This window comes from Agrobacterium sp. A3-95 (assembly GCF_053521785.1).
Genome location: NZ_JBNWDR010000011.1, coordinates 183,494 through 231,695 on the forward strand (window position 1 = coordinate 183,494; position 48,202 = coordinate 231,695).

Consider the following 48,202-nt stretch of genomic DNA (forward strand, 5'->3'; position numbering starts at 1 on the left):
GGCGAGTAGTAGGCCTGATTGCCGCCGTGTCGGATCACCGCGCCGGTATTGCGGAAGAAGCGATCGGCGCTCTCGATGCGCTCGACGGGATCCCGCACCTTTGGCGGCGGGGCATAATAGGTGTCGGGCAAACCATCGATCTGCTCGATATTGAACACCGAATATGCCTTCAGGAACGGGATTTCCCGATCGACATCATTGCCGTTTCCGTCGGCCACCGACTTGGTGAAGCGGCTGGCGAAGACGACCGTCGAGCCCGTTTCGCCTTTCCGCACGGACCCGCCCAGTTCCAAGGCCTGCTTGAAGGTCATCCACATTGAGGAAGAGAACCCACGAGACATCTGCTCCGACCACAGGAGCAGCACGTTCATCCCCGAATAGGGGAGGCCGTTGTGTCGCACCGGTCGGGTGATCCGCCCATTGGTATTGCTGGCGTTCCATGGCTTCATCCAGGGACGCACGCCCTGCTCCAGATCCTCGACGATCCGATCTGTGATCCGCGTGTAGATGTCGATCCGCTCAGATTCCGCTTTCTTCGTCATGACGTCTTCTCCTTTTCTCAGCACCGCGCCTATCGCGGTCCGTCACGGAGGTCCGAAGTCAGGGGCCGAGGTCGAGGCCATGCACCGGAACGGCCGCAACAGCGTGAAGGACGGCGGAGCCGTTGCATGGGCGCTCGGCTCCTGCAGGACCGCCGAGCGGGACGGGCCGCGATAGGCACGTCTTCAGCCTTCATTTTCGAAACAAGAAAAGGCCGGCGCTGCAGGCGCTGGCCTCGGGGGAAAAGAATGAAGGCGGGGCGTTGCCCCGCCGATGGTGTCATCCGAGAGCGGCCATCTGAGCTTCGGCCGCCTTGCGGTCGAGCGATGCGCCGGGGTTCTCGACCGGGCGGTCGAAGGGCTTCCAGCTCTCACCGACAACCTGTTCGTAAGCCGCAACCGCCCCTTCGGCCGCCATGCGCAGCGCGTGGGACTGGACACCCATGTCGGCGGCGAACTCCCGCTTGCGCTGGGCGGCGCTGTCATAGCCGACCGGACCGTCGAGATCCTCGTCGCGGGCATCATTGGATGCCTTGGCGGTTGCGTCGCGCGCCTCAGTGACGGCGCGGGAGTAGAACTGTCCGGCGCCATGCGCCGATCCGACGAAGGCCCCGACGATCCGTTGCAGATGGATCTGCATGGCCTTTTCGCCCAGGCCTTCGGAGAGACTTTCGGCGGTCTCGACGATCAGCCGCTCATGCAGGCTGCGGATGCCATCGCTATCGACGATGGCCGTGCCGAAGCTTTCGGCGATCTTGTGCGCCTGCGTGGCGTCGGGGCAGGAGAGGCGGACCATTTCGAGGGTGGTGCCGCGGCGGGATTGCGACACCTTAGAATTGGAGCGGTTGGGGGTTGAGGGCTTGGCCATGTCTGTTCCTTCCGTGGCTTCCGAAGCGGTTCCGGCCCCGTGCCGGTCTGCCCTTCGATGCGGACGACCAGAACCGGCAAAGGACGGGCGGCTTCACAGGTCCGATCCGGCTGAACCAGCAGGACAGGTTTGCGGGCCAGCAGGTCTTGACCTGAGCAGACCGCGGGCCTGCCCTCGCGCAGAGAGGCTGGATCGGCCGCCCTGCGGCGCGCAAGCGGCCTTGAAACAAACGGCCGCCGGTTCAGACCGCAGCGAAAAGAAGGGCAGTCCGGCACGGGGTCGACATCAGGAGCAAGCCGTAATGGGACGACATCGCCAAGTTCGCCACACTGGCAGACATCATTGCCGCAGGGTAGTTTGACACCCGCCTGCCTCCACACTGCGTCCGGACCGACCGTCCTGGTGACTATTGTGCAAGCGGGTGATCGCAATGCTCGAGTTCATCGATGACTTGCTCTTGTGCCGCCAGCCTGCGATCAAGTCCGTTGAGTTCGCCCCACCTTTCGAAGACTAGCCGCTCGATAAGCTCCCGATGGTAGTGCCGTGGACCGCTTCGGCGACGCGCCCGGCTCCGCACCTTCACTGTTATCGCCTGCCGTCCAGCGCGCGCCGCAATCTGCCGGCTTAGACAATCGAGATGCCGCTGGGACTCGCGCCGTGCACTGACTGCGTTAGCCAGGGGCCCCAAAACCAGGGTGTTGATCATGACCCGCTCCCTCGGCCTCGCCAGCCAATGAACGAGGATGGCCCATGATACTCAACATGACGAGCGGGATCGATGACGAAGCCAAACCGGCCGCGAACGGCATACTCGTCGCTTGGCACCAGAAAGCGGCGCTCATCGCCAGATCGTCGGTCGCCGCCGACGACCGCCACGACCTCGGTCATACCTGCATGATGATTGGAGAAGATCGCGGAAGTGACGACGAAGTTGGCCGCATGGCGCGCATCGAACGCCCGGCGATCCTTCGCCCAGCTTTCACCTTCGGCCAGCACGCAGCGATGGATCGCCTCCCAAGCGTCCGGCCAGGTATTGCGGATGGTCTTTTCGGACAAGGAGCGCTCGTAGCCGGTGAACAGCTCCGGAAAGCTGATCGCCACGATTGCCCACTCACAATCTTCCTCATACCAGGGCGTCTCCTTCCGCATCAGTGGATGAACCCTTGCATTACGATCCGCTGAAAGATGAAAACCACCGTGGCCGGCCGTCATATGGGCGACGACGCCCTCGGCATAGATGACAGCCATCTGCGATCCGCCCCAGGGCGTACTGGCCGACATCCGGGTCAGTACGCGGTTTAGCTTGGCCAGATCGCGTTTATGCGCCGCGGTCTCGGCGACGCGCGCCCGGAATTCGGCTTCGTCAGCCATTCGGCCGTCATGCCCGATGAAGTCGGCGCGCGTCAGATCTGCCAGCGGCCGACGAACGGCGACGGCGCTCGCAAGGAACGCGAAGCCGCTGGGTGATGTGACCATGGCAAGGACCAGGTCGTCGACGCGGGCGACGGGCAAGCCGTCCGCACTGGTGGCAAACTCCACCCCCGAAACATCGGGGGTGGGCGCTTTCATGTGCGAGTGGAGGACGGCGGTCATGCTGCAGCCCTCTGATCGAAGTCCTCGTTCTGCTCATCGTGGTCCGGAAAATTTGCATCCTGCGGCTCGCCATCTACCACATCGTCGGTTTCTTGTTCTGGCTGATCGCCCGATGGATCATCGAGATCGCTGTCCCCGTGATTTTGCGACCCGGCGCCGATAGCATCCGTGGCAGCGCTTGCCCGGATCCATCCGAGCAGTTCGTCCGCCGGTGGAGCGAAGCGGCCCGACGGATGGACGAAGTGTTCGGTCGCGAAATGCTCCACGAGCGCTGCACGGGTTTCACGAACTTTCTGCCGCGGCTGGACCGACGCCTCAGTGCAAGACGCTTCCAGCGCCTGGCGAGACAGGCACAAGAGGAAGTCCTCCGAGCCCATGTTCGGCAGAAATTCGTCGGCGCCGATTGCATCGCCAGCGATGCGCGAGATCATGCCACTGTTCGACATGCCGCGGCGGCACGAAAGAACGTCGATCAGCACGGAGCGGACGGCGACCCGGAGCTGATCCTGATCGAAGGCGAGCTTGCCATGCTCGTCGAAGAGGCCGACGGCATGGCGCGAGAAACGCTTGCCGCCGTAGAACGTGCCGTCCGCACCGGAATCAACGCGAACATTCTGGCCTGCGAATGCCAGCACCATCAGCGCCATCAGCATGTCGTCCTCGATCGGCGCGCGGCCGAGCGCGTCGTGCAGGGCGTCGGTACGGAAATCACCGATCATGTCATGGCCCTTCTGGGTGACGTCGGGCCGGGCCTTCGGCGTGCCGATCGTATCGGCGTCATCGCCGCCAGTGACCGATCCGTGACCAGCAATCCCCTTGGACTTTTCCGCCTCCGGCATCCGGTAATGCACCGTCTGCACCTTACCGTCGCGATCGAGATAGATGGCCGTGTGGTCGGACTTTGACGGCTTGCCGTAAATCTGGCTCGCCTTCTTCGGCAATTCCGGCTGGCCCCAGCTGTTGACCTCGACGATCCCGCCACGCTTCGGCAAATTGCTGGTCATCCATTCGTGCTGGGCGCCGAGAAAGCCCTCGACATTGGTGGTATAGCGCCCATCCTGATCGGCCGGTGCGAAGAGATCCTCGACCCATTCGACGCCATAGGCCTGAGCCAGATCGTCGCCAAAGCTCGCGTCCCTGGCATACATGCGCTTTTTCGTCAGCGCATTGGCGATCTGCCACCAGGGCGCCGTATCACCCTTCTTAGGTTTATTTGCCTTCCAGACCTCTTTCTGGTCGATCTGGCCGGCGGCCGCGATCACACGCAGTTGCTGTTCGTTTGGTATATCGCCCAGCGCCATCTGCTCGAGCATGGCCGGCAAGACATTGGCGAGGAGGCGCAGCTTGCGGATCTGGCGAACGGGAAGGGCGAGGGCGACAGCAATCGCTTCCTCGGTCCAGCCGAGAGCAACGAGCCTCTCGATGCCGCGCCACTGATCGACCGGATTGAGTGCCTCGCGGACCGAGTTCTCGACCATCGAGCGCATCGCGCCGTTGTCGTTGGCCGCATCCACGACAAGGATGTCGATTTCTTCCAGGCCGGCGGCGATAGCAAGCCGGACCCGGCGATGGCCGGCATCGATTATGTAACCGTTTCCGCCATCCGTTTCGGGTGCAACCACCGGCGGCTGGACGATGCCGACGGCCTTGATCGTCGCCAGCATCAGCGCATCGGCCTGTGGTGACGACTTCGACTGGCGCATCCGGTCGGGATTTTCCTTCAGCGCGCGGGGGTCAACCTTCATGATCTGCATGGTGTCATTCCTTGTCTAGAGAGTTGCGGACCGGCGCCCTGCCAGCCCTTCCTGTCTTCATTTTTCTCGAAGACATCTCCCGGACCGCGGATCGGCCGGACTGACGCAACTGCAACCGAGCATCCCAGCTGCGAAGAACAAGCGGGGCTAACAGCCCTGCGAAGGACGAGTGGCCGGGATGGCGCAGGTCGCGGTTGAGCGATAGCGTCGGCAGGAGGACCGATCAGCGATCGGTTCATTTCTCCTCCTTCTCTTTCTTTTCTCTTTTGAAAACCCGGCGCGCGCTGCGGCCAGAACGGCAGGTGAACTCCTTGGCTGGAAACAGAAACGCAAAAAGGGCGCTCGACCCGTGAGGGGAGCGCCCTTTTGCTGATCCCGGACGACATCGAAAGCCACCGCAATAGCGTCGGCAGGACATCATCTGAACGGGAAGTGATGCTCAGATATGGATGAGGTCGAGAAATTACAAGTCTCGACCTCTTCATTGCAGCGACGGGACTGGAACCCGGCCGCTGGTCCAGGCTGGGCTTGCGTTCTCATGCAGCAATCAATTCTGCATCGGCGATAGCGGAGGTCGCCAGTTGCTCCTCGACGTCGCGAAGTTGCTTCCTTTTGGCGCTGAGCTCATCGCCAAACTGGAATGCACCGCCGATGCGCGACTGATAGGAACCCAGACGGCGCTCGGCCTCTTCGAGACGCCAACGATACTGACGCAGCTTCTCTTCGAAGCCGTCTAGCCCATGCTCAAGTCGCGAGATGGCACCGAGCGGTGTGACCGTGATCGCCAGATCGATCTCATAGTCAGCGCCGGTACGCTGGAGCAGTGTCTCGTAGCGATAGCCATCTCCCTTTCCGAAGCGCTCGCCCTCATAGACCAGATCGAAACCGCCGATCGTCGCCAGATGAACCTCACCTTCCTGCTGAAGCTGTAGAAGCGTAAGGATCTCCTTCATCAGCGCGCGCCCTGCCTCCTTGCGCTCGGTATAGTTCTGACCGAGCACCGTCATCGTAAAGGCATCGCCATTGGTCGGCCGGAGGCGTGCAACGTCTTGACCGATCTCGTCGATCCGCCGGGTCGAGACCTCGATCTCGCGCTCGGCATCGCGCATCTGCCGGCGCACGGCGTATTGATCATCCTCGTGGGCGGCGCGCAGACGTTCAAGCCGCGCGATATCGGCCTCAAGTCCAGCTTTCTGCATCAAGCGCTCGTCGCCAGACGCAATGGCCTTCGCCATAGCGAACTGGTTGGCCGCACCTTCACCGACATCCTCCAGCCGCCGGATCGAGGTGTCGCCGGACAAGGCGGCCGTGATGAACCGGGCCTTGCGCTCGTTGTTCTGCCACATCGAGGCGTCGAGCGAGCCCTCGGTGGCATAGGCGAAGATATCGACCTCTTCATGCTGGTTGCCCTGTCGAACGATCCGACCTTCGCGCTGCTCGATCTGCGACGGCAGCCACGGCACATCGAGATGGTGGAGGGCTTTGAGCCGAAGCTGGGCATTGACGCCGGTGCCCATCGTCTCGGAGGAGCCGATCAAGAAGCGGACTTTTCCAGCTCGGACATCGCCGAACAGCCGCTGCTTGGCCTCGGTCTTCTTATAGTCTTGCATAAACGCGATCTGCGCGGCGGGTACGCCGAGCCGGATAAGTTCGTCGCGGATGAAGCGATAGGCCGAGAAGCCGCGGGACTTTTCGACATTGATCGTGCCCAAATCGGAAAAGATCATCTGCGCGGCGCCCGGCAGATCGAAGTCCTTGCCGTCGGGGCGGCGATAGATTGCCTCGCCGGTTTCCTTCCAAATCCGGTGAGCATTGCGGACCAGAAGATTGAGCTTGTTGTTCTCTTCGTTGTCTGCGGCCGGCATGACGAAACGCAGGTCGATCGCTGCATGGCGGCCATCAGTGATGACCGACAGGAGAATGTCGTCGCCGGGCTTGGCCGGTCCCTCGCGCTGTTCGATCGCCTTGATCCTGCTGTCGAGCATTTGCTGGTAGGTCTTGAACAGTGTTGTCGGCTTGGCCGTCAGGATCTGCCGGCGCCCAGTCGACAGGTCCGGAACCTTCACATACTGCCTCAGATCATCCGGCATGACGACGTCGGCGAAAGACCGGAACATGGCGATCAGCTCTGGCACGTTGACGAAGGAGGCGAAGCGACTGATTGGCTTATATTTGCCAGACGGCTGGATTTCGAGCTCTGTCGTCGTATCGCCGAAGCAGGATGCCCAGGCATCGAACTCATGCAGCCCGCGCTCGGCAAGTGCCTCATGGCCGAGCAGACGCTGGATAGAGAACATCTCGCCGAGTGTGTTGGTGATCGGTGTGCCGGAAGCGAGGACCAGCGCCCTGCCGGGATTGCGTGTCTCGATATAGCGGGATTTGACATAGAGATCCCATGCACGCTGCGAACCGTTCGGATCGATGCCCTTCAGCGTCGACATGTTGGTGGCGAAGGAAAGCTTTCGGAACTCCTGTGCCTCGTCGACGACGATCTGGTCGACGCCAATTTCGGAGATGGTCAGTAGATTGTCCTTGCGGGTGGCGAGACCTTCGAGCCGCTCCTGCAATCCCTCCTTCAATCGCTCGAGGCGCTTGCGCGAGACGCGGTCCTCGCTGTCGACCTTGGTCAGCAGATCCTCGTAAAGCTGCAGCTCGTCCTGGACCATCTCCTGTTCGAAAGCCGAGGGCACGGCGATGAAGCGGAAGGCCGAATGCGTGATAATGATCGCATCCCAGGTCGCCGTCGCGGCGCGCGACAGGAACCGTGCCCGCTTGTCCTTGGTGAAATTTGTCTCGTCGGCGACGAGAATGCGGGCATTCGGGTAAAGCGCGAGGAATTCGCGGGCGGCCTGCGCCAGGCAATGGCCGGGGACGACAAGTATCGCCTTGGCGATCAGGCCGAGCCGGCGCTGTTCCATGATGGCGGCAGCCATTGTCATCGTCTTGCCGGCGCCGACGGCGTGGGCGAGATAGGTGGAGCCATCGGCGACGATCCGCCATATGCCGCGTTTCTGGTGTCCATAAAGAACAAAGGCGCCAGAGGCGCCGGGAAGTTTGAGATGGGATCCGTCGAATTTGCGCGGCGCGATGTTGTTGAAGCGGTCGTTGTAGTCGCGGGCCAGCCGATCGGTGCGATCGGGATCGGTCCAGACCCACTCCTGAAAAGCCTGCTTGATCCTCTGCAGCTTGTCGCGCGCGGCCTCGGTATCGACGACGTTGAGGACCCGGCGCTCGCCATCGACGTCCTTGATCACGTCGAAGATCTGAGGAACACGGCTGTTCAAGGCATCGGCGAGGAGATCGCCGGCATGCCGGCGGCTGGTGCCCCATTCTGATGTACCGGCGGCGCTGTAGCCGAGTTGGCGAGCTTCGACGGTCCACGACCCGAGCTCCGGCATATGGTGGATGCGGATGTCGGCTTCCATCTTTTCTTTGACGAAGGCAACGACATCGGCGGCTGGGATCCATGGCGCACCGAGACGAGCCGTGATGTCGGAGGGTCGCAGGTCGGCCGGCTGCACATCCTGGAGCGCGCGGACATTACGCTCATAGGCTGGGTCGAGCTCGGCGGCAGCCTGCGCTGCGGCGAGCTTGGTGCGGACGGCTCCGGAGAGGTATCCATCGGCTGTCTTCCAGGACCCGTCAGCGGGATCGCGGAACACGGCGTCACCCAGCTCGTCGATCACAGTTGCGGGATCGGCGTGCGATAGCTCGGCGATATGGTCGATATCGACATGGCCGCGTTCATTCAGCACGACCGCAAGCGAATCTGCAGGGGAGGTGATCGTCGGCGCAGACGGCGGCGCGATCACCCGTTCGGAAAAAATCGGGCCGGGCTTCGCCGTGTCGGTCTCCAGATCGTAATCCTCGATCGAGGCGACCAGCCAGCAATCCGGATCGTCGCGGAATGGTGCCAGGTTCGGCTGACGGTGGGTCTCCTTGACCTCTCCGGTCTCGGCATCCTCCTGGACGGAGACGACGGTGTGATTGATCGGCCCGAAATCACGCACAAAGCTCGACCAGGCGATGCGCAACCTCACCTGAAGATCGCGCCACGGACGATCGGTCTCCTGCGCCTTCAGCACCGCGCGCACCGCATCTCGGATCGGGATCAGCTTGCTGATAATACGTACATGCTTTTCCGAGATACCGTCGCCGGCGCGGCCCTTGCGGACCGTGACCGGCGCGGCCGCTCCGTCGAGCATCTGCATCAGGCCCTTGGAGCGGTCGAGAAAGAAGCTGCCCTCCCGAACAGGCCCACCCTTCGGCTGCAGGTCAACGATTTCGCCAAGCTCGTTTTCCAGGTCGATATCGATCGGCGTGGGCTCGCCGTCATAGAGACCGGCTGGCAAAAGATCGATGGCAGTGGCGAGTGCGGCTTCAAGATCCTCTCCGGCGCGGGGCCGGCACGTATAGGTCTCGCCGAACGGTCCCGAAGTTAGCGCGTGGGTACCGAGGACGAAGTCGGGGTGTCGGGCGAACCAGCGATTCATGCGGATCGCACCATCCTCGTCGGTAGCCGGCCTGACCTCATCGACATCGAGCCACAGCTGGTCTCCCTCTGGCTCACCGAGTTTGCGCTTGCGGAAGAAAAGGATGTCGACGACGACGTCCGTGCCGGCGTCACGGCGGAAGCTGCCCTCGGGCAGGCGGATCGCGGCGACCAGGTCGGCCGACTTGGCGATATGTTCCCGCGCCGTCGTATCCGCCTTGTCCATCGTGCCGTGCGAGGTCACGAAGGCGGCAAGCGCGCCGGGCTTCAATAGATCGATTGATCTCGCGATAAAGTAGTCGTGTAGGCGTAGACCGAGCGACCGATAGGTGCGGTCCGATCTGACAGTGCGATCGGAGAAGGGCGGGTTGCCGATGGCGAGATCGTAGATCGGCGCCAGATCGGTGCGCGCGAAGTCGCCGTTGATGATGCGAGCCTTCGGCTGAAGCAGGTCGACAATGCGGGCCGTGACCGGATCGAGCTCGATCCCGGTGACATAGGCAGCTTCGCGATATGGCTCCGGCATTAGGGCAGGAAAGAGGCCCGTGCCGATTCCCGGCTCCAGAACGCGGCCGCCGCGCCAACCGAGTCTCTCAATACCGGCCCAGATCGCCCGGATGATGAACTCGGGCGTGAAATGCGCATACTGGGTGCAGCGCGCCAGAGACGCATAGTCTACTTCTGAGACGGCCGTTTCGAGCGAGGAACCGAGATCGTCCCAGCCGTGCCGGAAGTCTACCTCGCCCGGCCGACGGAACATGCCATTGGCCAGCTCGCCGGCGCCGAAGCCGGTGAACCGGATCATCTGAGCCTGCTCTTTCGGCGTCGCCGGCCGGTCCTGCTTGGCAATGCCGTCGGCGACGAGGATTGCCGCGACATTCGCGCGGGCGCGATCCTTCCAGGAGACGCCAAGCCCGCGATCGCCGCTGAGATAGAAATTTGCCCGAAGCCGTGCGCGCCGGGCAGGGATGGCGCTGGTCGGCAGGGCGGGTGCCGGCGCTGGCGGCATGGGATCTGGATCGTCGTCATTAGCGGCTTCGGGCGAGAAGCCACCGAAGGCGGTAACGCCCAGACCGAGGCCCGACGAAAGTGCGCTCGAGCCGAACATATCGAAGGTAAAGGGATCATTACTCATGAAAAGCTCCTTTGGAAAGCGGGCGTGCGAAATCGTCCGGTGAGGGTTCGACCGGTTGCAGCGCTCGGATTGTGGGGATTGGTTCTGGCTTAGGCCGCCAGAACCGTGGGGAGGTAGCGCAGATGCACCGGCAGCTTGACCGCAATCTCGTCGTCGCTGAGCGTATCGAGCAGCTTCAAGAACGTCCCTTCCTTACCGCCATAAAGCATGACCGTGCGATGGCCCTGCACCGGCTTCGGCCAGCGGGGGCCGGCATAACCACGATAGTCGACCGCGGTCGTGCTCCAGATATGCTCGAGCCGTTCTTCGCGGCTCATCGCCCGGACAGGCCGGGTTTCGCGGTCGAGGATCGAGGAACGCATCGCCTCTACCGAATTCGGATCGGAGAGGTCGCAGTAGGTGTGGAAATAGCGGACGGCGTCATCGATCCGGATCGCGTAGAAGACCGAGGTCACGGAACCGGTCATGAACTCGCGCATCGCAAAGATCGGCCCCCGCATCCACAGCGGCGGCAGGATGTCGAGCATGTAGGAGTAGGAGGTCTCGTCGATCTCGAACCATTCGCCGGCATAGGTGGCAGACTGATCACCATCAAAACGATCTGGGCGCTCGGCGTGCCGGTCGAACATTCGGAACATGTCGGCGCGTTTAGCTACACCTTGAAACACTTTGCGGGGGAGGGATATCGAGGTCATCAGCTTGGTCCTTTCGGGGTTTGGGGACCGAAGGCAGCAATGTCGTTTCGACCTCACTATCCTCTTCAGTCCTTCATGACTCCTCCCGAGCGGCCGGCCTCGCGTCCGGCCGGGTCAAGGGCCGGCCCTGGCCGGGCGAAGCCTCCCTTGATGCGGCCGGCGCGCATGCGGCAGGCCTCATCTTTTTCTCCATTTTCCTTTCCCGTCTCTCCTTATCTCTGTTTTGCAGAACCTCGTTCCAATCGCCCGCCGCCGGGCGTAGCCGCTGCCAGTCGCAGCCCGACGCCTCAGCAAGCACACGCAATCGCTCTGCGTAGATGTCTCCTTGGGAATTGGCATCCGTCGCGGCCACCAGTGTCAGCTCCGGCCGTACAGCGAGTTCGCAAAGCGCGGCATCTGTCGCCGGTGACCACCCGCCGCCGGTGCTGAGATAGAGCGTTCCATCGCGGGAACCCTCGAGCGCTGCGAGGCTCATCGCGTCGATCGCGGCCTCGGTCACGCAAAGGCGGTTGGCGTCACTCGCACCCAACCGGAATAGGAGCTTCGAACCCCCTGTCGAAAATCCGCGCCATTCGAGTCCTCGTTCTTCCCAGCCAACGACCTGACTATGGCTATCGAGATGCGCTGCCCACATGCTGCCAAAAGGTCCTTCCCGAAGAAGGCCCTCCCGGATGGCCTGCCGGACAATGACAGACGGGATTGAGCGCTCCCAACACAGATAGCGCCAGGTACTGGTCCCGGGCGAAGGCGTGCGCCGGTTCCGCCAGCGTTCGACGATGTCTTCCACTGGCCCTGACGTCCGCTGGCATTTCCATTCCGGCCGGGAAAGTCGAAACCCGATCAGCGATGCGACGGCTTCCGCCGCGGGTGGGAAGGGGCTCCCTGCCAGAAACATTGCCAGAGCGAAAACATCGCCCTTTTCGTCGCCGAGCGGATCGAACCAGCCTCGTCCCTCATGCGTAACGATGATGATATTGCCGCCATCTCGGTATTTGAGGGCACGTCGCGTGCTTTCCTTGAGATCAAGTTGGTACCCGGCCCGCTCCAAGACCGCTTCGCAGCTAACCTTGGCGCGCAGCGCCTCTAATTCTTCTCTGTTCATTTCCTTCTCCAGCCGCGGAGCGGCTGTCCCTTCTTGTTTCCCGCATTTTGCGGGCCGCGTTCCACCCGCCGCGAAGAGCGAAGGGGGCAAGGGCGCTCCATGCAACTGACAAAAGTTGCAGCAATGTGCTGCGGCGAAGCTTCCCCTTGCGGCCGACAGGTCGCCAGCGGCAGCCACAGGCGGGTCTCAATGAGACCCGCGGGGGGAGATATTCGTGCTTATGCGGAGGTGACCATAAGTCACCACGGCTCATATTCGTGGACGATCTCCAGATCGTCTTCGTCATCGAGTTCGTCGGACGGAAGAACGCCGAACTCGTTGCCGGACTTGAAGAGAGTGATGGGAACCATCAGGTCGTTGCAAAGGTGGAAGGCGTGCGACTGTGCGAGGGAAAGATCGTGTGCCATGTTGAGGTGCTCCATCGGAAGCGGGCCAATTCCCGCTGATGGCTCCTCAAAGGAACAGGGCCGGTCGCGATCACCGCGAAGGCGAAGACGGAGCGGCGGCAGCTTGCTAGCCGACCCCTTGGGGGTTGATCGACGGAGATCCGGACTTGGTCCAGGACGCCATCACAGCAAGCGGGATTGGGTCGCTGTTGTTATGAGCAGAGATTGTGGGCGCGTTGGTTTTTCCAAGAGTTCGCCTCTCGATACACTTCCCTGTGGCCCGCGCTGTTTGGAAATGCGCGTCACTCAAAAATTTGGGTGTCCCCAGATCGACCTATGGCGAAACTTGAGCGACTGATTGCGTTTCCAAAATGCCCACGTCAGCACTTGGTAGCCGCTCAATCAATTTCGCGAATGTGCGAGGCGTAAATAAAACATCCGGAAGATCCACGCCAACGTCTCGGCTATTTCCGAAGTCAGCCAATCCTCCGTGGGCATGCCCAAAGAAGTGGTACGATCCCTTTTTGTGTCCCGGCCAGGTCCTCAATGGATAGTGGCACAGTACGAGGCGCCGGTCCCCAATCGCGACTGTTTCTATGATGTCGCGCGGCTCGTCGTCCCATGATAGTGCCGCTACCATCGGCTTTATGACCCCGGGTCGATCATAGTCGTGATTTCCGAGAACCAAACGCTTTCGCCCTTTAAGGCGGCGGAATATGTCGGCAATCCTGTCAGCGTCACTGGACACGGCAAAATCACCAAGGTGCCAAACAAGATCATTGTCGCTGACGACTGCGTTCCAGTTTTCTATGATTCGCTCATCCATCTCGATAACGTCGGTGAATCGTCTTTCACCCTTTGCCACCAGACTGGCGTGACCAAAGTGTGTGTCGGAAATGAAGAATGTCTTACTCAAGCTTGCAACCCATGAATTGAGGTATTTGGCGATACTGCCATCGTCTTAGAAAGTCACAGTGTTCGCCCGGAAATAGCCCGTCTGTCGTGATCAAACTGGCAATTATGTCGGCGGGTAATCGTGAAGAATTGCTATTTGATCACCTTGTTCAGGCGCAACATTTTGAACCGGTGACACGACCACAGCAAAGTGTCTCGGCTACTGGTTCTTCCGCAAGCCATCGATCGCGCGGTTTGCAGCTTGATGCCCGTGCGACCAGCTCAACATAAAACCGTCCGTTATCCAGGTAAGGTGTAGAGGCGCAATACAGAGCCATCGGGTCTACTCCGTCACTCACTTCAAATGTGAGCTTTGCAGTTTGCTCCAGCCGTACGTAATCGGCCACCTTGCGGATAATTGCCGAAAACTTTCCCGCCAGCATATGAGTCCTGTCATCCTCATCGATATCCCATAGCTGGATGAAGATCTCAGACCAAGCCTCCGGATTGGCGCCGCAGTCGAGGGCCGTAAACTGCCCGGCTTTGACTTCGGTGACATGATAGCCCGGCCGTATGGAATTGCCTCCATACGTGAAAATCAATTGTGCATCAGGCGCGACCGAGAGGACATCGAGGAGATGACCGAGAGAGATATCGTACGAATGTGTCTTGTCGTCTGCGTTCATGTAGGTTATCCCTATATCCAATAGTTCAAGGATTATTGAATAATGGAAGAACGTCAAGCCCTATTATCATTTGCCGCACTGTCCCAAGAAACCCGTCTCGCCATTGTCCGTGCGTTGGTTATAGCTGGGCCAGAGGGAATGGCTGCCGGCGCGATCGCGGAACGCATGGGCGTATCGGCGACGAACGTCTCGTTTCATTTAAAGGAACTGGAGCGGTCGGGATTAATTTCTCAGCGACGAGAATCCCGCTCGATCATCTACAGCGCCAGCTACGACGCTCTCGCCGATCTCGTCAAGTTCCTGATGGAAGACTGCTGCGCCGGACATCCGACAGTTAGGGAAAATGTCGAGCGTAGCGACGGGTGCTGCGTACCGGCCAATGAGGGTGACGTCGTTGCATAATTCGAAAGTTCCTGCGGGCATCGTATCGGCTCTCGGCCTGACGCAGATTATCGGCTACGGCACGCTTTATTACAGCTTTAGCATCCTCGCACCCGACATGGCGAAAGACCTCGGCCTGTCGCTGGCCGAAGTGTTCGGGGTGTTCTCGGCATCTCTGTTCATCGGCGGACTATCAGCCACCTATATCGGCAAACAGATGGATCGGGTCGGCGCAGCGACGATCATGACTATCGGCTCCGTGCTAGCGGCCCTGACGCTCGCGATTTGCGCTTGGTCGCCTTCGGTCGCCGTCTTCGCAGTGGCGATCATCTTGCTCGAAGTCTCCTCCGGAATGGTGCAGTATCAGGCGGCTTTTGCGGCATTGGTCGAGAGCGATCCCAAAACGGCCTCGCGAAGCATCACCTACCTGACGCTGATCGGCGGCTTCGCATCAACGATCTTCTGGCCGATCTCGGCCGCGCTTTCCGGATGGCTGTCCTGGCGCGAAATCTATCTCGTCTTTGCAGGAATGAACCTGTTTCTTTGTATGCCACTTCACTTCTGGATCATGCGCGTCGGCAAATCTGCATCTAATGGCGATCCATCGGTGCGTAAGCGTGAGACGGTGATCGGGGCAATCCCTCCTCACGCCAGACAACGCGGTATGATCCTTGTGTCATCTGCATTCGCGCTTCTCGGCTTTTCGCTTGCGGCGATCCTCGCCCACATGGTGCCGATGCTTGGGTCACTGGGACTCGGCGCGGCTGCCGTCGTTATTGGCTCTATCTTTGGCCCGGCCCAGGTGTTGAGCCGTCTTATTAACATGGTCTTCGGGAAGAACCTGTCACCGCCTGGGCTTGCCGTCCTCTCGGCCTTGCTGATCGTCTTCGGTGTCCTGATCCTGCTTGTGACGGATAACTGGTTACCGGGTGCGGTCGCCTTCGCTATCTGCCTTGGGCTCGGCTCTGGTATCAACAGCATCGCGCAGGGCAGCCTGCCGCTTCATTTATTCGGATCGGATGGATATGGCGCAATCACCGGAAAGATGGCCGCCGCTCGGCTCGCAGTCGGTGCTGGCGCGCCATTCGTGTTTGCGGTTGCCATGGAGAATATTGGGTTGAGTTCGGCGCTTATCGCAAACGCCTTTCTGGGTGCCATCAGCGTCGCAGCGTTCGTTGCAGTCGCCGCATTGTCCCGGCCAGTTTCGGCAACTTCGCAGTCACCTCGTGGGCAGTGACTTTCGCAAATTTTGACGGCGGTCCTTCAGATAAATTATGGCAAGCCAAATCTGAGGCATTGACATTGAGATCATTATTTCTATATTTCAATTAATATTGAAATTATGGCATCCTAGACTGTCCCAAGGTTCTCAGATGCTGACACCGATCCAAAATTTGAACCTGAGCAACGACAAAGAAGCAATTCCGAGCAAGCATGCCTGTCCGATTTGACGGATGGCCAATAATCTCTAAAGCGATGTGAGTTCAACACGATGATCGAGCAACAAATCCTGGATGCGTTTAGCGCGTTGTCTCAGCAGACACGGCTTCGGGTTGTCCGGAGACTTGTGACTGCCGGACCGGTTGGTCTTGCAGCGGGTGCGATCGCCGACACGGTAAATGTTTCGCCCTCTAATATTTCGTTCCACCTCAAGGAACTAGAACATGCCGGGCTCATAGAAGCCCGACGCGAAGCGCGCTCAATCGTTTACCGCGCCAACTTCGACGTGCTTCGTCAGCTCGCTCGCTTCATGATGGAAAACTGTTGCGCAGGTGGAAAAATTGAGTGTTCACCACAGCCTAGCGCCGGCCAAGTTCAACAGTCGGCCGCAACAACAATACCAGTATCGTAAAATGGAGTTAGATATGGCCGACCTACCGGCAGCATCGATTGAATTTATTCGCCATCCCGACTTGGCAGCGCTTCGACCCACATTTTCAACGCACAAGCCACGCATCCTCATCCTGTACGGGTCGCTTCGGAAAATTTCTTTCAGCCGTCTTCTGGCCGAGGAATCCGGTCGTCTTCTCGAACACCTCGGATGTGAAGTTCGATTTTTCAACCCGGAAGGACTACCTTTGCCTGATGGCGCGCCGGAAACCGATCCGAAAGTTAAGGAACTGCGTGAGCTCTCGCTCTGGTCAGAAGGTCAGGTTTGGGTCAGCCCCGAGCGCCATGGGGCGATGTCCGGCATTTTGAAAGCCCAGATTGATTGGATTCCTTTGACGACCGGTTCCGTGCGTCCGACGCAGGGTAAAACACTTGCGGTCATGCAAGTGTCCGGCGGATCACAGTCGTTTAACGCCCTCAATCAAATGCGTGTTCTCGGTCGCTGGATGCGCATGATTACAATCCCAAATCAGTCGTCTGTCGCAAAAGCGTGGCAGGAATTCGATGAGAATGGTCGAATGAAGCCATCGGCCTATTACGACCGCGTCGTCGATGTTTGCGAGGAACTCGTCAAATTTACGCTGCTTACACGTGATGCATCTGACTATTTGACTGATCGCTACAGTGAAAGAAAAGAGGATGGTGCGAAGCTCGAACAACGAGTTAGCCTCAAATCCATTTAGCACTGTCACCGGCTGCATAGCGGCAGGTATAGAACTTGCGCAACGTCGACAATTGTCGTCGTTGCGCCACTTTCAGAAAGCGCTTCCCCCTGTGCCATCGTGCGGGTTGCACTGATTGATCAGCAAGAGTCCATGGTGCTGCAGTTAGCATTTAAGCGTATTCAGCTAGGAGCAGCTCCTGTGATTCATTGCGACGCCGGTATTTCGGACTGGCGCACCATGACACCTCGAGCCCGACAGATCTTTGACGGCTACCTACTGGCATTGCCTTCTTGTGAACGCCCAACTCTGAGCAGCCGTCTGCAATGGATCCCAAGGGCTGCTGAAAGGAGGCGAATAGCTGAGGTCGATGTCGTTTAGCTGCTCAACGCTTAAACCTTGGAAGAGCGCTGCTGCAACAGTATCGATCCTCTTGGCTATTTCCGCCTTTCGATTTCCTAAAATCTGAGCGCCAAGCAATCGACCCGTCTGGCGGTCGCCGGTAATTCGAACTTGGAGTGTCACTGCACCTGGATAGTAAGCCTTGTGGTCGTCCGCCTCGGTTTGCACACTCAACGGATCAAAGCCTGCAGCATCGGCCTCGTGATCAAGTAGACCTGTTCGCGCGACGGCTAGGTCAAAAACCTTCAGACACTGCGTCCCAAGTATACCCACGAACTCACGCGCGCCGCCAACGGCATTCTCACCGGCGACGCGGCCTTGTTTATGAGCGATCGTTCCCAGCGAGATGTAGGTCGACTGCTTCAGAAGACGATGATATGTCTCAACGCAATCACCAGCAGCGAACACGTCGGGAAGGCTGGTTTCCATCCTATGCGTAACAGCGATGGCACCCTGCGTTCCCAGATGTGCGCCGGCTCGCTGTGCCAAGTCGCTAGCCGGTCGCACACCGACAGCAGCAATCACCATATCCGCAACGTGGTGATTTGCCTGTGAGTCTATCACTGTCAAGCGCGATGTCGAATCCGGCCCGGAGTATGGCTCGATGCTCAAAGCGCTTATGCCTGTCAACAAGCGCACACCATGTTGCTGCAACTCTTCGCCAACGGAATTGCCCAAGATCGAATCGATGGTCGGCAAAACAGTTTCCGGACGGCAAAGAAGAGTCACAGCAATACCTCGCTTTGTGAGCGCCTCGGCCATCTCAAGTCCGATGTAACCTGCCCCGATAATCACTGCGTTTCGCGGTCGCGCTTCTGTGATGTGGCTCTGGATCGCAAAGCTGTCTTCCATCGTATGAAGGAGAAACACGCCATCAAGGTTACATCCCGGCAAATCTGGACGGATCGGTATTGCTCCCGTCGCTATGATTAATCGATCATAGCGAATCGATTGATCAGTTCCCGCATGCTCAACCAGAACTGATTTATTTCGCACGTCGATTGAGAGTGCTCTATGCTGACGCAAAATTCTTATTCCCGGAAACTCTGTCCGATGAGCAAGTTTGCGCCAATCTGGCGTTTCGCCACTGAGATAGTAAGGTAAACCGCAGATGCTGAAGTTAGGATAGTCGTCCGCCAGCAAGAGCGTGATTTGCGTATCGGGCTCAAGCTCTTGGGCACGTAACGCGGCGCTTATACCGGCATCGCTGCCGCCAATGATGAGCAAATGCATCGCGTACCTCCACCATAATCGCTACATAATCGCTGTACCGCGTGTCTTCACGTACGTCATCAACTAAGGACCCGCGTGGCTGGATCTCTTCCCAGAGCACCCGACTGACATATGAGCCACAATAATGGTCGTGAAAAAGCTATCACGGCGGTAGGCTCCTGTCGGGTCAACCGAAACAACCGTGCATGCCCAGAACATCATCGCAACGACTCAACCAGCCGAGGGATCATATCTCGCGCCGTCCTTCCCGCGCCGAGCAGCGTGGCAGACGCTGCTCCAGTCCAGTTTCCATAACCGGCAAGCCAAAGGCGAGGCTGTTTCAGCGATCGCCCATCCTTGACCTCAACCTGACCGTCTGGCGTAACGACATCTAAATCACGCAGGTGATCCAGCGCTGCACGAAACCCGGTGCACCAGATGACAGCATCAAGATCGCTGCTTGTTCCGTCCTGCCATGTGACGCCTTGCTCATGAAAACGCGAGAACGGCCGCACAGACGCGAGTGCAGCACGGTCTCTTGCGTCTTTGACAGGTGGCACCATGACGATGTCGCCAAGGCCGCCAGTTGGAGATCCATCGTCCTTTCCAAGGGCACGAGCGGTCGCGCGTTGAAACAGCACGTGCCCATCGACATCGTCCGGCAAAAAGATTGGAGGCTGAGGCGTCACCCAGATGGTTTTAGCGACCATCGACACCTCTGCCAGAATCTGGGCACCGGAATTTCCGCCACCAACAATGACAACGCGCTGGCCCGCAAATTCGTCAGCAGAAACATAATTAGCAGAATGGATTTGCTGGCCTTTGAAATCGGCGGCGCCGGGATACGCCGGTATATAAGGGTGACGCCATGTACCCGTCGTGCTCAAAACCGCTCGTGCTTGCCACCGTCCTTTATCTGCGATCACTTCCAAAGTCCCATCAACGCTTCTGACCGACGTGACCACCATGGGGCGCTCTATAGGAAACTTATATCGCTCCTCGTAGCGCGTCAGATAATCGATCACCTCACTCTTCGCCGGATAGCTAGCTTTGGTTCCCGCTGGCATCATCCAGCCGGGCAGCGAACTGAACGATGCCGGTGAAAAGAGATGCAGCGAATTCCATCCATGTCTCCATGCGCCACCCGGCCCAGCCTCTGCATCGAGCATCACGAAACTGAGGCCGGCGCGACGCAGGTAGTAGGCTGACGCCAGGCCTGCTTGCCCGGCGCCAATCACAACGACATCAAAAGTTTCGGAAGACATTGCTGTCCCTCCCCGTTTTTATTCCGCGGGGCTGCCTGCAGACCTGACAAAGTACTTTCGACCCATCCAAAGCGCCATTTGCACCAGAAGGATCAGAACCGGAACTTCCACGAGAGGACCGATCACCGCAGCAAAGGCAACCGGAGAGGCCAGACCGAATGCTGCGATGGCAACGGCGATCGCGAGCTCGAAATTGTTGCCTGCGGCTGTGAAGGCACCGGCAGTCGTGCGCGGGTAGTTGGTACCGACCGACTTCGCCATCCAAAAACTGACCAGAAACATCACGATAAAGTAAATTGTCAGCGGGATCGCAATCATGACCACGTCGCCAGGCAGTTTGACCACATCGCCGCCCTTGAGGCTGAACATCGCGACAATGGTAAACAGGAGTGCCGCCAGCGTGATCGGGCTGATTTTGGGCAGGAAGACGTTCTCGTACCAGTCGCGACCTTTGCTTGCGGTCAAGATACGACGGGACAGATAGCCCGCGAGGAACGGGATACCGAGATAAATCAGCACGGCCTCCGCGATCGTCCAGAACGAAACGTCGATAACGCTACCTTCAAGGCCGAAGAGAGGCGGGAGGAAGGTAAGGAAGAACCAGGCGTAAACGCTGAAAAACAGAATCTGGAAAATCGAATTGAAGGCGACGAGCCCCGCAACATACTGGTTGTCACCCTTGGCAAGCTGGTTCCAGACCAGCACCATGGCGATGCAGCGCGCAAGACCGATCAGGATCAGACCTGTCATGTATTCGGGATAATCCCGTAGAAAAATCACCGCCAACGCAAACATCAGGACCGGACCGATGATCCAGTTCTGTAGCAGGGAAATACCCAGAACACGCTTGTCGGCAAAGACCTGCGGCAACTCGTCAAAGCGCACCTTTGCCAGAGGTGGATACATCATCAGGATGAGGCCGATGGCAATCGGAATGTTGGTCGTTCCGACGGATAGGCTGTCGAGCGCGGCTGGCAGGCCGGTGAAAACTGTGCCGAGAAGCACGCCGAGTGCCATGGCTGCGAAAATCCAGACCGTCAGGTAGCGATCGAGGAAAGAAAGGCGAAGTGTTGGTTCCTTGGGACGCATTGGCGTTCTCCCTGGCAAAGGAACATCGTCCACAGTCTTCACAGGAAGATTGCGGTGACACGAGTTCGGATTGAAAGTTTCAGACTAGATGACGCGGCGGCCGGCTTCGTCGACGACGACCTCACCATCTTCCTTGGCGAAAGCCGCCCTCTGTTCAGCCGGTAGAATATCGAGCACAGCTTCCGATGGACGGCAGAGTTTAACGCCCAATGGCGTGACGACGATCGGACGGTTGATGAGAATGGGATGCTCCATCATAGCATCGACAAGTTGCTCATCCGTCAAAGATGTGTCGCTAAGCCCGAGCTCGGAGTACGGCGTTCCCTTTTCTCGAAGTAGTTCGCGTGGGGAAATCCCCATGCGGACAATCAATTGTTCCAGGAGCGGCCTGGAGGGCGGCGTTTTAAGATACTCGACCACATGCGGTTCGATTCCCGCGTTGCGGATCATGGCCAGCGTGTTGCGCGAGGTACCGCATTCGGGATTGTGGTAGATGACGATGTCAACTTGGTTGCCCATAACGATTGGACCCTTTGTCAGATGAATTTAAACTGCGTCGCCAGCACCGGTGCCAGCGCGCTCTTCTATGCACTGTGTGCCGTCAAGATCGGGAAGCACGAGCCATCGGCTGTCTATTCGCTCAACCCTACCGTCTCGGATATCAGGCCGAAGTCCGTTCAGGATTGGTGGACCCTTCTATGGTGCCAATCTGCCGTAACCTTGTCTCGAGCGCCATGCGATCAAGCGATGCCAACGGTAGGCTGAGAAACGCCGCTATTCTGTTTTTCAGGAAACGGGCCGCCTGGGCGAAAGCGCGTTGCACTTCCATCTCTGAGCCTGTAGCGGCCGCGGGATCCTCGATACCCCAGTGAGCGGTCATTGGATGGCCGAGCCAAACCGGACACGCTTCACCAGCCGCGCTGTCACAGACCGTGAAGATGAAATCCATCTGCGGAGCACCCGGCTCGGCGAATACGTCCCAACTTTTCGAGGAGAAGCCAGTCGACGGATAACCAAGAGCGGCCAACTCCTTGAGAGCGTGCGGATTGACTTCGCCCTTTGGCTGACTGCCAGCAGAATAAGCGACGAACCGGCCAGCGCCTTCCTTGTTGAGAATGGATTCAGCCAGTATTGAGCGTGCCGAGTTTCCCGTGCACAGAAACAGCACGTTGAATGTCTTTTCGGTCATGAGAGTACCTTTTCCGGGGTGCAGCATGGAGTGAGTTCAGCGATGAGCGGCGCGCAGAGTTCCGCGTTGCCGCCACAGCAATCCTTGAGCAGAAAAAGCGTCAATTCTCGCAGTCTCTCCATCTCTGCGCGGTACGTAATGACCCTGCTCCGACGCTGAGACGAAACCAGCCCTGCACGTGACAGAATGTTAAGGTGCGCGGACATCGTATTTTGTGGCACGATGAGCGCACGGGCGATATCGCCAGCCGGCAACCCATCAGGCTCGTGCTTGACGAGAAGACGAAAAGTTTCGAGCCGGGTTGGCTGGGCGAGTGCCGCGAGGGCGAGAATTGCGTTTTCCTGTTCCATATATCCAGATTACTGGAAATGTGGACAAAGTCAATTGGCTCGGATTTATTTTACCGTCTGCCAGCTGTCCCCATGGGTGCGGCGTCGAGATGAAAGGCGGGGCCAGAACAGAAAACAGCCGCTTGAGGATCGAAATAAATTGGCCCGGGGATGGATAATAGATGTAACGACGCGCTCATCTCTTTTTAGAGCCGGCTGCTTCAGCGCATTGAACGGTCCCGTCACGACTGCAATCAGCAGCGCCGCCCTAAGAAGCTCCAAGGAACGACGCGGATGCATTCGTTTATCCGATGCGCGATGCCTGGAAAGAAAACTCACTTGGTGCGCTTCGCTGATCAGCCGATGGCGCACTCATACGGAAAGCACAATACGTGTGCGAATGAGAACAGCTTGCAGTGTTCGGATTTCCGAACATCGTTAAAATAGATGCCGTTATTTTGTGCAGTATAGATTGATTAATATCTTTTATTTATAATATAAATTTTCGATACATAGCATTATTCGGATTTAATCGGAGCCAAAATTTGCTTATTGCTACATATACAAACACCTATAAGATTTAATATGATGCTTTTATGACAATAATATCGAAAAATTAACTATGCGATCCCAGCATACCCTTGCCGAAACCAGGGGGGTATCCACGTGTCGAACTACGCAAATCAGCCGCTCATTCCATTTTCGAAAAGTCTGAGAACGCGATTCTTTGCGCTGTTCCTCATGTTTATCCCGCTAGTCGCAGGTCTCGGCGGCTACTTCGCTTACAATTTTTATTGGCAAGAAGTTGGAACGTCGCTCAGTGGACTGATGAATTTCGTCGACGCTAAACAGCAGGGCGTCATTCGGTTTCTCGGCCAGAACGAAAAGCAGGCCAAGCAATTGGCTGGGCTGGCCGAAGATCTCAACGCGACCCAACTTTCAGATCACTTTGCGCGCATCGTAAAATCCGATGTCTTTAATATTGAAGATCACCCTTTCAAAGATGAGATCAAGAGCGGCTCGCGGCACATCGCGGCAACCACCGTCTACCATTACATTGACTACGTCGTCGGCGACAAGATCGTCGCCTCCTCAGACCAGAAACGCATCGGCCAGAGCTTCGACAAAAACATCGACGTGAAGCCAGGCTATTCCGATGTTCGGCGTGATAGCTCCGGGAACGCCGTCTTGACGTTCGCAGCCACAACCGACCGCGGAACTGTCTATGTCCATGCCAACGCAATGATGTTGAGCAACATTGTCGACGGTGAGATTGGCAACCTTGAAGGCGGGGCTGGCGCATTCTATCTTGCGGGTATCGGCAAGACCTTCGACTATTACATCGTCAACAAAGATAATGTGATGATCACGGAATCCAGAGTCATCCCGAATGCGGTTTTGTCCGCAACGGGCAGCCAGGAACCATGGCAACTGACCATGATGACGGCAGGAGTTGTTTGCTCTTCCAGCGGAAAATATGTCACGAGCGGCAACTGCACCACCGGATGTCGCGAGGCAATGGGCTTTTATACGGGGCCGACGGGGAAAGAAATGCTTGGCGTTTCCATGCCATTCTACGATTCCGGCTGGACGATCGTCGTTGAGCAGGAAGCGTCGGAATTGCTTGGACCAATGCATCGGATGTTTCTGACAGTTGCGGCGATTGCGATTGTTGCATTTTCGCTGCTAGGCGCATTCATCGTTTACATGGTGTTGGGAATGACCGGCCGCATCACAACGCTCACCAATAAAATGGCGGCCCTGGCGGCAGGTGATCTTAACGTCGAAGTTCCGTTTGCCGATAGGGCGGATGAGATTGGCTCGATGGCCGGTGCGGTTGAAGTGTTCAAGAGAAATGGGCTGGCTGTTCGAGACCTGAATGCGCAAGAAGCTGTTCTTCGCGGTAAAAGTGCTGAACTGCAATCGAGCATCGCGACTGTTGTCGCCGCCGCTGCGGCAGGCGATTTCACAGGAAGAATCGATAAAGACTATGACGATCCTGACCTGAACAGATTCGCTGGGAGCGTAAATGAACTCGTAGAGAGCGTCGACGGCGGAATCAACGAGACGAGAAGAGTTATAGCATCCCTGGCGGCCGGCGATCTTACAGAAAGCATGACGGGCCGATTCCAGGGAGCGTTTGCGGAGCTTCAGACGAATGTGAACGAGACCCTTGCCACATTGCAACGAACCTTGGAGGAAGTTCGGACGACCAGCGATACCATCAATGGCAACTCATCTGAACTGAGGTCGGCCGCTGACGATTTGTCGAAGCGAACCGAACAACAGGCGGCTGCACTTGAGCAAACATCCGCCGCTTTGGATGAGATCACCTCGGCGGTCCGCCAGTCCAGTGATCGTGCCCAGGAGGCGACACAGTTCGTCAGTGATGCCAAGAAGAGCGCGGCTCAATCGTCAACCGTGGTGAAAAGTGCCGTTGACGCCATGGGGCGCATCGAGCAAGCTTCGGTCGAGATTGGACAGATCACCAACGTAATCGATGAGATCGCTTTCCAAACCAATCTTCTGGCTTTGAACGCAGGCGTCGAGGCGGCGCGAGCCGGAGAGGCTGGTAAAGGCTTTGCGGTTGTTGCGCAGGAAGTTCGTGAACTGGCGCAGCGAGCGGCGTCCGCCGCAAAAGACATCAAGCAGCTGATTTCAAAATCAGGCTCTGAGGTCGCAATGGGGGTCAAGCTGGTCCAGGAAACTGGTTCCGCGCTCAGCACAATTGAAGCTCAGGTCTTGAAAATCAACGACCACATTCAGGCCATAGCCACCGCTGCGCGGGAACAATCCACCGGCCTGGCCGAAGTCAGCAGTGCCGTAAACCAGATGGACCACGTCACACAACAGAACGCTGCTATGGTGGAAGAGGCCAATGCTTCGACCCACAAGCTTTCGGCGGAGGCTGACAATCTCGTCACTCTCATTGGACGGTTCAGGCTGGAAAGAGCCTCGCATAGCGATCTGGAGGGCACCCTTCGGTTTTCGAAATCGACAGCGGGTTCGCTCCGCCTTGAAAGTGGGACCGTTACGTACGGCTTGCCTCTACGGCGCGTGATGCCCAATGTCACTCGCGCTTCTTCCTCCGGGTCGGCAAACTCGGCACTCAAGAATGAGGCGTGGGAGGAATTTTGAGCGCGCGGCAGATCCGGCCAAGCCTGCCCTACATTTTTTCAATAAGAAGCAGAAAGTGGAAAATGACGACTGCCCCCATAACACCCCTTTCACGCATCGAGGTCCCAGGCGCCGGCACTATAGGAATGATGCCATGTCCCGGAAGAAGCGCCAGCATATTGGCCGAAGTCACGAAGTTGGAGGAATTGGGCGTAGATGTCATTATCAGCCTGATGCAGGATCAGGAGTTTCCGGACCTTGCTGGTTTTTCGGAAGTGCTGCGGTCCAGTGAGATAGAATGGATACGGCTTCCTATCGTGCCCAATAGTATTCCTGACGCAGCGAGCGATTGGAATTCGGTACGCTCTGTACTTATCGACCGGATCACCAATGGAAAGTTCGTCGCAATTCATTGCTGGGGTGGACTGGGCCGCACGGGAATGATTGCCGCTGACCTGCTTACTGCGTTCTCATACAAACCCAGCGATGCCATAACTTTGGTACGTCAGGTGAGGCCAGGTACCATCGAGTCTGAAGCGCAGGAACGATGGATTAGCCGAACGCATAGCCCAACGTAACTAGCTGACGAATTCTATAATTAGGGTTGGAAACCCACATTTCATGGCAATCCGAGACCGTTATCGAGCAGTGGCCCACACTTGGGTATCCGTCAGTATGCTGATTGGTGGCCAGTGTCTCCTGCGTCGCTGAATGCAGAGTTGTCTTTGCGGAACTCGTTGCCACCTTCGACGGTATTCGAGGTACGAATAAGCCGGTCGAGCAAAGTTATGATTATCGTGGTGTAAATATGGGGTAACTACGCTCACGCGCGTTGATCTCGCTTTCAGCGAAACCAAAGCCGTGAGATCGCGATAAGATCCGACGATCGACACCGCGGCAGGCCGCGGTGCGTTTACGTAGGGAAGGTCACATGATCACTTTGCGCACCGCAGCCGAGATCCACTCCGAAACTATCACCGTCGCGAGGATAAGAATGAAGATCGTCGTCACCTGCGGCCATGCCAGCATGTTGAGCGACGATTGCAGCTTTAAACCAAGACCGCCCGCGCCAACGAGGCCGAGAATGGCCGATTCGCGGATGTTGATATCCCATCTGAACACGGTCATACCGAGAAACGAGGGCAAAACCTGCGGCACGATTGCATAGTCGATCACCTGCATTCGGCTTGCGCCGGTCGCTTCCACCGCCTCGACCTGGGATTGGTCGATTTCCTCGATGGCCTCGTAGAGCAGTTTTCCCACAAAGCCGATCGAGCGCAACGCGATCGCGATGATGCCGGCAAGCAGTCCCGGCCCTAAAATGGAAACGAGGAGCAGCGCCCAGATCAGCGAGTTGATGGACCGCGACGCGACAATGAGAAACAGCGCGATGGGCCTCAGAAAAAGCAGGCTTGGCGTCGTGTTTCGGGCCGCAAGGAAGGCGATCGGTACGGCGAGCATGGTGCCCGCAAGCGTGCCGAGGGTCGCCATGTTGAGTGTGTCCCAAAGCGGGACCAGCAATTCGCTCACATAGGACAGACGCGGCGGGAAGGCGCGGGTCAGGATATCGCCGCCTTGCCTCGGGGCGTCCTGAACGAAGGCCCAGATCGTGTCCTTCGTCATGATCTGCCAGCAGAACATGAAGAGCGCGACGAGAGCGAGCCAGCCCAGCCATTGCAGAAGTTCGGTGCGCGGCTGAAGTTTGCGCCAGCTCTTGCCGCCGTGGATTGCGTTGGAAACCGGCATTATTGAATCCGTTTGCGAATGAGGCTCGAACCGTATTCGGCGAGCATGACGATGACGATGATGAGAATAAGCACGGCACCCGCGCTGTCGTATTCGTAGCGGTCGATGGATGTGTTGAGCGTCGCCCCGATGCCGCCTGCACCGACGATGCCGATGACGGCCGACTCGCGAAAGTTGATGTCGAAACGATAAAGAGACAGGCCGATCAGCCGGGGTATGACCTGCGGCTGAACCGCGTAATTGACGAGTTGAAGCCAGGACGCACCGGTTGCGCGGATCGCCTCGGCCTGCTTTTCGTCGATTTCCTCGATAGCTTCGGCCAGCAGCTTGGCGATGAAGCCGATCGTTGCGAAGGCCAGCGTCAGGAAGCCTGCGAACGGCCCGAAGCCGAACATGGCGACGAGCAGGATGGCAATGATGATTTCCTGAAAGGCGCGTGACACGGCGATGATCGAGCGGCAGACATAATAGACCGGTGCGGGCGCCAGATTACGTGCCGCGCCGACGCCGATCGGAATCGATATCAGGATGCCGACGATCGTCGAGCAGACGGTCATGGTCAAGCTTTCCTGCAGCCCTGCGACGATATCGCGCCAGCGCGTCGTGAAGTCGGGCACCAGAAAGCCCTGCAGGAAGCGCCAACCCCGGTCAAGACCTTCGTAGGCGCGCGCCCAATTGACGTCGATACTGGCGGTGGCAAGCAGGAAATAGACCAGCGCGCCGCCATAGACGAGCCAGCGCATGCCGGCGTTCCTGATGAACAGCGGCGGGCGGCGCCATGTCGTCGGATAGGTTTTCATTTCGGCATGGGCCATCAGACCACACCCGCCATGCGTTCGTCGGCGCGCTCACGCTCGGCTGCCGCGACGCGCTCTTCTTCGGCGTCGCTTTCGGCCTGCTTCTGCATCGCGGCCCAGTCTTCCTCGCCGTAGATGCGAGTGAGGGCGTCATTGTCGAGCATATCCGGCGTGCCGTCGAACACGACTTCGCCGGCACGAAGGCCGATGATTCGCTCTACGAAGGCCTGCGCGAGCAGGACATCGTGGATGTTGATGATGGCCGGCAGACCACGTTCCCTTGAAATCTCGACGATCAGCCGCATGATCTGGCGGGAGGTCTTCGGGTCGAGCGACGCCGTGGGCTCATCGATCAGCAAAAGTTCCGGGTCCTGTTCGAGCGCGCGGGCGATGCCGACGCGCTGGCGCTGGCCGCCCGACAGGGCATCGGCGCGCTTGTCCGCATGGGCCGTCAGGCCGACGCGATCCAGAAGCGCGAAAGCGTTTTCGACATAGGCAGGCGGATAGCGGCGGAAGAAGCTGCGCCAGAACGATACGTAGCCAAGCCGCCCGGACAAGACGTTTTCCATCACAGTGAGCCGCTCGACCAACGCATATTCCTGGAAAATCATGCCGATCCGGCGGCGCGCCACGCGCAATTCACTTCTGGAAAGAGCGGTGACGTCAAGGTCGCCGAGAAAAATCTTGCCGGCGCTCGGCTCGATCAAACGGTTGATGCAGCGGATGAGGCTCGATTTTCCGGCGCCCGACGGCCCGATCAACCCGACAACCTGACCCTCCGGTATCTCGAGGCTGATGTTCTTCAGAGCCTTGTCACCGGTTTTGTATGTTTTCGTCAGCTCTGAAATTCTGAGCATTATCGTCCCCTGCCTCTGCGGAATAGTTGAACGCCGGGCCTCCATGACCCGGCGTCCGATAGATCGGCTCATGATTATTTGCAGGTATAGGATACGCCGTTCGCGTCATCGATCTGGCGGACAACGGCCCATTGATCCTTGAAAGTGATCGGGATGAACGTTTCCTGCGGCGGTTCGGAAGTCTGGAACTCCTTCAGGAGGGCCGATCCTTCCCAATTGTAGGAGAAGAACGCATCCTTGATCTTTTCCTGCAATTCCGGGGTGAGGTTATGAGCGACGCCGTAACCGGTCGTCGGGAAGGTCTGCGATTTGAAGATCGAGACGAGCTGGTCCTTTTTGACGACATCGCGAGCAACCATTCGCTTCATTACGGAGTTCGCGATAGCGGCAGCAGGGTAGTCCTTGTTTGCCACGCCGAGGATCGAGTTGTCATGCTTGCCGGAGAAAACCGGCTCGAAGTCAGTCCCTGCTACGAGCTTGTATTCGGCCTTCAATAGTGCAGAAGGCGCCTTGAAGCCGGAGTTGGACGTTTCTGCGGTGAAGGCGAGCTTCTTGCCCTTCAAGTCTTCGATCTTCTCAATTCCCGAGCCCGGATAGGTGATGATCTCCATTTCGTAACCGAAAGCGCCATCCTTGGACGCCATCATGGCGAAGGGGCGGAAGCCGGCGCAGGCGACGGCGATCGGATTGGAGCCGGTGTTGAAGCCCGAAACGTGCAGACGACCCGCACGCATGGCCTCGATCTGTGCCGCGTTCTCCGGAACCGGGAAGAACTGGACTTTCTTGCCGGTCTTTTCGGCGAGATGATCGAGGAAGCCCTTCCAGACGTCGGCATAAACGGCCGGGTCTTCGACCGGCGTATATGCGAAGACGAGGGTTGCCGGATCGACCAGCTTGTCTTTTTCGGTCGGAATGTCGGCGACCATGTCGCCATCAGCATCCGTGTAACGAGCATCGAGTTTGAATTCCGCCTGGGCAGGCATTGCAAATGCTACGGAAAGAGCCAGGACGGCCGCGAGCTTCTTCATCGGGTTCTCCATTGATCCAGAAAGAGTCACCCCGCTTATTCTGCACTTCCGCTACAGGAATATGACAATTCTGTATATTTCCAGAAATACGGAAATATGGAATTTGACGCGAGTGAACGATCCTTGCTTCCATACGCGAAAATCGATATATCCAGACTTATGGAAAAATCAGCTATCGTAGAAGCGTTTGCGGCGATTGCCCAAACCACTCGACTCGACGCACTTCGCCTTCTTCTCGATCACGCGGCCGACGGATTGCCGTCAGGCGATATCGGGAGACTACTTGATATTCCTCAAAACACGATGTCGTCACACCTCAACGTGTTGAAGCGAGCAGGTTTGGTACAGACGAAACGCGTCGGCACCACGATAATTTACCGTCCGAATACGGAGCTTGTCTGGCGGCTTGTGGAGTTTCTGGCGACAGACTTCTCTTCCCTTCCCGGCAAGCGTGCTGATGTCGAGATCGCGCTGAGCCAACCAGCAACGAGAGTCTTCAACGTTCTTTTTCTGTGTAGAGCAAATTCGGCGAGATCGATCATGGCAGAGGCTATCCTCCGCAATATGGCGCCCGATCGTTTCAAGGCGTTCTCCGCTGGTAACCTGCCAGCAAGTGTCGTTCATCCCTTGACGCTTGTTACGCTCCAGAAAATTGAATGCCCGATCGCTGACCTGCGACCCAAGAGTTGGGATGAGTTCAGAGGGGAGAACCGTATTGCGATGGATTTTGTCTTCACCGTATGCGACACACTGACCGGCGAGCAGTGTCCGTCCTGGCCGGGTCAGCCATTTACCGCACACTGGGGGATCGACGATCCAACCATTGTCGAAGGCACGGAACTCCAAAAGCTCGCCGCCTTTCGCCGGGCAGCCGATGCGATTACCAGCCGGCTTTCCGTGTTCACGTCGCTTCCAATGGAATCGATCGATCGGATGTCTCTTCAGACGCAGCTGAGAGCACTCGGTGACACGAAGCGCTGACGGCGGCTATTGCAGTCCGTAGCCGCAACCCCTTACGGTACGAACGGCGTCTTCCTTGCTACCAATGTTCAGCGATTTTCGCAGCCGTTTGATACTCACGTCGACAATACGCTCGTCCCTACTGACATCGTTCCAAACCATCTCGAGGATTTCTTGACGCGAAAAAAGACGCGCGGGCTCCTTCAACATCGTCTGCAGCAGGCGGTATTCGGTAGGGCCAAGATGAATTTGCCGACCCTTGCGCGAAACCCTGTGAGTTTCCAGGTTCAGGGATATCTCGCGATGGTTCAAAATCCTTGTGGTTTTCGAGACTGAACGCTCGATGAGGGCATTGCTGCGAGCGAGAAGCTCCTGCATGGAAAAGGGCCTCGGCAGGTAGTCGTCGGCCCCGACGTCGAAAAAGGTGGTGGGGACGGCCTCCCCACCCAGGACGATGATTGCCAGCTGTCTTCGTTGGACGTTCGATCGCATACGAACGAACGATTTGTGCAGAGCGCCGGCTCGCCCAAGAGAATCAACGACGACCAGATCCGGTTGCCGCTCGGCGACCATGCGTTCGCACTGGTCTGCCATGCCACAAACTCCGGCGATGTAACCCTCTTCGCGGAAGCTAGCCTCGAGGATCGAGCCAACGCCTGTATCTTCCTGTACGATAACAACGCTCGGCATGCACGTCACTCCATCGCGACCACGGTTTCAGCGCGCGGCCGATCGGCCGAGACATCATCACCCGTCACAATGTATTCGACCGTCTCAGCCAGATTGGTGGCATGGTCACCGACGCGTTCAAGGTTCTTCGCACAGAAGAGCAGATGAGCGCACAAAGTGATCGAGCGCTGGTCCTCCATCATATATGTCAGGAGCTCGCGAAAGAGCCCGTTGTAGAGGACGTCGATATGCTCGTCCTGGCGTCGAACCTCCGACGCCATTTTCGCGTCGTTGTTTCGGAAGGCTTCAAGGGCGCCTGCCATCTGTGTTTTAGTAGCTTCGGCCAGCGTGCCAAAGCCTGCGGAAACGACACCCCTGTTGAGTGACGCATCAACGATCGCAGAGCGTTTGGCAATATTTTTCGCGAGATCGCCCACGCGCTCGAGATTTGAAACCATCCGCATCGCACCGACGATCCGCCTCAGATCGTTCGCCACGGGCTGTCTGCGGGCAATAATTTGAACAGCTGCCGTTTCAGCAGTTCTCTGCATCGCATCGAGTTGAAGGTCAGCCTTTACGACCTCTTCTGCGAGTGCCTTGTCATTACCAATGAGGGCATCGACGGACTTGTCGAGGAGCGAAGCAGCGATGCGCCCCATGGAAGAGACTTGCTCGGTCAGGTCGTGCAGCTCTTCGTCGAAAGCGCGAATAGTGTGATCCATCGTCATGATTTTTTTCCTCAGCCGAAGCGCCCAGTGATGTAGTGCTGTGTTTTTTCGTTCTGCGGGTTTGTGAAGAACTCATTAGTCGCGTTGTACTCGGTCATCTCGCCAAGGTGCATGTAGGCGGTGTAGGTCGATATGCGTGCAGCCTGCTGCATGTTGTGCGTGACGATGACGATAGTATATTGATCGCGCAATTCAGCGACCAACTCCTCGATTTTCGCCGTGGCGATCGGGTCAAGCGCCGATGTCGGTTCGTCGAACAGAATGATTTCCGGATTTGGAGCGAGCGTCCGGGCAATGCACAGACGCTGCTGCTGTCCTCCAGACAAACCGTAGGCCGACTGATGCAGGCGGTCCTTGACCTCGTTCCAGAGGGCGGCGCCTTGAAGAGCCTGCTCGACCCGCTCGTCGAGCAGGCTCTTCTTGGTGATGCCGCGCACCTTTAGACCCGCCGCAACATTCTCATAGATCGACTTGGGGAATGGGTTGGGCTTTTGGAAAACCATCCCGATCCGCAAGCGGATCAAGATCGGATCGATCCCAGGGGAAACCAGATTCTGCTTTTCCGGCAACAGCTCGATCGCACCCTCGTAGCGGTTGCCCGGATAAAGATCGTGCATACGGTTGAATGATCGCAGGAGCGTGCTCTTTCCGCAGCCTGACGGACCGATCAAGGCAGTAACCTGCTTGTCGGCGATCGGAAGATTGACCTTTTTCAGGGCGTGGAAATCTCCGTACCAGAAATCGAGATCCCTTACCTCCGCCCGCAGACGCTCAGGATGGGTCAGAATGTTGCGCGAGGAACTTGTTTCCTGGCCTGCGTTTACAGGCCGCAAGGCGGTTGTTGTATCGTTCATTTTCGGTCCGATCTCTGTTAGAGGCCAAGCTTGCGTCGAAGCCGGAAGCGTATCCAAATGGCGATGGCATTCATGCCCAAGGTCATGAACATCAACACGACGCCTGTCGCCGCAGCATTGACGTGGAACGCTGCCTGCGGCCGCGATATCCAGTTGAACATCTGGATTGGCATCACGGTGAACGGGGCATTCAGCCAATCGAAGTTTATGAACGGAAAGCTCGCGCTCACGGGTGCCGGCGGTAGGAAGGCGATAAATGTCAGAGCGCCGATCGTGATGATGGGCGCGGTTTCGCCGATGGCACGAGACAAGCCGACGATCGCTCCGGTGAGGATACCAGGCCGGGCAGCGGGGAGGATGTAGTGCCACATCGTCTGCCATTTATCGGCACCAAGACCAAACGCACCTTCGCGGATTGTCTGCGGTATGGCGCGGATAGCTTCTCTCGTCGCGACGATGACAATCGGCAGGATCAAAAGCGCAAGAACCATGCCTGCGACGAGCACCGTCCGGCCAAGATCGGCAAGGTAGACAAAAAAGCCAAGGGCGAGCAGGCCGTAGATAATCGAGGGTACGCCGGCAAGATTGGTGACGTTGATCTCGATCACATCTGTCAGCCAGTTTTTCTTCGCGTATTCCTCGAGGTACAGACCCGCTCCGACACCGAGCGGAATAGCCAGAAGAGCAGTGACAAACATGACAAGGCAGGTCCCCACCCAGGCAGAGAGAATTCCGGCATCTGCTGCCCGCCTTGAAGGAAATTCCGTCAGAAAAGCGTAATCGATCCGAGGCAGTCCATCACTGAAGAGGTCAACGATGAGCGCGATCAGGAAGGCCATGACGATGAACAGGATGATCAGGCCCATACTCGCAAACACGAGATCGTTTCGTCTCGCTCGATTGACCAGTTGGACTTGGGAAGACGTGTCCTGGAGCACAGTTATATTTTCGGCGCTGATAGCCATCAGTAGGCCTCCCGGAAGCGGCGGCGAAGAAAGAAGCCGATGATGTTGAAAATCAGGGTCAACACGAAGAGCGCGAGGCCAGCCGCGAAAATGGTCTGATATGCCAGCGATCCGTGCGGCAAATCACCGAGGCTCATCTGAACGATGTATGACGTGATCGTTGCAGCACCCTCTCGTGGATCTGCGGTTAGGTTCGGGTTCTGGCCCGCAGCGATGGCAAGCACCATGGTCTCACCGACGGCACGGGACATGCCCAGGAGGTATGCCGCGGTAATCCCGGAGAAAGCACCTGGAATGATGACCCTGAACGACGTTTGCAGCCTAGTCATGCCGAGTGCGTAGGCACCCTCCCTCAGCGAGGCCGGCACGGCGCGCATGGCGTCTTCGCTGATCGAGACGATGTAGGGCATGATCATAATGCCGAGCACGATCCCGGGCGCAAGGAGATTGAAGCTGGTCAAACCGGGGATAAATGTCTGGAGCAAAGGCGTTATGAAGAGGAGTGCGAAGTAGCCGAAAACGACTGTAGGCACCCCTCCAAGCAATTCGAGGATCGGCTTGACTGTCTCTCTAACGGCTGGCCGAGCGTACTCACTCAGATAGACTGCCAGACTTGTTCCTAGAGGTATGGCGATCAGGATCGCAATCCCGGCGGCCCAAAGCGTTGCCGTGAGTAGTGGCAGGATACCATATCGCGGCTGGGCAAAGACAGGCGTCCATTCTGTGTCAGTCAGGAACGTCCACAGCGAGACCTGCATGAAGAAATTCCACGACTCGCTCACGAGCACATAGATGATCGCGGCCGTCACGAAAACCGAAAGGGCAGCAGACAGAAACAACAAGACACGCATCGACATATCGATGAGACGTCGCCGTTTCAAAAAGGCGTCACTTGGGAGATATGGGTCGAGCGTTGTAGGCATCATGTGCTCCGGTGAGGGCAGCCGCGAACGGTCGCGGCTGCCGGAAAGGTATGGATTTTAGTTGGCTGCGTCGGCGACGAGATCGGAAACCGTCACGCCGACCTTTGAACCACCTTCAAAGTGGCTTCCGGTCTTGCGGTTTTCGAACTTCTTGAGCGCGAGGCCAGCGGCTTCTGCAGGCAAAGCCACATAGCCGACTTCACTAACAAGCTCTTCCTGGTTCTTCGCGTCGAAGAGGAACGAAACGAACGAGCGAACGTGCTCTTTCTCATCGGCTGCCTTCTTGGACGCGTAGTAGAACAGCGGGCGGGTCAGCGGCTGGTAGGTTCCATCGGTTGCGGTCTCGATGGACGGCGCCACGCACGATCCATCGGCCTGCTTGATTTCAACAGCCTTCACCTTGCCGGCGTTTTCGCTCAGATAGGCGAGGCCAAGGAAGCCGATCGCGTTCTTGTCGCCGGCAACGCCCTGTACCGTGATGTTGTCATCTTCGGTCGCCGTATAGTCGCCGCGGCTGGAGTGTTCCTTGCCGTTGATCGCAAGGGTGTAGTAGTCATAGGTACCAGAGTCGGTGCCAGCGCCGAACAGGCCGAGCTTGGCGTTGGGGAAGTCACCGCGGACTTGGTTCCAGTTGGTTACCTTGCCCTGAGCTTCAGGCTCCCAGATCTTCTTCAGCTCAGCGACCGTCATGCAGGTTGCCCAGTTATTCTGCGGGCTGACGATCGTCGCCAATGCGTCGATGGCGACCGGCAGCTCGATGAACTCGACCTTGTTCTGCTTGCAGAGTTCGATTTCGTCGGAGCGGATCGGTCGCGATGCGCCGGTGATGTCCGTCTCGCCGCGGCAGAACTTCTTGAAGCCGCCGCCCGTACCCGAAGAGCCAACCGTAACGAGCGTCTTGCCAGCCTGGGCCTTCTGGAACTCTTCAGCCATGGCTTCGGAAATCGGGAAAACGGTGCTTGAACCATCAATCAGCACGGTCGGAGCCTGCTGTGCGTGGGACGGCGCGACAAGAAGACCGAGCGTCAGAACAGAGATTGCGGAGGAAGCGAAGGCGGCGCGCGCCGGGCGAAAGGTTTTCGTGTTGTGTGTCATGACGACCCTCTGTGAATTCAGAAAAGCTGAACGCGACATCCGCGAACGCAGGGCGGTCATAGTATTGTTCGATGACAGTTTTATGTCAATCAAGTATAGTATGGTATATCCAGATGGATTGATATTTATAATATGAGATAAATACTTGCAATGTTCAACAGCACAATATTTATACTCATGAAGAATCGAGGGTCCTAATTGCTGGCATCGGCCGCCAACAAGCTCAGAGCGAAAGATAGCCCGTCGCGCCCTTTAAGGCAATCATATTTCCAGATTTCTGGATATTTAGTGTATGTCATAAATTTGCGTTGAAACTGTAATAAATGCCTCCACCAACGAAATTGAGGAAAGCGGGCGCATGTCTCCAAAGGTATTGATCGTCGAAGATGAGGAAGCGCTGAGCGTCCTTCTCCGCTATAACCTTGAAGCAGAGGGATACCTGGTCGAAGCGATCACTCACGGCGAAGAAGCCGATATCGCACTCCAGGAAAATGTTCCGGATTTGCTGGTTCTCGACTGGATGCTGCCTGGCGTTTCAGGAATTGAACTTTGCCGGCGCCTTCGGGCCCGACCGAATACTGAACGGCTGCCAGTGATTATGCTGACAGCGCGAGGAGAAGAGACGGAGCGCGTCCGCGGACTGGCAACAGGTGCCGATGATTATCTGGTCAAACCGTTCTCAACGCCGGAGCTTATGGCCAGGGTGAGAGCTCTGTTGCGGCGTTCGAAACCCGCGTTGATATCGTCTATTTTGCGTTATGCAGACATCGAACTCGACCGGGAAAGCCACCGCGTCCATCGCGAACGACGTGAGGTCAGACTTGGGCCGACCGAATTCCGGCTGCTTGACTTTCTCATGGCTTCACCAGGGCGTGTTTTCTCGCGGGCACAACTGCTCGACGGCGTATGGGGGCATGACCTCTACGTGGATGAGCGTACCGTGGATGTCCATATAGGCCGGCTTCGGAAAGCCCTCAACTTTTCCAATAAGCCGGATCTCATCCGCACCGTAAGAGGCGCAGGATATTCGATGGATACCGGATTAAAATAGCCACCAGCCCGTCATCTTCAATTCTTCAACAGCGATAGGAAAAACGGCACAAACATATTACAGTTTTATGACGGCTCTGGAGGAGAGCTGTGTGGAGGTCGTCGTTGCCAATTCGACACAAAGAGAGCAGTCGGCCCGTAGGTGAAGATGGCATATCGCGCCGGGCGGCGATCGGCGGAGCTTTGTCTGCAATATGCCTGGCGGCATCAAATGCAAGAAGCGAGCCATCATTCCTAGCACCACAGGCAGGCGTGATACGGTTCGGGCTGACACCGGTGTTTCTTTCGAACGACCTGGAAGTTCTTGACGAGTTGCAGGCCTACCTTTCGGGCGCTGTCGGGCAAAAGGTACATTTGGTCACTCAGCGGACCTATCAGGAGGTCACGGCCCTGTTGATCTCGGGTAATCTGGAGGCCGCGTGGATCTGCGGGTATCCGTTTATGAAGTATCGCACCGAGCTGGAACTGGTCGCGACGCCACTATGGCGCGGTCGTCCGCTCTACCAGTCCTACCTCATCGTTGACCAAAATCGCGACATCAGTACCTTTGACGACTGTCGCGGGGATATCCACGCCTTTTCAGACCCCGATTCCAATTCGGGCTACCTCGTCACAAAAACCTATCTGGCGGAGCGTGCTGTCTCCGAGGAAGCTTTCTTCCGGAAATCGTTTTTCACCTATGGACACCGCAACGTTATTCGGGCCGTCGCTTCGGGGCTAGCCGATTCCGGAAGCGTCGATGGCTACGTTTGGGAAGTCATGAGACAGACCGAACCCGAATTGGTGTCCAGGACCAAGGTATTGGTAAAGTCCGACTGGCACGGCTTCCCACCCGTCGCAGCCGCCGCAGGACAACGGCAGAGCCGGGCGGTTGCCCGGATAAGACACGCTCTGCTGCAAATGGACAAGGACGAGATGGGCCGATCCGTGCTTGAACGCCTACAGCTCGACGGTTTCACCCAAGTCCCACCCGAAAGCTACGACAGTATCGCCGCCAGTATGGAACGCGTCCGGAGGCTTGGGTGAGCCTCATCGAGCGTATTAGCAACATTCCGTTGACAGTTCGGGTCCCGTTGATGGTGGCAACCCTGATGATTGTCATAAGCGTCATCATCTCGGAACGGGTTCTAGCGCGCCTTCATGACATGCAGGAACAACACCTGAACGGTGTTGTGGGAACCTATTTCGACGGCTTGTCTACGGCCCTGATCCCGGCGGTCCTGCGTCAGGATGTCTGGGAAACCTATGACCTGCTCGACCGCACCCGCACAATGTTTGAGGCGGTCTCTCCAATCGAGACAGTTGTGACAGGACGGGACGGCACGGTACTCGCTTCCAGTGATCCACGTACCATTCCGGTACTTTCCAAATTGCCGATGGCCTTTGCGGACCAAAGCAATGACAGTGAGATTCGCGTCGAGTGGCAGTCGAACACAGGTTTCGGTGTCAGGCAGCTCCTCTATCAGGGAAAGAGGATCGGCACCGTACACGCCTCGTTCGACATCTCCCATTTGGTTGCGGAGCGGCGCCAGGTTCTCCAGACCCTCCTTGCAACGAACGCTGCCCTCGCAATCGTCTTCGCTACGGTCGGCTACATTCTGACCAGGCGTATGGTCAAGCCAGTCGCAACGCTTGCGCAACACATGCGTTCTGGCGCAGCCGGGCAGCCATCTACCATCCCGCCCGAAGAGTTTCCGCATCGCAGGGGTGAACTCGCTCATCTTTTCTACGGTTTCAATGCCCTCGTGGAAGCGGAGCAGCAGCGCAGCGCGCTCAGCCGCCGACTGGCCGAGGAGGAAAAACTCGCCAGTCTGGGGCGACTTGCTTCCAGCATGGCCCACGAGATCAACAACCCGCTCGGAGGATTATTCAACACGATCGATACGTTGAAGCAACACGGGGGAAATGAAGGGGTGCGTAACACCAGCCTGTCCCTTCTGGAACGAGGTCTTGGCGGAATTCGCGACGTGGTACAGGCAACACTGGCAACCTATCGACCCGATCGTTCCGGCCATCCATTGGTCCTCAAGGATCTGGAGGATGTGCGCCTGCTCGCCGGCCCGGTTGTTGTGGGCCGTAGACAGACCTTGAACTGGATGAGCAGGCCAGCCGAGCTCACCATCCCCACCCTGCCTGGCTCGGCTGTCCGGCAAGCACTGCTGAACCTTGTTTTAAATGCGAGCGCGGCTGCAGGCGACGATGGTGAGATTTTTGTCGAGACCCGTCTTGGGGAGGTTGGCTCGACGTTAATCCTCTCTGTTGCCGATACGGGACCAGGCCTGTCAAAGGCCGCTATTGAGGTCCTCACATCAGCAGATCCGTGGCCCGCTGCTCAGTCAGCCGGAGGTCTTGGACTGTGGATGGTGCGCAGGATGGTCGATGAAACAAGCGGACATATCCGCGTTCAGAGTGGTGATGCGGCACATACCGTCATCGAACTACATTTACCGATTTCAATTCCTGGGGAGGAAGCAAGCCATGCAGCGTGAAACAGGACGCATCGCCATACTCGAGGACGATCCGATCATGGGAGAATCGCTCCTCCAACGTCTTTCGCTTGAGGGCCACAGGGTAAAATGGTGGACGAAGGGAGAGCAGGCCATGCGCGAGCTCGCCAGCGGGTCGGAACCCTTCGATCTCGTCGTTTGCGATATTCGTCTCCCGGACATCAATGGCGAAGACGTTTTCCGCCGGGCGAGCCGCGATACCGCAACACCTTTCCTGTTCATGTCCGGCTTCGCCGACATAGACCAGGCAGTGCGCCTGATGCGCATTGGCGCGGTCGATTTCATTACCAAACCCTTCGACATGACGGCTTTCCTCGACCGCGTCTCATCGAGCCTCAAAAGCAAGCCACAGAATGAGCCAAACGGCCCCCTTGGAATTTCCGGTGCGATGCGCAGCACCGAACAGATGTTGCGTCGCTACGCCCCCCATCCGCTCCCCGTGCTCATCCAGGGAGAGACCGGGACCGGCAAGGAGGTCAGCGCCAGGTTCCTGCACCAGATCTCAAAGCGCGCCCACGCCCCCTTCATCGCCGTAAACTGCGCCGCCATTCCAGCCGAACTTTTGGAAAGCGAACTGTTCGGTCACGAGAAAGGAGCCTTCACGGGAGCCCACCAGCTCCATCGCGGTTATGCCGAACGCGCCGGGGAAGGCATTCTTTTTCTCGACGAGATCGGCGACATGCCTCCCGCCCTACAGGCCAAACTCCTTCGTCTCATCGAAGATGGCTGGTTTCACCGGGTCGGCAGTGAAACGACAATCCCGTTTAAGGCACGCATTGTCTGTGCCACGCATCAGGAGATCGGAAGCGAGGCAAGCTCCTTTCGCAAAGATTTGTTTTTTCGTCTTTCCGCCCTTCCGGTCAGGCTCGCACCCTTGCGTGAGCGTCAGGAGGACGTTCTCTGGCTCGCCCAGCATTTTCTCGAGGAGATCATGCAGATCAGAGAAACACGCGTCCGCGGGATCAGTACGCTTGCCGAGGATGCCATGCTCGAACACTGTTGGCCCGGGAATGCGCGCGAACTTCGCAATCGGCTGGAACGCGGCGCGGCGCTTTCGGAAAACCTGCTATTGATGCCGGCGGACATCTTTCCAGACGTTGCTGGCGGATCCGACAAGGCACGGGTCGAAACGCTCTCGGATGCGCGCGACGCCGCAGAGCGCCGACAGATCCTGCGGGCGCTCAGCGCAACCGGCGGACAGATTTCCCAGGCCGCGGGCCAACTCGGCATTTCACGCACGACACTCTGGGAGAAGATGACGCGTTTCGGAATAGAAGCAGCTGCACGTTCGGCCAAATGAACAACGGCGATGAGACGCTGTTCGGAAAAGCGAACGGGCAGCTGGCCCTCAAACAAGAAAATCTCTAAATTTCAGTATTTTAGGAACTGGCACAGCAATTGCTGATCATCCTTCGACATCAAATGGAGGAGGAGCGCATGTCACGCTGTCGAAACATGGTCGATCTCGGTCGACGCCAGTTCCTGCGCGGAGGGGCGCTGGCTGCTGCAAGCGCAGGTGTCGCCGTTTCTGGCGTCGGCGCACCGCAGGCCAGAGCCGCTACCGCTGCGGCCGGTGTCGAGTATCCTGCCAATCGTCTGGCCAACATTTCCGAACTGACGCTAAACGAGCCGTTCGACGTGGGCTATCCTGATGAGGATGCCGCGGGCGTTCTCATCAAACTCGGGACTCGCGTGGAAGGCGGCGTCGGTCCCGACGGTGACATCGTCGGCTTTTCCACCATCTGTCCCCATAAGGGTTTTCCGCTGAGCTATTCGGCGGACAACAAAACCTTCAACTGCCCCGGCCATTTTTCTGTCTTCGATCCCGAAAAGGGAGGCCAGCAGGTTTGGGGACAAGCCACACAGAACCTCCCCCAGTATGTGCTGCGTGTCGCAAACAATGGCGACATTTTCGCCGAGGGCGTCGACGAGCTCATCTACGGCCGCCTCTCCAACGTCTTGTAAGGGAAGAAGATCATGGCTTTCAAACGTCACATCGACCGTCTGCCGATCATCCCCGCAGACGCCAAGAAGCACAATGTCACCTGCCACTTCTGCATCGTTGGCTGCGGCTATCACGCCTACACGTGGCCGATCAACAAGCAGGGCGGTACCGATCCTCAGAAGAACGTGTTTGGCGTCGATCTGTCGGAACAACAGCAGGCGGAGACTGACGCCTGGTATTCGCCATCCATGTACAACGTGGTCAAGCAGGATGGCCGCGACGTTCATATTGTCATCAAGCCCGATCATGAATGCGTGGTCAATTCCGGCCTGGGCTCGGTACGCGGCGCCAGAATGGCCGAAACAAGTTTTTCCGAAGCGCGCAACACCCAGCAACAGCGTCTGACAGATCCGTTGGTCTGGCGCTACGGCCAGATGCAGCCGACGAGCTGGGACGATGCACTCGATCTTGTCGCCCGCGTGACCGCAAAGATCGTGAAAGATAAGGGTGAGGACGCACTGATCGTTTCTGCCTTCGATCACGGAGGTGCTGGCGGCGGCTATGAAAACACGTGGGGCACCGGCAAGCTTTATTTCGAGGCCATGAAGGTCAAGAATATTCGAATCCACAACCGCCCTGCCTACAATTCCGAGGTGCACGGCACGCGCGACATGGGCGTCGGTGAGTTGAACAACTGCTACGAAGATGCCGAACTTGCCGATACGATCGTCGCGATCGGTACCAACGCGCTTGAGACCCAAACCAATTATTTCCTGAACCACTGGGTCCCGAACTTGCGCGGCGAAAGCCTAAACAAGAAAAAGCAGATACTGCCGAACGAACCGCATGAGGCAGCCAGGATCATCATCGTTGATCCGCGCCGCACTGTGACGATCAACGCCTGTGAGGAAGTAGCCGGCAAGGACAACGTCCTGCATTTAGCGATCAACTCCGGCACTGACCTCGCTCTGTTCAATGCACTGTTCACATACATCGCGGACAAGGGCTGGGTTGATCGCGAATTCATCGACAAATCGACCTTGCGCCAAAGCGTGGCAAGGCCGCCGCAATATCCCGCGCGTGGCGAATCGGACGCCAAACCGGGACATTTATCCAACTTCGAGGGCGCCGTCGAAGGCTGTCGTATATCCATTGAGGACGCCGCGAAAATAACGGGGCTCGAGCAAGCCCAGATCGTCAAAGCCGCCGAGTGGATCGGCATGCCGAAGGAAGGCGGAAAGCGCCGCCGCGTCATGTTTGGTTACGAAAAAGGCCTGATCTGGGGCAATGATAACTACCGCACCAACGGCGCCGTGGTGAACCTTGCGCTGGCCACGGGCAATATTGGCCGACCGGGTGGCGGCGTCGTTCGTTTGGGCGGTCACCAGGAAGGTTATGTGCGCCCATCGGACGCTCATGTCGGCCGGCCGGCAGCTTATGTCGATCAGCTTCTGATCGGCGGTCAGGGCGGAGTTCACCACATCTGGGGCTGCGACCATTATAAGACGACGCTCAACGCGCACGAATTCAAGCGTGTCTACAAGAAGCGCACCGACCTGGTGAAAGACGCCATGAGTGCCGCCCCCTATGGCGATCGTGAGGCAATGGTCAACGCCATTGTGGCCGCTATCGATAAAGGCGGCCTCTTTGCAGTCAACGCCGACATTATCCCGACCAAGATCGGCGAGGCTTGTCATGTCATCCTGCCAGCCGCCACATCCGGTGAGATGAACCTTACATCGATGAACGGCGAGCGCCGTATGCGCCTGACCGAGCGCTTCATGGACCCGCCAGGCCAAGCGATGCCAGACTGCCTAATTGCGGCTCGCCTCGCCAACAATATGGAACGTATTCTGACCGACATGGGCGACGCGAGCTATGCCGGGCAATTCAAGGGTTTCGACTGGAAAACTGAAGAAGACGCTTTCATGGACGGTTACAACAAGCACGCTCATGGCGGTGAGTTTGTGACCTACGAGAGGCTGAGTGCCATGGGCACAAACGGTTTTCAGGAACCGGCGACGGGCTTTTCCGACGGTAAGATCGCGGGCACCAAGCGTCTTTATACCGATGGCGTGTTCTCCACGGAAGATGGAAAGGCACGCTTCATGGATGCGCCCTGGCGTGGGCTTCAGGCGCCAGGCAAGCAGCAGCAGAAGGACAGCCACAAGTTTCTGATCAACAACGGTCGCGCCAACACCGTTTGGCAATCTGCCTATCTCGACCAGGAAAACGACTTCGTCATGGATCGATGGCCGTATCCGTTTATCGAGATGAACCCGCAGGACATGACGGAGGCAGGCCTGAAGGAGGGTGATCTCGTCGAGATCTACAACGACGCCGGCGCGACCCAGGCAATGGCCTATCCGACGCCAACGGCGCGGCGCGGTGAAACCTTTATGCTGTTCGGTTTTCCGACAGGCGTGCAGGGCAACGTCACGAATGCCGGAACCAATGAACTCATCATCCCGAACTACAAGCAGACCTGGGGCAACATTCGCAAGATTGCCAACGCACCCCGCAATGTTGCCCATCTCACCTTCAAATCGAAGGAATACCGTTCGCTCTGAACACTCTCCGGGGGCGGCGAAGTCGCCCCCCTCCCCCAATCGTAAGTCAGGAATAAGGAAGTTTTCACATGCGGTATTTTCTCGCAACATTGTCGTTATGCGCATTTATGGCGCCGATCGCCCACGCGGAAGGCAATGTCGACAATGGTACAATCATATTCAAGAAATGTGCGGCCTGTCATGCGGTCGGCGAAGGGGCGAAAAACAAGGTTGGGCCTGAACTCAATGCGATTATCGGCAGAAAGGTAGCTGCAATCGAGGGCTTCAACTACTCCGCAGCCTTCAAGGCAAAAGCTGAAGAAGGATGGGCTTGGGACGAGAGCCACCTCACGGAATATCTTTCCAATCCGAAAGCCTATGTCCCAGGCACCAAGATGGCATTTGCCGGCCTTAAAAAACCTGAAGAAATTGCCGATCTCATCGCCTATCTCAAGACATTCCAAACACCATGAAAGCTTGGTGCCCGTCTGCCGATCAGGTGGGCACCGTCATCCTTTGCGAGGGGATAACATGAACATCGAGGCAGGTCTCAAAGGCAAAAACATCGGTTGTTTTGACGGTACGGACAAAATGAGTTTCGAGAATGCTGTCGAAGCTGCAATTCAGTGCGCGAAGCCTCCTTTCCAATCCGAACGCGTTGCGTTGCTGGATGCGGCGGGGCGAGTCCTGGCCGACGATGTCGCCGCACCCTCGTCTCTACCTCGGTTTGATCACTCGGCCATGGACGGCTTTGCTGTTCGAACTGCAAGCTTTTCCGGGTCTGGACCGTGGAGTGCACGTATCGAAAGAGTGATAGCTGCAGGTGCCACTGAGAGCATGCCAGCGTTCTCAGACGAAGTAGCTGTCGAAATCTATACAGGCGCGTCTATCCCGGCTGGCTTCGATGCCGTCATGACGCGCGAAAGCTGCACGCGTTCCGGCGGGGAGATTACGTTCTATGTCGCTCCTAGTCAGGGGTTGAATATCCGCAGAGCAGGCGAAGACATTGTAGAAGGAACGGTCGCAGTGCCGGCTGGAACTGCCGTTACGCCGCACACCGCTGCACTATTGGCGGGATTGGGTATCCGCGAGATTGCGGTGCGTCCCAAATTGCGTATCGCCTTCTTCTCCACCGGTTCCGAACTGTGTCAACCCGGCGAACGGCTTCAGGTTGGTCAGCTATACGACTCCAACCGCTACATGGTCACAGCACTGTTGGCCCTACCATGGATCGATTTTACCGACCTCGGACACCTGGACGACAACCTTGACATGATTTCCCGATGTCTCGCCGATGCGTCGAACCAATTTGACGTCGTGATTGCTTCTGGCGGAATGTCGCAAGGCGGAGCTGACTTCATGCGCCAGGCTCTGATCGCGAACGGCGGCGAGCTTTCCGTCAACAGTGTCTTGATGCGTCCGGGCAAACCCGCAGCTATCGGCAGGGTCGGAAATGCACTTTTTATCGGCCTGCCCGGAAATCCGATGGCCGCAGCTGTGGTATTAGATCAGATCGGCTTACCCGCTCTTCGGGCCTCTGCAGGAATGCGTTCGTATCGTGCTCCCGGGCAGCCAGCTATAACCGCATTCGAACTCAAAAAGCGCCAAGGTCGCACTGAGTTTATCCCTGTTAAGATCATCGGGTCGAACGATATAGGCCTACCCGTTCTTACAAAGCTTGGCCGTGGGTCATCTGGAAGTTTATTGCCTATGGCCCAAGGTGGCGGTCTCGCGCTCCTCGAGCCGGAGACCACGTGCGTCAGTAACGGCCAAGTAGTTCGCTTCTACCCTTTCGAATAACATATTCGAAGTTCGCAACGATCTACGATAGCGCGATTTCAAAAAGCACCGCCGCCCCGCACGCTTTGAAGGGTTCCGAAACAACGACCACCTATTAAACCCTGTCGATTTCAATGAAAATCGAGCGCCTTGATCGTCAGCGTATAGATGTGAAGGCCGGGCACTTATCTCGAGCCCGAGACTATGCAAAGCCCTTTCCCTAAAGCTCGTGATTTCCGCTTATTCTGGATCATCGGCTCGGATATTCTCCGGCGCTAGTGCAGCCACACCTTCACGGCTGAGATCAGCAGAATGATGGCTAATGCTGGCAGCAGCACCGCGTTCGGAACGATGCCAAGCAACTGGCCGCCGATGAACGTGCCAACGATCGACCCGGCCGCCATCACGAACAGGAAGGTTTTGTTGCGGCCGATGACCGAGAAGCTCTGATCGCGACTGTAGCGGGTGAACCCGACCAGCATTGTCGGCAAGCTTACAGCGAGAGAGAGACTACCGGCGAGCTTGATATCCGCACCAAACAGCAAGAAGAGTGTCGGGATCAGTAGCTCTCCTCCCGCCACGCCCAGCAGCGCGGCAACGATGCCAATGATAAAGCCCGCAACGACCCCGGCAATCATCTGGGCGACGCCGGTCAGCAGCGGTTGGCCAGCCGTCGCATCGTGCCCGAGCATCAAGACGATCGCGATCACCACCAGCATGGCGGCAATAACCTTGTAGAGCGTCTCCGACCGGAGTTTGATGGCCCATCCCGCGCCGAACCAAGCACCTATGAGGCTTCCTGCCAGAAGATTGACGACGATCGGCCATTGGTCGGCTATCGCCGTGAAGGGCACGGTTCCCGCCCGAAACGGAAGTGCCGTCGCGACAACTACGAGGCTCATCGCCTTGTTGAGAATGACCGCCTCAAGGGCTGCAAAATTGAAGAATCCGATCAGGATCGGAAGGCGAAACTCGGCGCCGCCAAGGCCGATGAGACCGCCAAGTGTACCGATAATTGCTCCGCCACCGAAAGCAGACGCGGGGTGACGGGGAGTTGATGTATTGGGATTTTCGGTCATGGTCGATATATATCCAAAAATATCACTAGGATGGACGGTCGGAATGGCAGACGGAAACGTGGAAGATTGCTGGTGGTGTCTTGCGAATGGCCTCACGGGAGCGAAGCCTAGGCGATCAACCAAGCTACGGCGACGCAGCGAAAGTTCTTTCGTAAATTCTCCACCCTAAAGTGGAGATACGAGTATCTTTTGGCCTCTGACCCAGCTCCAGAATCGTCGTGCGGCGCCGCACGTTAAATTCGGTCGCAGCCATCCAAGACGCAATAAGGTTTGTCTTCCATGTGAGCTGTTTAGGCAACGGCGTAATCAGACCCTTGCGAGGGAACACCTTCTCATTGACAAATCCTGTGCATAGTTCGCCTGAGGCCCCTGTGGTCAGGTCCGCGATGGCCGCTAGATCTTCGAGAACGAGACTTCCATGATCCGCGATTCCCGTTATGCTGCAGCGAATGTGGCCTAAGGAATGAGAAAAATAGGAAGCCATAACACGCTGAAAAAGTCGCGTTAGGTCTGTAAGCAAACCCACATTCGCAGCGATATCGTTTTCATCGATAATCCAAATAACATCTTGTCCCGGTGAGGATAGGCCTGATAATAAAAATGCGCTCAGGTGCGTTACTCGCAGCAGGCGCTCTTGCACGTTGGGCTTCCATCGTTTCAATGATTCGGCGCCCACCGTGTCCCCGCCGGGTCACTTCTCAGTGGAAATCAACACCGAGACAATGCCGGCAGGAATCTTCGAACTATGCAACGATGTCATCCTTGCCCACCGGGCTGCAGCAGTCGTCGGCACGCTCGACGTTCTCCCTGATCGTCGGATGACCGGCGCGGCAGTCTTCCATGAGGAATTTGACGAGATCGGCGAGCGCCTCGTAGCTGGCGCTGTAGATGATGGGGTCGGAACAAGAGCAGTCCGAAATCGTACGCTAAGGTCGAACGAAACCGGAACGATACCGTAGATCGGATGTGCAACATCCGATCTCTGTGGATT

Annotated in this window: 42 protein-coding genes and 2 pseudogenes; 15 read left to right on the plus strand and 29 right to left on the minus strand. The window is 57.6% G+C overall.

Annotated elements, in window-relative coordinates:
• From ACQZ5Y_RS24570 to ACQZ5Y_RS24615, 10 genes and pseudogenes are all read right to left on the minus strand, one after another.
• A pseudogene (locus tag ACQZ5Y_RS24570) lies at positions 1-542 on the minus strand (ArdC family protein); the annotation flags it as partial.
• 277 nt (positions 543-819) lie between these two features.
• On the minus strand, positions 820-1,407 hold the full coding sequence (locus tag ACQZ5Y_RS24575; protein ID WP_174060348.1) for a hypothetical protein: 588 nt from the start codon (positions 1,405-1,407) through the stop codon (positions 820-822).
• Positions 1,408-2,109: 702 nt separating this feature from the next.
• Positions 2,110-3,000 (minus strand): DUF7007 domain-containing protein, encoded by an 891-nt coding sequence (locus ACQZ5Y_RS24580; RefSeq protein WP_174060349.1) that lies wholly within the window; start codon positions 2,998-3,000, stop codon positions 2,110-2,112.
• Positions 2,997-4,754, minus strand: a complete 1,758-nt coding sequence (locus ACQZ5Y_RS24585; RefSeq protein WP_174060350.1) for a ParB N-terminal domain-containing protein — start codon at positions 4,752-4,754, stop codon at positions 2,997-2,999. Before ACQZ5Y_RS24585 ends, ACQZ5Y_RS24580 begins: the two co-directional genes overlap by 4 nt.
• 536 nt (positions 4,755-5,290) lie before the next feature.
• Positions 5,291-10,381, minus strand: coding sequence for a DEAD/DEAH box helicase family protein (locus ACQZ5Y_RS24590; protein ID WP_174060351.1), 5,091 nt, complete (start codon positions 10,379-10,381; stop codon positions 5,291-5,293).
• An 89-nt stretch (positions 10,382-10,470) separates the two neighbouring features.
• Entirely contained in the window at positions 10,471-11,076 is a 606-nt protein-coding gene (locus ACQZ5Y_RS24595) for a DUF1419 domain-containing protein (protein WP_174060352.1), read from the minus strand.
• 73 nt (positions 11,077-11,149) lie between these two features.
• Positions 11,150-12,178 (minus strand): DUF3991 and toprim domain-containing protein, encoded by a 1,029-nt coding sequence (locus ACQZ5Y_RS24600; protein ID WP_174060353.1) that lies wholly within the window; start codon positions 12,176-12,178, stop codon positions 11,150-11,152.
• A gap of 239 nt (positions 12,179-12,417) precedes the next feature.
• Positions 12,418-12,585 (minus strand): hypothetical protein, encoded by a 168-nt coding sequence (locus ACQZ5Y_RS24605; protein WP_167371606.1) that lies wholly within the window; start codon positions 12,583-12,585, stop codon positions 12,418-12,420.
• Between the two features lie 313 nt (positions 12,586-12,898).
• Entirely contained in the window at positions 12,899-13,480 is a 582-nt protein-coding gene (locus ACQZ5Y_RS24610; protein ID WP_174060354.1) for a metallophosphoesterase, read from the minus strand.
• 148 nt (positions 13,481-13,628) lie between these two features.
• Complete coding sequence (locus ACQZ5Y_RS24615) at positions 13,629-14,144, minus strand: DUF6428 family protein (RefSeq protein WP_174060355.1); 516 nt, start codon at positions 14,142-14,144, stop codon at positions 13,629-13,631.
• A 42-nt stretch (positions 14,145-14,186) separates the two neighbouring features.
• Here ACQZ5Y_RS24615 and ACQZ5Y_RS24620 point away from each other — a divergent pair, with 42 nt between their 5' ends.
• The 4 genes from ACQZ5Y_RS24620 (at position 14,187) to arsH (ending at position 17,098) form a co-directional block, all read left to right on the plus strand.
• Complete coding sequence (locus ACQZ5Y_RS24620; protein WP_174060356.1) at positions 14,187-14,546, plus strand: ArsR/SmtB family transcription factor; 360 nt, start codon at positions 14,187-14,189, stop codon at positions 14,544-14,546.
• On the plus strand, positions 14,524-15,762 hold the full coding sequence (gene arsK, locus ACQZ5Y_RS24625) for an arsenite efflux MFS transporter ArsK (RefSeq protein WP_174060357.1): 1,239 nt from the start codon (positions 14,524-14,526) through the stop codon (positions 15,760-15,762). Before ACQZ5Y_RS24620 ends, arsK begins: the two co-directional genes overlap by 23 nt.
• 255 nt (positions 15,763-16,017) lie before the next feature.
• Positions 16,018-16,377: an ArsR/SmtB family transcription factor gene (locus ACQZ5Y_RS24630; protein WP_174060358.1), complete on the plus strand. Its 360-nt coding sequence runs from the start codon at positions 16,018-16,020 to the stop codon at positions 16,375-16,377.
• Positions 16,378-16,390: 13 nt separating this feature from the next.
• Entirely contained in the window at positions 16,391-17,098 is a 708-nt protein-coding gene (gene arsH, locus ACQZ5Y_RS24635) for an arsenical resistance protein ArsH (protein WP_174060359.1), read from the plus strand.
• Positions 17,099-17,353: 255 nt separating this feature from the next.
• Here the strand turns inward: arsH and ACQZ5Y_RS24640 are convergent, their stop codons facing one another.
• The 6 genes from ACQZ5Y_RS24640 to ACQZ5Y_RS24665 form a co-directional block, all read right to left on the minus strand.
• Positions 17,354-18,712, minus strand: a complete 1,359-nt coding sequence (locus ACQZ5Y_RS24640; RefSeq protein WP_174060360.1) for an FAD-dependent oxidoreductase — start codon at positions 18,710-18,712, stop codon at positions 17,354-17,356.
• Between the two features lie 197 nt (positions 18,713-18,909).
• On the minus strand, positions 18,910-19,956 hold the full coding sequence (locus ACQZ5Y_RS24645; RefSeq protein ID WP_174060361.1) for an ArsO family NAD(P)H-dependent flavin-containing monooxygenase: 1,047 nt from the start codon (positions 19,954-19,956) through the stop codon (positions 18,910-18,912).
• 18 nt (positions 19,957-19,974) lie between these two features.
• Positions 19,975-21,045, minus strand: coding sequence for an ACR3 family arsenite efflux transporter (gene arsB / locus ACQZ5Y_RS24650; protein WP_174060362.1), 1,071 nt, complete (start codon positions 21,043-21,045; stop codon positions 19,975-19,977).
• Positions 21,046-21,129: 84 nt separating this feature from the next.
• Positions 21,130-21,564, minus strand: a complete 435-nt coding sequence (arsC, locus tag ACQZ5Y_RS24655; RefSeq protein ID WP_174060363.1) for an arsenate reductase (glutaredoxin) — start codon at positions 21,562-21,564, stop codon at positions 21,130-21,132.
• Between the two features lie 142 nt (positions 21,565-21,706).
• Positions 21,707-22,234, minus strand: a complete 528-nt coding sequence (locus ACQZ5Y_RS24660; protein WP_174060364.1) for an arsenate reductase ArsC — start codon at positions 22,232-22,234, stop codon at positions 21,707-21,709.
• Positions 22,231-22,584: an ArsR/SmtB family transcription factor gene (locus ACQZ5Y_RS24665; RefSeq protein ID WP_020810064.1), complete on the minus strand. Its 354-nt coding sequence runs from the start codon at positions 22,582-22,584 to the stop codon at positions 22,231-22,233. Before ACQZ5Y_RS24665 ends, ACQZ5Y_RS24660 begins: the two co-directional genes overlap by 4 nt.
• Positions 22,585-23,304: 720 nt before the next feature.
• On the opposite strand from ACQZ5Y_RS24665, the gene ACQZ5Y_RS24670 reads away from it, so the two are divergent.
• Together ACQZ5Y_RS24670 and ACQZ5Y_RS24675 are read left to right on the plus strand one after the other, a co-directional pair.
• Positions 23,305-25,701, plus strand: coding sequence for a methyl-accepting chemotaxis protein (locus ACQZ5Y_RS24670; RefSeq protein WP_174060385.1), 2,397 nt, complete (start codon positions 23,305-23,307; stop codon positions 25,699-25,701).
• 62 nt (positions 25,702-25,763) lie between these two features.
• The gene (locus ACQZ5Y_RS24675; protein ID WP_174060365.1) at positions 25,764-26,258 is read left to right on the plus strand and encodes a phosphatase domain-containing protein; all 495 of its coding nucleotides are present in this window, start codon (positions 25,764-25,766) and stop codon (positions 26,256-26,258) included.
• A 349-nt stretch (positions 26,259-26,607) separates the two neighbouring features.
• On the opposite strand, the gene phnE (ACQZ5Y_RS24680) is transcribed toward ACQZ5Y_RS24675, so the two are convergent.
• The 4 genes from phnE (ACQZ5Y_RS24680) to phnD all read right to left on the minus strand — a co-directional run bounded on the left by phnE (ACQZ5Y_RS24680) (position 26,608) and on the right by phnD (position 30,108).
• Positions 26,608-27,426, minus strand: coding sequence for a phosphonate ABC transporter, permease protein PhnE (gene phnE, locus ACQZ5Y_RS24680; RefSeq protein ID WP_174060366.1), 819 nt, complete (start codon positions 27,424-27,426; stop codon positions 26,608-26,610).
• Positions 27,426-28,241: a phosphonate ABC transporter, permease protein PhnE gene (gene phnE, locus ACQZ5Y_RS24685; RefSeq protein WP_174060367.1), complete on the minus strand. Its 816-nt coding sequence runs from the start codon at positions 28,239-28,241 to the stop codon at positions 27,426-27,428. Before phnE (ACQZ5Y_RS24685) ends, phnE (ACQZ5Y_RS24680) begins: the two co-directional genes overlap by 1 nt.
• Positions 28,241-29,080, minus strand: a complete 840-nt coding sequence (gene phnC / locus ACQZ5Y_RS24690) for a phosphonate ABC transporter ATP-binding protein (RefSeq protein WP_174060368.1) — start codon at positions 29,078-29,080, stop codon at positions 28,241-28,243. Before phnC ends, phnE (ACQZ5Y_RS24685) begins: the two co-directional genes overlap by 1 nt.
• A gap of 74 nt (positions 29,081-29,154) precedes the next feature.
• On the minus strand, positions 29,155-30,108 hold the full coding sequence (gene phnD / locus ACQZ5Y_RS24695) for a phosphate/phosphite/phosphonate ABC transporter substrate-binding protein (RefSeq protein WP_174060369.1): 954 nt from the start codon (positions 30,106-30,108) through the stop codon (positions 29,155-29,157).
• Between the two features lie 96 nt (positions 30,109-30,204).
• On the opposite strand from phnD, the gene ACQZ5Y_RS24700 reads away from it, so the two are divergent.
• Positions 30,205-31,089, plus strand: a complete 885-nt coding sequence (locus ACQZ5Y_RS24700) for a metalloregulator ArsR/SmtB family transcription factor (RefSeq protein WP_236763127.1) — start codon at positions 30,205-30,207, stop codon at positions 31,087-31,089.
• A gap of 6 nt (positions 31,090-31,095) precedes the next feature.
• Here ACQZ5Y_RS24700 and ACQZ5Y_RS24705 read toward each other — a convergent pair whose 3' ends face one another.
• Genes ACQZ5Y_RS24705 through ACQZ5Y_RS24730 form a run of 6 tightly spaced genes read right to left on the minus strand, consistent with a single transcriptional unit; the run spans position 31,096 to position 36,302 of the window.
• Positions 31,096-31,758 (minus strand): winged helix-turn-helix domain-containing protein, encoded by a 663-nt coding sequence (locus ACQZ5Y_RS24705; protein WP_174060370.1) that lies wholly within the window; start codon positions 31,756-31,758, stop codon positions 31,096-31,098.
• 5 nt (positions 31,759-31,763) lie between these two features.
• Entirely contained in the window at positions 31,764-32,465 is a 702-nt protein-coding gene (gene phoU / locus ACQZ5Y_RS24710; protein WP_174060371.1) for a phosphate signaling complex protein PhoU, read from the minus strand.
• An 11-nt stretch (positions 32,466-32,476) separates the two neighbouring features.
• A complete protein-coding gene (gene pstB, locus ACQZ5Y_RS24715) occupies positions 32,477-33,319 on the minus strand; it encodes a phosphate ABC transporter ATP-binding protein PstB (protein WP_236763141.1) in 843 nt (280 codons plus the stop codon).
• A gap of 17 nt (positions 33,320-33,336) precedes the next feature.
• Positions 33,337-34,284: a phosphate ABC transporter permease PstA gene (gene pstA, locus ACQZ5Y_RS24720; RefSeq protein WP_174060372.1), complete on the minus strand. Its 948-nt coding sequence runs from the start codon at positions 34,282-34,284 to the stop codon at positions 33,337-33,339.
• Complete coding sequence (pstC, locus tag ACQZ5Y_RS24725) at positions 34,284-35,207, minus strand: phosphate ABC transporter permease subunit PstC (protein WP_059755046.1); 924 nt, start codon at positions 35,205-35,207, stop codon at positions 34,284-34,286. The genes pstA and pstC overlap by 1 nt, the downstream gene beginning before the upstream one ends.
• 57 nt (positions 35,208-35,264) lie before the next feature.
• Positions 35,265-36,302, minus strand: a complete 1,038-nt coding sequence (locus ACQZ5Y_RS24730) for a PstS family phosphate ABC transporter substrate-binding protein (RefSeq protein WP_120356875.1) — start codon at positions 36,300-36,302, stop codon at positions 35,265-35,267.
• A gap of 358 nt (positions 36,303-36,660) precedes the next feature.
• Here ACQZ5Y_RS24730 and phoB point away from each other — a divergent pair, with 358 nt between their 5' ends.
• The 8 genes from phoB to ACQZ5Y_RS24770 all read left to right on the plus strand — a co-directional run bounded on the left by phoB (position 36,661) and on the right by ACQZ5Y_RS24770 (position 46,153).
• On the plus strand, positions 36,661-37,353 hold the full coding sequence (gene phoB, locus ACQZ5Y_RS24735; RefSeq protein ID WP_020810080.1) for a phosphate regulon transcriptional regulator PhoB: 693 nt from the start codon (positions 36,661-36,663) through the stop codon (positions 37,351-37,353).
• Between the two features lie 104 nt (positions 37,354-37,457).
• The gene (locus ACQZ5Y_RS24740) at positions 37,458-38,378 is read left to right on the plus strand and encodes a substrate-binding domain-containing protein (RefSeq protein ID WP_236763129.1); all 921 of its coding nucleotides are present in this window, start codon (positions 37,458-37,460) and stop codon (positions 38,376-38,378) included.
• Entirely contained in the window at positions 38,375-39,841 is a 1,467-nt protein-coding gene (locus tag ACQZ5Y_RS24745; RefSeq protein ID WP_174060373.1) for an ATP-binding protein, read from the plus strand. The genes ACQZ5Y_RS24740 and ACQZ5Y_RS24745 overlap by 4 nt, the downstream gene beginning before the upstream one ends.
• Positions 39,831-41,159: an arsenic response regulator transcription factor AioR gene (aioR, locus tag ACQZ5Y_RS24750; protein ID WP_174060374.1), complete on the plus strand. Its 1,329-nt coding sequence runs from the start codon at positions 39,831-39,833 to the stop codon at positions 41,157-41,159. The genes ACQZ5Y_RS24745 and aioR overlap by 11 nt, the downstream gene beginning before the upstream one ends.
• 137 nt (positions 41,160-41,296) lie before the next feature.
• Positions 41,297-41,824: an arsenate reductase (azurin) small subunit gene (locus ACQZ5Y_RS24755; RefSeq protein WP_174060375.1), complete on the plus strand. Its 528-nt coding sequence runs from the start codon at positions 41,297-41,299 to the stop codon at positions 41,822-41,824.
• A 12-nt stretch (positions 41,825-41,836) separates the two neighbouring features.
• A complete protein-coding gene (locus ACQZ5Y_RS24760; protein ID WP_174060376.1) occupies positions 41,837-44,374 on the plus strand; it encodes an arsenate reductase (azurin) large subunit in 2,538 nt (845 codons plus the stop codon).
• 68 nt (positions 44,375-44,442) lie between these two features.
• A complete protein-coding gene (locus ACQZ5Y_RS24765; protein WP_174060377.1) occupies positions 44,443-44,826 on the plus strand; it encodes a c-type cytochrome in 384 nt (127 codons plus the stop codon).
• A 58-nt stretch (positions 44,827-44,884) separates the two neighbouring features.
• Positions 44,885-46,153 (plus strand): molybdopterin molybdotransferase MoeA, encoded by a 1,269-nt coding sequence (locus ACQZ5Y_RS24770; RefSeq protein WP_174060378.1) that lies wholly within the window; start codon positions 44,885-44,887, stop codon positions 46,151-46,153.
• 254 nt (positions 46,154-46,407) lie between these two features.
• On the opposite strand, the gene ACQZ5Y_RS24775 is transcribed toward ACQZ5Y_RS24770, so the two are convergent.
• The 3 genes and pseudogenes from ACQZ5Y_RS24775 to ACQZ5Y_RS24785 form a co-directional block, all read right to left on the minus strand.
• Positions 46,408-47,211: a sulfite exporter TauE/SafE family protein gene (locus ACQZ5Y_RS24775; protein WP_174060379.1), complete on the minus strand. Its 804-nt coding sequence runs from the start codon at positions 47,209-47,211 to the stop codon at positions 46,408-46,410.
• A gap of 124 nt (positions 47,212-47,335) precedes the next feature.
• Positions 47,336-47,887, minus strand: coding sequence for a hypothetical protein (locus ACQZ5Y_RS24780; protein WP_236763131.1), 552 nt, complete (start codon positions 47,885-47,887; stop codon positions 47,336-47,338).
• Between the two features lie 67 nt (positions 47,888-47,954).
• A pseudogene (locus tag ACQZ5Y_RS24785) lies at positions 47,955-48,113 on the minus strand (transcriptional regulator); the annotation flags it as partial.
• Between the last annotated feature and the right edge of the window lie 89 nt (positions 48,114-48,202).

Bases quoted from the DNA above. Each gene is read 5' to 3' on its own strand.
- ACQZ5Y_RS24575 (WP_174060348.1), bottom strand. From the start codon at position 1,407: ATGGCCAAGCCCTCAACCCCCAACCGCTCCAATTCTAAGGTGTCGCAA.
- ACQZ5Y_RS24580 (WP_174060349.1), bottom strand. From the start codon at position 3,000: ATGACCGCCGTCCTCCACTCGCACATGAAAGCGCCCACCCCCGATGTT.
- ACQZ5Y_RS24585 (WP_174060350.1), bottom strand. From the start codon at position 4,754: ATGCAGATCATGAAGGTTGACCCCCGCGCGCTGAAGGAAAATCCCGAC.
- ACQZ5Y_RS24590 (WP_174060351.1), bottom strand. From the start codon at position 10,381: ATGAGTAATGATCCCTTTACCTTCGATATGTTCGGCTCGAGCGCACTT.
- ACQZ5Y_RS24595 (WP_174060352.1), bottom strand. From the start codon at position 11,076: ATGACCTCGATATCCCTCCCCCGCAAAGTGTTTCAAGGTGTAGCTAAA.
- ACQZ5Y_RS24600 (WP_174060353.1), bottom strand. From the start codon at position 12,178: ATGAACAGAGAAGAATTAGAGGCGCTGCGCGCCAAGGTTAGCTGCGAA.
- ACQZ5Y_RS24605 (WP_167371606.1), bottom strand. From the start codon at position 12,585: ATGGCACACGATCTTTCCCTCGCACAGTCGCACGCCTTCCACCTTTGC.
- ACQZ5Y_RS24615 (WP_174060355.1), bottom strand. From the start codon at position 14,144: ATGAACGCAGACGACAAGACACATTCGTACGATATCTCTCTCGGTCAT.
- ACQZ5Y_RS24620 (WP_174060356.1), top strand. From the start codon at position 14,187: ATGGAAGAACGTCAAGCCCTATTATCATTTGCCGCACTGTCCCAAGAA.
- arsK (WP_174060357.1), top strand. From the start codon at position 14,524: ATGAGGGTGACGTCGTTGCATAATTCGAAAGTTCCTGCGGGCATCGTA.
- ACQZ5Y_RS24630 (WP_174060358.1), top strand. From the start codon at position 16,018: ATGATCGAGCAACAAATCCTGGATGCGTTTAGCGCGTTGTCTCAGCAG.
- arsH (WP_174060359.1), top strand. From the start codon at position 16,391: ATGGCCGACCTACCGGCAGCATCGATTGAATTTATTCGCCATCCCGAC.
- ACQZ5Y_RS24640 (WP_174060360.1), bottom strand. From the start codon at position 18,712: ATGCATTTGCTCATCATTGGCGGCAGCGATGCCGGTATAAGCGCCGCG.
- ACQZ5Y_RS24645 (WP_174060361.1), bottom strand. From the start codon at position 19,956: ATGTCTTCCGAAACTTTTGATGTCGTTGTGATTGGCGCCGGGCAAGCA.
- arsB (WP_174060362.1), bottom strand. From the start codon at position 21,045: ATGCGTCCCAAGGAACCAACACTTCGCCTTTCTTTCCTCGATCGCTAC.
- arsC (WP_174060363.1), bottom strand. From the start codon at position 21,564: ATGGGCAACCAAGTTGACATCGTCATCTACCACAATCCCGAATGCGGT.
- ACQZ5Y_RS24660 (WP_174060364.1), bottom strand. From the start codon at position 22,234: ATGACCGAAAAGACATTCAACGTGCTGTTTCTGTGCACGGGAAACTCG.
- ACQZ5Y_RS24665 (WP_020810064.1), bottom strand. From the start codon at position 22,584: ATGGAACAGGAAAACGCAATTCTCGCCCTCGCGGCACTCGCCCAGCCA.
- ACQZ5Y_RS24670 (WP_174060385.1), top strand. From the start codon at position 23,305: ATGTTTATCCCGCTAGTCGCAGGTCTCGGCGGCTACTTCGCTTACAAT.
- ACQZ5Y_RS24675 (WP_174060365.1), top strand. From the start codon at position 25,764: ATGACGACTGCCCCCATAACACCCCTTTCACGCATCGAGGTCCCAGGC.
- phnE (WP_174060366.1), bottom strand. From the start codon at position 27,426: ATGCCGGTTTCCAACGCAATCCACGGCGGCAAGAGCTGGCGCAAACTT.
- phnE (WP_174060367.1), bottom strand. From the start codon at position 28,241: ATGGCCCATGCCGAAATGAAAACCTATCCGACGACATGGCGCCGCCCG.
- phnC (WP_174060368.1), bottom strand. From the start codon at position 29,080: ATGCTCAGAATTTCAGAGCTGACGAAAACATACAAAACCGGTGACAAG.
- phnD (WP_174060369.1), bottom strand. From the start codon at position 30,108: ATGAAGAAGCTCGCGGCCGTCCTGGCTCTTTCCGTAGCATTTGCAATG.
- ACQZ5Y_RS24700 (WP_236763127.1), top strand. From the start codon at position 30,205: ATGGAATTTGACGCGAGTGAACGATCCTTGCTTCCATACGCGAAAATC.
- ACQZ5Y_RS24705 (WP_174060370.1), bottom strand. From the start codon at position 31,758: ATGCCGAGCGTTGTTATCGTACAGGAAGATACAGGCGTTGGCTCGATC.
- phoU (WP_174060371.1), bottom strand. From the start codon at position 32,465: ATGACGATGGATCACACTATTCGCGCTTTCGACGAAGAGCTGCACGAC.
- pstB (WP_236763141.1), bottom strand. From the start codon at position 33,319: ATGAACGATACAACAACCGCCTTGCGGCCTGTAAACGCAGGCCAGGAA.
- pstA (WP_174060372.1), bottom strand. From the start codon at position 34,284: ATGGCTATCAGCGCCGAAAATATAACTGTGCTCCAGGACACGTCTTCC.
- pstC (WP_059755046.1), bottom strand. From the start codon at position 35,207: ATGCCTACAACGCTCGACCCATATCTCCCAAGTGACGCCTTTTTGAAA.
- ACQZ5Y_RS24730 (WP_120356875.1), bottom strand. From the start codon at position 36,302: ATGACACACAACACGAAAACCTTTCGCCCGGCGCGCGCCGCCTTCGCT.
- phoB (WP_020810080.1), top strand. From the start codon at position 36,661: ATGTCTCCAAAGGTATTGATCGTCGAAGATGAGGAAGCGCTGAGCGTC.
- aioR (WP_174060374.1), top strand. From the start codon at position 39,831: ATGCAGCGTGAAACAGGACGCATCGCCATACTCGAGGACGATCCGATC.
- ACQZ5Y_RS24755 (WP_174060375.1), top strand. From the start codon at position 41,297: ATGTCACGCTGTCGAAACATGGTCGATCTCGGTCGACGCCAGTTCCTG.
- ACQZ5Y_RS24760 (WP_174060376.1), top strand. From the start codon at position 41,837: ATGGCTTTCAAACGTCACATCGACCGTCTGCCGATCATCCCCGCAGAC.
- ACQZ5Y_RS24765 (WP_174060377.1), top strand. From the start codon at position 44,443: ATGCGGTATTTTCTCGCAACATTGTCGTTATGCGCATTTATGGCGCCG.
- ACQZ5Y_RS24770 (WP_174060378.1), top strand. From the start codon at position 44,885: ATGAACATCGAGGCAGGTCTCAAAGGCAAAAACATCGGTTGTTTTGAC.
- ACQZ5Y_RS24775 (WP_174060379.1), bottom strand. From the start codon at position 47,211: ATGACCGAAAATCCCAATACATCAACTCCCCGTCACCCCGCGTCTGCT.